The following is a 56,799-nucleotide window of genomic DNA, read 5'->3' on the forward strand; positions in this document are numbered from 1 at the left end:
GATGACGCCCTGGGTGGCAGCACCCGCCGGGACCATCACCCACACCACCCGCGGGCCTTCGAGCTTGCCCACGAGCTCGGTCAGACTGCTCACGTCGGCGAGGTCGGGGTTGCGGTCGTATCCGATGACGGTGTGGCCCGCGCGGCGGATGCGCTCGCGCATGTTGCCGCCCATCCTGCCGAGGCCGATGAGACCGAGTTGCATCGCAGTCATGTCAGTTCACTTCTTCCGGAGGGTGCGGTGGGTGGCCACGGGGGCGGGGGTGGACGGGGCGGGGACGGGCCCCGGGGCGGCGTCAGGCACAACTCCCCCTCGCGGCGTCGTCCCTGCGCAGGGCGACGGCGTACATGTCGTCCGCGTCGAGCCGGCGCAGTTCCTCGGCGATCAGCTCGGAGGTGCTGCGGACCTTCAGCGCGAGGGTGCGCGGGGGCTGTCCCGGCAGGGACAGCGTGGCGAGGGGGCCCTCGGGCCGGTCGATGACGATCTCGCCGTTGCCGGTGCCGAGCCGTACGGCGGTGACCACGGGCCCGGCCGTCACGACCCGCTCGACCTCGACCTTCAGACGGGCCTCCAGCCAGCGGGCCAGCAGTTCGGCGCTCGGGTTCTCGGCCTCGCTCTCGACGGCGGCGGAGGTGACCTCCGTACGGGCCTGGTCGAGGGCGGCGGCCAGCATGGAGCGCCAGGGCGTCAGCCGGGTCCAGGCCAGGTCGGTGTCGCCCGGCGCGTACGCGGCGGCGCGTGACTCCAGGACCTCCAGCGGGTTCTCCACGGCGTACATGTCGGTGATCCGGCGCTGGGCGAGCGCCCCCAGGGGGTCCTTGACCGGCACCCGCGGCGCGTCCACCGGCCACCAGACGACGACCGGGGCGTCCGCCAGGAGCAGCGGCAGGACCACCGAGTCGGCGTGGTCGGACACCTCGCCGTACAGCCGCAGGACGACCGTCTCACCGGTGCCGGCGTCGGCCCCCACCCGGACCTCGGCGTCGAGGTGGGAGTTCGTGCGGTCGCGCGGGGTGCGGGCGTGCCGCTTGATGACGACCAGGGTGCGCGAGGGGTGCTCGTGCGAGGCCTCCTCGGCCGCCTTGATCGAGTCGTAGGCGTTCTCCTCGTCCGTCACGATGACCATCGTCAGGACCATGCCCACGGCAGGCGTGCCGATGGCCCGGCGGCCCTGCACGAGGGCCTTGTTGATCTTGCTTGCGGTGGTGTCGCTCAGGTCGATCTTCATGGCCTGCGCCAGCTCCGTCCGTCTCGTGCGAGCATCTCGTCGGCTTCCCCGGGGCCCCAGCTGCCCGAGGCGTACTGCGCGGGCTTGCCGTGCGTGTCCCAGTACTCCTCGATCGGGTCGAGGATCTTCCAGGACTCCTCCACCTCCTGGTGACGGGGGAAGAGGTTGGCGTCACCGAGCAGTACGTCCAGGATCAGGCGTTCGTACGCCTCCGGACTGGACTCCGTGAACGACTCGCCGTACGCGAAGTCCATCGACACGTCCCGGATCTCCATCGACGTACCCGGCACCTTCGACCCGAAGCGCACCGTCATGCCCTCGTCGGGCTGCACCCGGACGACGATCGCGTTCGCGCCGAGCTCCTCGGTGGCGTCGGAGTCGAAGGGGGAGTGCGGGGCGCGCTGGAAGACGACGGCGATCTCCGTGACACGCCGGCCCAGGCGCTTGCCGGTGCGCAGGTAGAAGGGGACGCCCGCCCAGCGGCGGTTGTCCAGCTCCAGTTTGACCGCGGCGTACGTGTCGGTCGTGGAGCCGGGGTCGATGCCCTCCTCCTCCAGGTAACCGCGGACCTTCTCGCCGCCCTGCCAGCCCGCCGCGTACTGGCCGCGCACGGTGTGCTCGCCCAGGTTCTCCGGCAGCTTCACGGACTTGAGGACCTTGAGCTTCTCGGTGAGCAGCGAGTCGGCGTCGAAGGCGATGGGCTCCTCCATCGCGGTCAGCGCCAGCAGCTGCAGGAGGTGGTTCTGGATGACGTCACGGGCCGACCCGATGCCGTCGTAGTAACCCGCGCGACCGCCGATGCCGATGTCCTCGGCCATGGTGATCTGCACGTGGTCGACGTACGACCGGTTCCAGACGGGCTCGTACATCTGGTTGGCGAAGCGGAGCGCCAGGATGTTCTGGACGGTCTCCTTGCCGAGGTAGTGGTCGATCCGGAACACCTGCTCCGGGTCGAACACCTCGTGCACGACCCGGTTCAGCTCGCGCGCGCTCCTGAGGTCGCGGCCGAACGGCTTCTCGATCACCGCGCGCCGCCAGGATCCGTCGGAGGCCTCGGCCAGGCCGTGCTTCTTGAGCTGCTTGACGACCTTGGGGAAGAACTTCGGCGGTACGGAGAGGTAGAAGGCGTAGTTGCCGCTCGTGCCCCGCGACTTGTCCAGCTCGTCCACGGCGGAACGCAGCTGCTCGAACGCCTGGTCGTCGTCGAAGTCGCCCGGGATGAACCGCATGCCCTCGGCGAGCTGCTGCCAGACCTCCTCGCGGAACTCGGTGCGCGCGTGGTCGCGGACCGCGTCGTGCACGATCTGGGCGAAGTCCTCGTCCTCCCAGTCCCGCCGGGCGAACCCCACGAGGGAGAAGCCGGGCGGCAGCAGTCCGCGGTTGGCCAGGTCGTAGACGGCCGGCATGAGCTTCTTGCGCGACAGGTCGCCCGTCACACCGAAGATGACCAGACCGGAGGGCCCGGCGATCTTCGGGAGGCGGCGGTCCTGGGGGTCGCGCAGCGGGTTGACCCAGCCGTCCGCGGGGGCCAGGGCCTCGGAGAGGGACTCGGGCCCGGGGCCGGCGGCGGCCTCCGGCGTCCCCTCGCCATCGGTGACGACGGGCGCCGTACCGCTGTCCGCGGCCGCCGGAGCGGCCTCCTGCGCTTCGGTGTCCGTGGGCGGGGCGGTGGTGTCCGGGGTGTCCGGTGCCGTCCCGGCCGCTTCCGCAGCTGCCTTCCTGGACGCTTTCCTCCTCATCCCCCGTCAACTCCCTTGCTGCTCGACGGGCCGGGGCCCGGCGGGCTCCGCGCTGGTGGTGGGTTCGGTCACAGTGATCATCTTCCTTCGTACGGGCGGATCAACCGCGGAAGGCGACCGGGGATTCCCGGACGGCTGCCGGCGGAGGGGCCGGAGCGCCCCGGGGGGGACGGCATCGACATCATTCGGGTGCCCACTCCCTCGGCTTCCAACTGCTCGCGTGCCGCGACGGCGGGCCGGGCCGCGGGCCCGCCGCCTGTTCTGCTGCTTTCAACTCTAAAAGTATGACTTTTATTCGGCGGGGGTGCTCCTGTGGCGGTCTCCGGGGAAGCGGGACATGGATTCCCTCTTCCCTGCCGGCCCCGGCTTCCTCGGAGCGGGCCCGCAGGTGGGCCCGATGGGGTCAGGTCCGCACTGGCATCCGGGTGAGCGCCCACCACGACGGCCGTGGGGGGCGGGCCCCGCGGCCCGTCCCCCACGNCGACGGCCGTGGGGGACGGGCCCGGCGGCCCGTCCCCCACGGCCGGATTCCTCTGTGCGGAGGTGCTGTCGGAGGTGTTGCCGGAGGCGCTGTCAGCGGGCGAAGACGAACCAGTTCACGTTCACGAAGTCCGCCGGCTGGCCACTGGTGAAGGTCAGATAGACGTCATGGGTCCCCGTGACGCCGCTGATGTTCGCGGGCACGGTCCGCCAGCTCTGCCAGCCCCCCGTACCGGCCAGGGCGAAACTGCCGACGGGCGTGCTCGTCCGGCTGTCGAGGCGGACCTCAACCAGACCGCTGACGGCGTTGCCCGCGCCGCTCGCCACCCGCGCGGTGAACTGCCTGGCGGCGGAGGAGCCGAAGTTGACGCCCTTGTACTGCACCCAGTCGCCGTTGGCGAGCGCGCCGATGTTCCGGCCGCCGCCCGAGTCGGTGGTGGCCTCGGTGGACGTGCCGCTCTGCGCGTCGAACGACTCGGCCTGGATCGTGCTGTAGGCGTCACGGTTGCCGGTCGGGGGAGGGGTGGTGCCGCCGCCCGAGGTGAGCACCTGGACGTAGTCCACGACCATCGGGTGACCGGGCACCGTGGCACCGTCGGGACCGCCGCCGAAGGCGTCCACGAAGCCGCCGCCCATCGCCACGTTCAGGATGATGAAGAAGCCGTGGTTCGTGGCGTTCGCCCAGGTCGTGGCGTCGACCTGGTTGGCCCGCACGGTGTGGTAGTTGATGCCGTCGACGTAGAAGCGGATCTCCTCCACGCCCGTCGAGCGGTCCCACTCCATGCCGTACGTGTGGAAGCCCGCCTGGCAGGTCGCGCCGGGGCAGGCGGTCGAGCCGCCGAGGCCGGTCGTCTCGTTGCACGGGCCGCCCGGGTTGGTGCCGCAGTGCATGGTGGCCCAGACGGTGTTGAGCCCCTGGACGTTCTCCAGGATGTCCAGCTCGCCGACGCTCGGCCAGTTCTGGTAGTTGCCCCGGTAGGGCGCGCCCAGCATCCAGAACGCCGGCCAGTAGCCGCGGGCGGCGGCGCCCGTCACGTTCGGCATCTGGATGCGGGACTGGACGCGCAGCTTGCCGCCCGCGGGCGGCTGGAAGTCGGTGCGGTTGGTCTCGATGCGGCCCGAGGTCCAGTTGCCCGAGGCGTCGCGCCGCGGGGTGATGCGCAGGTTGCCGCTGCCGTCCAGGGCCACGTTGTTCGTGCTGGACGTCATGTTCTCGATCTCGCCGGTGCCCCAGTTGGCGGGGCCGCCGGGGTAGCCGTGACCGGTCGCGTACTGCCAGTTCGAGGTGTTGACGCCGGTGCCCGCGGCACCGTCGAAGTCGTCGACGAACACCTGGGTCCAGCCGCTGGGCGGCGCGGGCGCGTCGGCGGCCGCGGGCCCGGCCGCCGCCAGGCTCACCACGGCGACCAGGGCGAGGAGGGTGCGCCGCAGTCGGCCGCGTCGTGCGGGCGTACGGCCGCGCCGTGCGGATGTGCCGGAAGTTTCCCTCATGGGTACCTCTCCGGGGGTGCGGGACGTGGGGGTGCGCGAGTGTTTTTGAGAGCGCTCTCACCGCAGCTGCGCGGCCAATGTGCTCTTCGGCACCCCGGACGTCAAGAGGTGAAGCGGTTTCCGCCCGGGGCAGCCGGTACCGGTGCCGACGCCGGCACCGACGCCGGGAGCAGGTCGCTCATCGTCTCCGCGGCGCGTACGGCGGCGTCGGCGCAGCAGTTGTTGAAGAGGACGTGCAGCTCCTCGGAGCGCTCGGCCATCGAACGCAGCCGGGGCAGCCACTGCGCCAGCTCCTCGGCCGTGTACGTGTGCCGGAAGCGGTCCTCCTTGCTCCCGGTCCCCCAGGACGCACTGCGCCCGTGGAAGCGCACCACCGCCAGCCGGGGCGTGGTGACCACGTCGACCGGCGGGACGGCGTCCGCGACGGACTGCGCCATGTCCACGCTGACCGTGCTCATACCGAGCTCCGCGAGCAGACCGGCGGACGCCTCGCACGTCTGCGGCAGCCACCAGTCCGGGTGCCGGAACTCCACGGCGACCGGCCATCCGGCGGCCCGCCGCGCCCACCCCCGCAGGACGGCCCCGGCCCGGTCGCCGGGCCGGAACCACGGGGGGAACTGGAACAGCAGCGTGCCGAGCCGGCCGGTCCGCCGCAGGGGTTCGAGTGCCGTGGTGTACCGCCGCCACAGTTCGTCCAGCAGTGCGGGGTCGCCCGGGGCGCGGGCGTGGAGGGGCCGCAGGTCGGCGGGCAGGGCGGCGGCCCGGGTGGGGTGGCCGGTGAAGAGCGAGAACGCCTTCACGTCGAACCGGAAGCCGTCCGGGGTCCGTTCGGCCCACAGGATGCCGTTGCGCTCGCTGGGCAGGCCGTAGTACGTGGAGTCCACCTCCACGACGGGGAAGCGCTCGGCGTAGTACCGCAGCCTGCCCTCCGCGTCCCGGCTCCCCGACGGGTACCAGCCACTGGCCACCAGCTTCGGGTCCGTCCACGAACAGGTGCCGACGAATGTGTGTCCCATGCCCCACCAGTACCCGGGGACGCCGCCCGACACCTGTACGCACGGCACGGGTCCCGGTGCCCGGCGGGAACCCCGGGTCCGGCGGTGCCGCCCTCAGGCACCCGGCGGGTTCGGCCGCCACCCGAGCGCCCGGGAGATCCCGCGCGCGGCGAGCCGTACCGCGGGGACCAACGCCGTGGTCCGCGCCCCCCGTTCGGGCACCACGACGGAGACCGCGGCGACCACCGTGCCGCCCGCGCCGCGCACCGGCGCGGCCACCGACAGCGCGTCGTCCGTGATCTGGCGGTCGCTCACCGCCGCCCCGGTGCGCCGGACCTCGGCGAGGGCGCGGCGCAGCGCGGCCGGGTCCGTGAGGGTGTACGGGGTGAACGCGGCGAGCGGACCGGCGCAGTACGCCTCCTGGAACGCCGGTTCGCAGTGGGCCAGCAGCGCCAGTCCCACGCCGGTCGCGTGCAGCGGCCAGCGCGCGCCCACCCGGATCCGCACGCCCACGGCCGAGCGGCCGGAGAGCCACTCGGTGTAGACGACCTCGGCGCCGTCGCGCACCGCCAGCTGCACGTTCTCGTGCGTGGCCTCGTAGAGGTCCTCCAGGTACGGCAGGGCGGCCTGCCGCAGCGCGAGCCCGCGCGGGGCGAGCGCCGCCGTCTCCCACAGCCGCAGGCCCACGTGGTAGATCCCGTCCGCGTCGCGCTCCAGGGCGCCCCAGTCGGTGAGCACGGCCACGAGCCGGTGCGCGGTGGACAGGGGGAGTCCGGCCCGGCGGCCGATGTCCGTGAGGGAGAGCGCCGGGTGCTCGTGGTCGAAGGCGGCGAGCACGGCCAGCAGACGGCCGGGGGCGGACCGCGGGGCCATGGACCGCGGGCCCGGTCAGGAGCCGGTGCCGGGCCCGGTCTCGGCGACGCGGCGCAGCAGGGTGTGCAGGACGTCCCGCTCGGCCGGGTCGAGGGGGCGGAGCAGGTCGTTCGTCACGCGCCGTCCGGCCTCGTCGGTGTCGCGCAGGAAGGTCCGGCCGGCCCCGGTCAGCGCCACGGTGCGGCTGCGGCGGTCGCCGGGGGAGGGGCGGCGCTCGGCGAACCCGAGCCCCTCCAGGTCGTCGACCAGACCGACGATCGCACTGGGGTCGTAGCCGAGCCGCGAGCTCAGCTCCCGCTGGAGCGCGCCCTCGGAGGTGGCCAGGTAGCGCAGCAGCGCGTAGTGACGCAGCCGCAGCCCCGACTCCTGGAGGAACGCGTTGAACAGCCGGCCCGAGCGCAGGCCCAGCCGGTACAGCAGGTAACCGGTGTCCGCGTGCAGCCCGCGCATCCACGGCTCCCGGTCGTCGGCGGCGGCACCCGCGGCGGGGTCGGTGGCACGGGGCTGGCGGGTGATGACGGGCTCCCTGGTCCTGGCCCCGGGGAAGGGGGGCGCGGTGCTGCGTGCGCGCCGGCGCACGGTGTGCTCGGCAGGGACCAGCATGACGTACGGACCGAACGGCAACAACTATTGACCTCGACAACCGTTGTCCCTAGCTTCGGTCCCGGTGCCGTCCGGGACGCATCCCGCGCCCTGCGTCCCGCACCCCCGCCGAAGGGACCGCCGTGCGCAATGAGGGACTGGGGTCGTGGCCGGCCCGCCGGGCCCGCAGCACCCCGCACCGCACCGCCCTGGTCCACCACGGCACGGCGTTCACGTACGGCGGGCTGTACGAGCGCACCACCCGCCTCGCGCACGTCCTGCGCGCCCGCGGGGTGCGCCGGGGCGACCGGGTCGCCTACCTGGGTCCCAACCACCCCTCCTACCTGGAGACCCTGTTCGCGGCGGGTACGCTCGGCGCGGTCTTCGTCCCGCTCAACACGCGTCTCGCCGGACCCGAGATCGCCCACCAGCTGGCCGACTCGGGCGCGGAGGTCCTGGTGCACGGGGTGCCGGGCGCGCAAGCGCGGGGTGCGGGGGCGCCGGGCGCCGGCACCGTGCGTACGTACGTCGAAGTCGGCGCCGAGTACGAGCGGCTGCTCGGCGGAGCCCCGGACGAACCCTTCGACGAGCCCGTCACCGCCGACGACGTCTGCGTCATCATGTACACCTCGGGGACGACGGGCCGCCCCAAGGGCGCGATGCTCACCCACGCCAACCTGACCTGGAACGCCGTCAACGTCCTGGTCGACCAGGACCTGTCCGCGGACGAACGCGCGCTGGTCTGCGCCCCGCTGTTCCACACGGCGGGCCTGAACATGCTGACGCTCCCGGTGCTGCTCAAGGGCGGCACCTGCGTCCTGGTCGGCGCCTTCGACCCGGGAGCGGCCCTGGACCTGGTCGAACGGCACCGGATCACCTTCATGTTCGGCGTGCCCACCATGTTCGAGCGGATGGCCCGGCACCCGCGCTGGGCCGGCGCCGACCTGTCCTCGCTGCGGACGCTCAGTTGCGGCGGGGCGCCCGTGCCGACCCCGCTCATCGCCGCCTACCAGGCGCGGGGCCTCACCTTCCTCCAGGGGTACGGCATGACCGAGGCATCGCCCGGGGTGCTCCTCCTGGACGCCGGGCACGCGGTGGCCAAGGCGGGGTCGGCCGGGGTGCCGCACTTCTTCAGCGACGTGCGGGTCGTACGGCCCGACCTCACCCCGGCCGGCGTCGGCGAGACCGGCGAGATCGTCGTACGGGGACCCCACGTCATGCCCGGCTACTGGGGGCTGCCGGAGGAGACCGCGGCCGCCTTCAGCGACGGGTGGCTGCGCAGCGGGGACGCCGCGCGGATCGACGAGGACGGTTACGTGACCGTCGTCGACCGCATCAAGGACATGATCGTCTCCGGTGGGGAGAACATCTACCCCGCCGAGGTCGAGGACCGGCTCCTCGCCCACCCCGACGTCGTCGAGTGCGCGGTCATCGGCGTGCCCGACGAGACGTGGGGTGAGGTGCCGCGTGCGGTCGTCGTGCCGCGCGAGGGCGTCGCGCTCGACCCCGGCGAGGTCCTGGCGTCCCTGGCCGGACGCCTCGCCAAGTACAAGATCCCCAAGTCGGTGGTGCTCGCGGACGAACTGCCGCGGACCGCCTCCGGCAAACTGCTCAAGTCCCGGCTCCGCGAGCGCTACGGGGCCGCTCCCGGCCGGGCGGCCGTACCGGCACCGGATCCGGGAGGCGGTCCGCCGGCTCCCGCGCCAGGAGGGCCGGACGGGTCCGGACCGCCCTGACGCCGGTGGTCCCACCCCACCGCACGCCCGCCGGTCACGGTCCCCGAGGGGCGCCGGGACACGGTTCCCGCCGTGCCTCCGGCATCCTCACGGCCCGGTCACAGCACGTGCAGCGTCCACGCCCACCGGTGGGTGCCCGGCGCGATCAGGTACCCGGCCGACGTGTCGGGTCCGCACGACGCCGTGCCGAGACCCCGGTGCGCGGCGTCGAGGTGCACCACGCAGCCCGGCCGCGGAACCAGCTCGTCGTGGTGCGCGGCGGCCGCCAGGTCCCCGGCCCGGTACCGGTTGACGGACACCTGCGCCGGCGCCCCCAGCTCCACGGCAAGACCCGTGGCGTCCGGCGCCGACAGCGTGAACCGGCGCACCCCGTGCCGGCCGCCGCTCTCCTGCGGCCGCAGGTACGGCGTGAACAGCTCGTCCACCGGGAGCGAGTGGTGTCCCACGGGCGCCCCGGCGCTCCGGTCCGGGTACGACTCCCAGGGGCCCTGGCCGTACCAGTCCAGGACGTCGAGTCCGGGAACCGTCTCGAAGACCGTGCCGACCCTCGCCACGTCGTCGAGGCCCGCCGGCAGTTCGGCCGACTCCTCGACGCGCACACCGCCGGTGACGGGGGTGAACACCTGCTCGTGGCGGACGGGCCCGGCCCCGGTCGCGTACACGCTGCGCACGACGACCCGGGCGCCGTCCTCGCGCACGTCCACCACCTCGCGCACGAGCGCGTCGAGCCCCCAGTCGTGCCAGCGGGCCGCCATGCCGCCCAGTTCGTCGTTGTCGGTGGGCGCCCGCCAGAGGGAGAGGACGGGCGCCGAGACCAGCAGGGGGTGGACCAGCAGCGCGTCCCCGTCCAGCGTGACGGCCGGTCCGGACGCGGCCTCCGGCGGCGCTTCGGCGACCGCGGCGCCCAGCCGGACCTGCGGCAGGCACACCTCCGTGCCGGACGGCGCCCACGCCTCGTCGTCCGCGGTGGTGACCCGTAGGGTCAGCCAGACCTCCCCGGCGCCCGGTTCGGGCAGCGGGAACGGCAGCGGGACCTCCGCGGACCCGCCCGGCCCCACCTCGGGCAGCTCGGCTGGCGCGCCGAGCGCCGTGCCGTCGGCGCGCACCAGCAGCCATTCGCCGGCCAGCCACTCCAGGCTCCGGAAGTGCTGGTGGTTGTGGACCCGGAGCACCCCCTCCCCGTACGTGAGGCGGACCGGCCCCGCGATCTCCCGGTGCTCGTACATCACGGGCTTGGGGGTCCGGTCGGGGAACACCACGCCGTCCGCGATGAACGCCCCGTCGTGGACCGTCTCGCCGAAGTCGCCGCCGTACGCCCAGCGGTGACCGGGGGCGGTGACGCCGTTGCCGTACAGCCCCGCGCCGGCGCGCCCGGCCGGCCGGCCGTCGGACACCCGCTGGAGGATGCCGTGGTCCCAGAACTCCCAGATGAAGCCGCCCTGAAGGCCCGGGGTGGACTCGATGGCGGCCCAGGTGTCGGCGAGCGTGCCGTTGCTGTTGCCCATCGCGTGCGAGTACTCGCACTGGATGAGCGGCTTGGTCTGCCGGCCCGACAGGGCGTGCGCGACGCAGTCCTCGATCGGCGCGTACATCGGGCAGGCGATGTCGGACGCGAGGGCCGGGTCCGCCCAGTCGACCTTGGCGGCCCCCTCGTACTGGACCGGCCGGGTCGGGTCGTGGCGCCGCACCCAGCCCGCCGCGGCATCGTGGTTGGCGCCGTAGTCGGACTCGTTGCCCAGCGACCAGATGATCACGGACGGGTGGTTCTTGTCCCGCAGCACCATCCGCGAGACCCGGTCCACGAACGCGGCCAGGTAGCGCGGGTCGTCGGCGATCTCGTGGGCGTGGTCGTGCGACTCGATGTCCGCCTCGTCGACGACGTAGAAGCCCAGTTCGTCGGCGAGGTCGTACAGCGCCGGGTCGTTCGGGTAGTGGGAGGTGCGCACCGCGTTGAAGCCGAACCGCTTGAGCAGGACCAGGTCCGCGCGCATGTCCTCCACCGTGACCGTGCGCCCGGTCAGCGGGTGGAAGTCGTGGCGGTTCACGCCCCGGACGTAGATCCGCTCGCCGTTGACCAGCAGGTCCCGGCCGACGATGTCGACGTCCCGGAAGCCGACCCGGTGGTGCGAGGTGTCGGCGACGGAGCCGTCGGCCCGGTGCAGCCGCACGGCCAGGCCGTACAGCTCGGGCGTCTCGGCGCTCCACGGGCGCACGTCCTCCACGACGGTCCGCAGCCGTGCCTCGCCGAGGAAGTCGGACACCCGCATGTCCTCGGCGTTGAGGCGGTCGAACTCCGTGTCCCGGGTCAGCGGCCGGCCGTCCAGGGCCGCGGTGACGTACCAGCCCGCGGGCAGCGCTCCCGCCGCGTCGCGCACCGCGCAGTCCACCCGCAGCCGGCCGTCCCGGCGCGCGCGCACGGTCACGTCCGCGAGGTGCAGCGGGTCGGTGGCGTACAGGAGCACCGAACGGGTGACCCCCGCGTGCCACCACTGGTCCTGGTCCTCGATGTGCGAGGCGTCGGACCACTTGACGACCGTGAGCCGTACGGTCGCCGCCCGCCCGGGGCGCACGACGCCGGACAGGTCGAACTCGGCGGCCAGATGGGAGTCCTTGGAGACACCGACCGGGACGCCGTCCACCTGGACGAGGAGCACGCTCCCGGCGGCGCCGACCTGGAGGACGATCCGGCGGCCCGTCCACTCGGCGGGGACGTCCACGGACCGCTCGTACACGCCCGTCGGGTTCGCGGCGGGCGTGCGGGGAGGGAACTCGTCGAAGGGCATCCGCACGTTGGTGTACTGGGGCGGGTCCCCGGCGCTCTCCATGGTCCACGCGCCGGGCACGTCGGTGACCGTCCACCCGCCCGGGAGGTCGTCCGCCCGAGGGCCGTCCGCCGGGAGGCCGTCCGGCGAGGGCAGCAGCCCGAAGCGCCAGGAGCCGTCCAGACAGAGCGCGCCGGAGCGCCGGTCCACCGCGTTCATCGGCAGCCGCCGCCAGGAGGTGATCTCCGGGGAGTCCCAGGGGCGCAGGGCGAGCAGGGGGTCGTGCGGCATCAGCGGATCGCTCCCTTGCCGAGGTCGGCGATGATCTGCTTGGCGCCGATCGCGAAGACGATCAGCAGGGGGATCAGGGCCAGCACCGCACCCGTCATGACCATCCCGTAGTCCGTGGTGCCGTGGACCCCGTTGAGCTGGGACAGGGCGACCTGGAGGGTCACGTTGCCCGGGTCGGTGAGGGCGATCAGCGGCCAGGCGTAGTCGTTCCACTGGCCCATGAAGGTGAAGATGCCGAGGAAGGCGAGGCCCGGCCGGACCACGGGCAGGGCCACGTGCCAGTACTGGCGCAGGAAGCTCGCCCCGTCGATCTTCGAGGCGTCCAGCAGCTCGTCGTGGATCGCGCTCTTCATGTACTGCCGCATCCAGAAGATGCCGAAGGCGTTCGCGGCGGCCGGCACGATCAGCGAGGTCATCGAGCCGATCCAGCCCAGCTTCGCCATGATCACGAACTGTGGGATGGCCGCGAGCTGCGCCGGCACCATGAAGATCGCCATCATCATCGCGAACAGCACGCGGCGGCCCGGGAAGCTGAACTTCGCGAAGACGAAGGCGGCCAGCGAGTCGAAGAACAGCACGAGGAACGTCACCGAGACGGCGACCAGCAGCGAGTTGGCCATCGACCCGAAGAAGTCGATGCTGTCGAAGAGCTTGCCGAGGTTGTCGCCGAAGTGCGAGCCGGGCAGCAGCTTCGGCGGGTACGAGAAGATGTCGGTCGACGTGTGCGTCGACATGATCACGGCCCAGTAGAACGGGAACGCGGAGAGCAGCACCCCGAAGAACAGGGAGGCGTGGAGCGCGATGCCCCGGCGCTGGGTGCCCCGGATGCGGGTCCCCCTGCCGGGCGCGGGTCCGGTGGGCCCGGCGCCGGCGGACCCGTCGGGCGTGGACCCGCCGGGGGCGGGCTCGGTCTGTGCGGTGGTTGCCATGGTGACGGGCCTCCCTAGTCCTCGCCCCGGCGCTGGACCAGGCGCCAGTTGACGATCGAGAAGATGACGACGACGAGGAAGATGCCCCAGGCCACGGCGGCGCCGTAACCGAAGTCGTTGTTGTCGAAGGTCTGCTGGAAGAAGTAGAGGACCATGGTCCGGCCGGCGTGGTCGGGACCGCCGGAGAACGTCGACTCGTTGGCCGTGGACTGCAGCAGCACCTGCGGTTCGGAGAAGCTCTGCAGTCCGGTGACGGTCGAGATGACGAGCACGAACAGCAGCACGGGCCGCATCAGCGGCAGCGTGATCCGGAAGAAGGTCTGCACGGGCCCGGCGCCGTCCATCCGCGCCGCCTCGTACAGCTCGCCGGGGATCGTCTGGAGTCCGGCGAGGAAGATGATCGCGTTGTAGCCGGTCCACTGCCAGGTCATCAGGGTGGCGATGGCGACCTTGATGCCCCACGGGGTGTTCAGCCAGGCCACCTGGTCGAGGCCGACCGCCTGCAGCAGGGCGTTCACCAGGCCGAAGTTGGTCGAGAAGACCGAGCCGAAGATGATCGCGACGGCGACGACCGAGGTGACGTTGGGCAGGAAGTACGCGAAGCGGTAGACGTTCTTGAAGCGGACCGCGGAGTTGAGCATCACGGCCGTCACCATCGCCAGGAAGATCATGGGGAAGGTGGCCAGCGCCCAGATGACCAGCGTGTTGCCGATCGAGCTCCAGAAGTCGGTGTCGCTCAGCAGATAGCGGTACTGCGAGAGCCCCGCGTACTCCATCGGGCCGAGGCCGTCCCAGCGGTGGAACGACAGGTAGAGCGAGAAGCCGACCGGGATCAGGCCGAAGGCGAGGAAGAGGAGGTAGAAGGGGGAGATCGCGGCGTACAGGCGCCAGTAGCTGAGGATCCCCTTCCGGGGGTTGGCGGGGGGCGGCCCGGCGGCGGGCGCCGGGGGCTCGTCGACCAGGGGTGCGGTGGCCATCAGCGGCTCACCCCCAGGTGGTCCGCGATGCGCCGGCACTTGCTCATGGCGTCCTTCCATGCCTCGTCCGGGTCCTTGCCGAGGACGCCGACGTTCTTGATCTCGTCCCTGACCGGCTGTCCGAGCGCCACGTCGTACGGGCTGTTGAAGGCGACCGGGATCTTCTCCGCGGCCGGCCCGAGGACGTCCATCGTGATCTGGTCCCCGAAGAACGGGTCGGGCTCGCGGAGCTTCCGCATCCCGTACGAGGCGGGGGTCGACGGGAAGAGTCCCGCGTCCATGAAGCCCTGGGCCTGGTTCTCCGCGCCGAGCAGCCAGGTGATGATCTCGAATGCCTTCTCGGGTTCCCGGCACGCCTTGGTGATCGCCAGGAACGAGCCGCCGATGTTCGAGGGGCCGCCGGGACAGTTCGCGACCCGCCACCTGCCCTCGGTCCTCGGGTACTGGAGCTTGAGGTCGCCCGCGGCCCACGAGGCGTTGAGCTGGCTCGGCAGCCTGCCGCTCTCGGTGGCCGAGATCGCGTCGGGCGTGCCCGTCACGATGCTCGACGCCAGCCCGCGCCGCTTGGCCTCCACGGCCCGGTCCCAGCAGACGCGCACGTGCTCCCGGTCGCCGATGAAGTGCTTGTCCCGGTTCACGAACCGCTCGGTGCCCTGCCCGATCGACATCTCGAAGACGCTGGTGACGTCGGTCAGGATGAACGCCCCGGGGACGCGCTTCTTCAACTGCTCGCCCGCCGCGAAGAAGCGGTCCCAGGTGCCCATCTCCCTGGAGACGTCCTCCGGTTCGTGCGCCAGCCCGGCCTTCTCGTAGACGGCCGGCTGGTAGAACTGCACGACGGGACCCACGTCGATGGGGAAGCCGATGAGACTGCCGTCCGGGGCGACCGCCTGCTCCCACTTCCAGTCCAGGTACCGGCTCCTGAGCTTCTCCGCGCCCAGTGTGCGCAGGTCCACGAACTGGTCGGCGTTCGGCAGGTAGGACGCCATGTCCTCGCCCTTGAGGCCCGCGATGTCGGGGACGTGGGCCTGGCCGGTCATCGTGGTGATGAGCTTGGAGCGGTAGTAGCCGCCGATCTGGATCGCGTCCAGGTCGACGGCGTCGTCGTAACGGGCCTTGGCCTTCTCGACGACGGTGTCGCTCAGGCCGCCGCTCCAGTACCACAGGACCATGTTCCGGCCCGTCGATCCGGTCGGTACGGCGCAGCCGGACGCCAGGCCGCCGAGCGCGGTCGCGGCCGTACCGGCCAGACCCGCGCGGAGCAGGCCCCTTCGTGAGAGCCGCACAGCTCCCACCGCCTTTCGCATGTGTTCGGTCTTCGCATCGGTTCGCATCGGGGAGACGTGTCGCGCGGACGCACCGCCGGGGGCGCGTCGGAGCGGACGTGTCAGGGGAGATCGGGAAAGCCGTGGGGGGCGGGTGGGGTCACCGGGGCGTGGGGGACCGGAGGGCCGGGATCGGCGGGCAGGCGGTCGGCCAGGAAGCCGTACGCGCGCCGCAGGTCCGGGTCGTCGAGCGAGTGCCACCACCGGTGGACGCCGTACCAGCCGGGCGCGGCCAGCGCCCCGCCGTGCCGGCGTACGGAGAGTCCGGCGGCCAGCACCGCGAAGCGCAGCCGCTCCTTCAGGGGCCAGCCCTCCAGCGAGGCCGCGACGAAACTCGCGCCGAAGACGTCGCCGGCGCCCGTCGCGTCCAGCACGTCGGTGGCGAGGGCGGGCACCTCCGCGTACTCGCCCGTGCTCTGGTCGACGGCGACCGCGCCGGCGCCGCCGCGGGTGACCACGGCCACCGGCACCAGCTCGGCGAGTCTGCGCAGCGCGCCGCTCGCGGTGTCGGTACGGGTGTACGCCATCGCCTCGGCCTCGTTCGGCAGGAAGGCGTGGCACAGGGCGAGCTGGTCGAGGAGGTCCGCGGACCACTGCTCGCTGGGGTCCCAGCCGACGTCCGCGTAGATCTTCGTGCCGTTCGCGGCGGCCCCGGCGAGCCACTCGCGGGGCTCGGCCTCCAGGTGCACGAGGGCCGTGCGCGCGGCGGGCGGATCGCCCATCAGCGCGTCCTGCGAGTACGGCGGCTCCTGGCCGTGGGTGATCAGGGCCCGGTCGTGGCCGTACGCGATCGAGACGGTGACCGGGGTGTGCCAGCCGTCCGCGGTGCGGGAGAGCGAGAGGTCGACGTGCTCCTGGCCGGCGAGGACCTGCCGGCAGTGGGCGCCGTAGTAGTCGTCGCCGAAGACCGTGGCCAGGGACGTCTTCAGGCCATAACGGGCCGCGGCCACCGCCAGGTTGGCGATCCCGCCCGGACTCGTGCCCATCCCCTCGGTCCAGATCTCCTCGCCGGGGGTCGGCGGCCTGCCCAGACCGGTCAGGACGAGGTCGTAGAAGAGCAGCCCGGTCAGCAGCACATCGGGCCGCGCGTCGGGCCGTTCGTCACCCACGAGCGCATCCTCTCGTCAAAACTCTTCATTTTCAGTGCACGGGATTGTGTTTCGGTGGACAGGATCGTGCGCGTATCTGGCTGATTTGGCAAGAGTCGAGCAGAACTGCGCATAGAAATGATTCGGAATGACGAGTACTGTTCAGCCCGTGCTGGCAGAGCGACGACATCAACTCATCCTGCGGGCCCTGCGCTCCGGTGGCCCCGCGGCCGTGACCGACCTCTCGGAGCAGCTCGGCGTGAGCCCCGCCACCATCCGGCGCGACCTGCTCAAGCTGGAGGAGGAGGGCCTGCTCACCCGGGTGCACGGCGGTGCCGTCGCCGAGGAGGGGGACCAGCCCTTCGCCGAGGTCGCCGAGGTGCGCGTGGCCGAGAAGGACGCGATAGCCCAGCGCGCGGCGGCGCTCGTCGAGGACGGCCAGTCCGTGCTGCTCGACATCGGCACCACCGCGTACCGGCTGGCCCGGCAGCTGCACGGCCGCCGGATCACCGTGATCACCAGCAACCTGGTGGTCTACGAGGAACTGGTGGACGACGAGGCCGTCGAGCTCGTGCTGCTCGGGGGCATGGTCCGCCGCGAGTACCGCTCCCTGGTCGGCTTCCTCACCGAGGACAACCTGCGCCAGCTGCATGCGGACTGGCTGTTCCTGGGAACCAGTGGAGTACGGCCGGGCGGCCAGGTGATGGACACGACCGTCGTCGAGGTACCGGTGAAGCGCGCCATGATCGGGGCGGCCGACCGGGTCGTCCTGCTCGCCGACCGCGCCAAGTTCCCGGGCACCGGGATGGCGAAGGTCTGCGGGCCCGAGGACCTGGACGTCGTGGTGACCAACGGACCGGCGGACGCCGGGACGCGGGCCGCCCTGGAAGAGGCGGGCGTACGCGTGGTGCTCACGTGACCGGCGTGCGCGCGGTACTGCGGCGCCCGTGCGACCGGCGTGCGTGCGGTGCCGGCGTGACCGGCGTGCGTGGGGGTCCGACGGGCTCGGGCAGGCGCGGGGGGCCGACGGGCTCCGGCAGGCGCGGTGGCCCGACGGCCCCGCGGAACAGTGAAAGGGCAGTTGCGTGAAGCTGACGATTCTGGGCGGCGGCGGGTTCCGGGTGCCGCTCGTGTACGGGGCGCTCCTCGGGGACCACGGCGAGGGCCGCGTCACCGACGTCGTCCTGCACGACCTGGACGCGGGACGGCTCTCCGCCGTCGCCCGCGTCCTCGCCGAGCAGGCGGCGGACGTCCCGGACGCCCCCGTGGTGACCGCCACCACGGACCTCGACGAGGCGCTGCGCGGCGCCGACTTCGTCTTCTCCGCGATCCGGGTGGGCGGCCTCGAAGGCCGCGCCGCCGACGAGCGGGTCGCCCTCGACCGGGGCGTCCTCGGCCAGGAGACGGTCGGCGCCGGAGGCATCGCCTACGGCCTGCGGACGGTACCCGTCGCCGTCGACATCGCCCGGCGGGTGGCCCGGCTCGCGCCCGACGCCTGGCTCATCAACTTCACCAACCCGGCCGGACTGGTCACCGAGGCCATGTCCCGCCACCTCGGCGACCGCGTCATCGGCATCTGCGACTCACCGGTCGGTCTCGGCCGCCGCATCGCCCGGGTGCTCGGCGCGAACCCGCGCGAGGCATGGATCGACTACGTCGGCCTCAACCACCTCGGCTGGGTCCGCGGACTGCACGTCGCCGGACGCGACGAACTGCCGCGCCTGCTCGCCGACCCCGACCTCCTCGGCTCCTTCGAGGAGGGCAAGCTCTTCGGCACCGACTGGCTCCGCTCCCTGGGCGCGATCCCCAACGAGTACCTGCACTACTACTACTTCAACCGCGAGACGGTCCGCGCCTACAGCCGGGCGGAGCAGACCCGCGGCGCCTTCCTGCGCGACCAGCAGGCGCGGTTCTACGAGGAGACGGCCCGGCCCGGCAGCGCGGCGCTCACCGCCTGGGACCGCACGCGCGCCGAGCGCGAGGCCACCTACATGTCCGAGAACCGGGAGACGGCGGGCGCCGGCGAGCGCGACGCCGACGACCTGTCCGGCGGCTACGAGAAGGTGGCGCTCGCCCTGATGCGGGCCATCGCCCGCGACGAGCGCACCACGCTCATCCTCAACGTCCGCAACCAGGGCACCCTCTCGGTGCTCGACGCGGACGCCGTCATAGAGGTCCCCTGCCTGGTCGACGCCAACGGCGCGCACCCGGTCGCGGTGGCCCCGCTGCCCGGCCACGCGACCGGTCTGGTGTGCGCGGTGAAGGCGGTGGAGCGCGAGGTGCTCGCCGCCGCCGACTCCGGCTCGCGCGCGACCGCCGTGAAGGCATTCGCCCTGCACCCGCTCGTCGACTCCGTGAACGTCGCCCGCGACCTGGTCGACGGGTACACCGCGGTCCACCCCGGCCTGGCCTACCTCAGGTAGGCGCCACCCCCCGCCCTGCTCCCTCCCCCTGCTGCCGTCTGGAGACTTTCATGCACGACGAACGCCGGCGCATCGAGGAGCGCGTCCAGCGCCTCCACGAACAGCGCGTCAAAGCCGCGATCCACGCCGCCGCCGTGCCCTTCGAGGTCGAGGCATGGCAGGCGCCGGGAGAGCCCGTCCCCTTCGAGGAGGCCGCGGACGCCGCGTACGAGCCCTTCGCGATGGGCACCCCGTGGGGCCCGCCCTGGGGCACCACCTGGTTCCGGATGCGCGGACGGGTGCCCGCCGAGTGGGCGGGGCGGCGCGTGGAGGCGGTCATCGACCTCGGCTTCGTCGGCGACTGGCCCGGCAACCAGGCCGAGGCCCTCGTCCACCTCGCGGACGGCACCCCGCTGAAGGCGGTCAACCCGCTGAACCAGTACGTGCCGATCGCCAACCCCGCCACCGGCGGCGAGAGCGTCGACTACCTGGTCGAGGCGGCCTCCAACCCGGACATCCTCGCCGACGACTTCTCGAAGATCACCCCGATGGGCGACGTCCGCACCGCGGGCGACAAGCCCCTCTACACCTTCGCGCGCGCCGACCTGGCGATCCTCGACGAGGAGGTCTGGCACCTCGACCTGGACCTCCAGGTGCTGCGCGAGCTGATGGTGGAGCTGGGTGAGCACGACCCGCGCCGGCACGAGATCGCGCACGCCCTGGACCGGGCCATGGACCTGCTGGACCTCGACGACGTCTCCGGCTCGGCGGCAGACGTACGGGCCGTCCTCGAGCCGGTGCTGGCCAGGCCCGCCAACGCCAGTGCCCACACCGTCTCCGGCGTCGGCCACGCGCACATCGACTCCGCCTGGCTCTGGCCGATCCGCGAGACCAAGCGCAAGACGTCCCGGACCTTCTCGAACGTCACCTCGCTCGCCGACGAGTACGAGGACTTCGTCTTCGCCTGCTCGCAGGCCCAGCAGTACGAGTGGGTGCGCGACCACTACCCGAAGATCTGGGCCCGCATCCAGGAGGCCGTCAAGAAGGGCCAGTGGGCGCCGGTCGGCGGCATGTGGGTCGAGGCCGACGGCAACCTGCCCGGCGGCGAGGCCGTCGCCCGCCAGCTCGTCCACGGCAAGCGGTTCTTCATCGAGCACTTCGGCGTCGAGACCAAGGGCGTGTGGCTGCCGGACTCCTTCGGTTACACCGCGTCCTACCCGCAGCTCGCCAAACTGGCCGGCAACGAGTGGTTCCTCACCCAGAAGATCTCCTGGAACCAGACCAACAAGTTCCCGCACCACACCTTCTGGTGGGAGGGCATCGACGGCACGCGGATCTTCACGCACTTCCCGCCGGTCGACACCTACAACGCCTCCTTCACCGGCGAGGAGATGGCCCTCGCCTCGCGCAACTACCGGGAGAAGGGCGTCGGCACGCGCTCACTGGCACCCTTCGGCCACGGCGACGGCGGCGGCGGCCCCACCCGTGAGATCATGGAACGGGCCCGCCGGCTGGCCGACCTGGAGGGCTCGCCCAAGGTCGTCGTCGAGCACCCCGACGACTTCTTCGCCAAGGCCCGCGCGGAGTACCCCGACGCCCCCGTCTGGGTGGGCGAGCTCTATCTGGAGCTGCACCGCGCCACCTACACCTCGCAGGCCCGCACCAAGCAGGGCAACCGCAGGAGCGAGCACCGGCTCCGCGAGGCGGAGCTGTGGGCCACGACGGCCGCGCTGCACGCGCCCGGCTACACCTACCCGCGGGAGAAGCTCGACCGGCTCTGGAAGACGGTCCTGCTCCACCAGTTCCACGACATCCTGCCGGGCTCCTCCATCGCCTGGGTGCACCGCGAGGCGGAGGCCGAGTACGCACGCGTCGCCGAGGAGGTCGAGGTACTGACCGCCGAGGCGGTCGCCGCGCTCGGCACCGGCAGCCCCCGCGTCTTCAACACGAGCCCCGTCGGGCGCCGGGAGGTCGTGCGCACCGCCGACGGCACCCTGGTGCACACCGTGGTCCCGGCGAACGGCAGCGCGCCCCTCGGCTCCGGCTCGGGCTCGGGCTCGGGCTCCGGCTCGGGTGAGGAGCCCACCCCGGTGACGGTCACCGGCCGGGTCCTCGACAACGGCCTGGTCCGCGTCGAGGTCGCCGAGGACGGCACCCTGGCCTCCGTGCGCGACCTGCGGGCCGGCGGCCGGGAGGTCCTCGCGGACCGGGGCAACCTGCTCCGGCTGCACACGGACCTGCCGAACCACTGGGACGCCTGGGACGTCGACAAGCACTACCGGAACCGCTACACGGACCTGCTGGACACCGAGTCCGTGACCGTGGCCGAGGAGGACCCGCTGCGCGGCGCGATCCGGGTCGAGCGCTCCTTCGGCAACGGCTCGCGCATCACCCAGACGATCAGCCTGCGCGCCGGCAGCCCCCGTATCGACTTCGAGACGGACATCGACTGGCACGAGGCCGAGAAGTTCCTCAAGGCGGGCTTCCCGGTGGACATCCGGGCGGCCCACTCGTCCGCCGAGATCGCCTTCGGCCACATCCAGCGGCCCACGCACACCAACACCAGCTGGGAGTCGGCCCGCTTCGAGGTCTCCGGCCACCGCTGGGTCCATCTCGGCGAACCCGGCTACGGCGTGGCGGTCATCAACGACTCCACGTACGGCCACGACGTCTCCCGCACCGTCCGCGAGGACGGGGGCACGACGACCACGGTCCGGCTCAGCCTGGTCCGCGCCCCGCGCATCCCGGACCCGGGGGCCGACCAGGGCAGGCACCGCTTCACCTACGCGCTGCTGCCGGGCGCGAGCATCGAGGACGCGGTCGCCGAGGGCTATGCGCTCAACCTGCCGCTGCGGGTGGCCGACTCGGCGGGCACCCCCGAACCGGTCGTCTCCGTGGACGGCGAGGGCGTGACCGTCGAGGCGGTCAAGATCGCCGACGACGCCTCGGGCGATGTCGTCGTACGGATCTACGAGTCGCGCGGCGGCCGTGCCCGGGGCACCCTGCGCACGGGGTTCCCGCTGGCCGGCGCCCAGCTCACCGACCTCCTGGAGCGCCCGCTGTCGACGGCGGACACGGACGGGAACGGCGTCCCCGTCACACTGCGCCCCTTCGAGATCCAGACGCTGCGGCTGGCGGTCGGCAAGGAGTGACCGCCCCCGTGCGGAACCGGCGGCCCCGTCTCCCCTGAACACCGGACGCACGCGCGGGCCCGGCACCTCCGAGGTGCCGGGCCCGCGCGTGCGTACGAACCTGTCAGACCTGTCAGACCTGTCAGACGGTCAGGGGGCGGTCGGAAGTCTGCGCCGCCTGGGCCGTACGGGTGACCTGCGGCGCCTGGTGCGCCGGTACCACCGGTACGCCGTCGGCGGTGTCCGCGGCCGGCCCGGGGACGGGCAGCTCCGGTGCCGGTACTGGTGCCGGTTCTACGTCCGAGCGCAGCGGCACCGACGCGGGACGCACCGCGCGCGGCCCGGAGACCACCGCGTAGTCCTGGCCGAGGAACGGCGGGACGAGATCGCCGGGGTCCTCGCCGAGCGCCAGCCGCACGGCCGCCCACGGAGCGTTGATCCCGCACTGCGAGAGCTGGTGCAGACCGCCCGCCGGGCGCGTGTTCACGTCCAGCAGGACCGGCTCGTCACCGAGCATCCGGAACTGGATGTTCGTGAGGTAGTGCAGCTCGAACGCCTCTGCGAGGGCCCGCGCCGGCTCGATCCACGACGGATCGAGCGTGAAGCCGCGCCGCCGCCCGTTCTTCGTCCGGCCCACGGCCATCCGGACGCGCCCGTCCGGACCGGTGAGGCAGTCCACGGACACCTCCGGCTCGTCCAGCCGCGGCATGACCAGCCAGTCCACGGGCCCGTCGGCGCCCCGCAGCGCGTCGACGACCAGGTCCAGCGGCATGTAGGGGCTGGGGAAGCCGTTGAGGTGCATCAGCGAGAAGGGGGTGCGCGTGATGATGCGGAAGCCGACGCCGCCCGCCCCCGAGGCCGGCTTGAAGCACGCCTTGTGGCCCGCCGCCTCCAGCTCGTCGACCGCCGCGACCAGTTCCTCCGCGGTGCGCACCCGCCACCACGGCGGCACCGGGATGCCGAGCTTCTGGACGGCCTCGTACGCGACGATCTTGTCCTGGAAGGTGTGCACGCCCTCGGCGGGCGGCGCGAGGAGGGCCGTGCCGACCGCGGCGAACTCCTCGCGGTGCTCGGCCAGGGTCACCTGGTGCAGGACCGGCACGAACACGTCGATCGCGTGCCTGGCGCACTGGTCGAGCGCGTACTCGACGTAGGCGGCCGGGGACAGGCCCTCCGGCTCCATGGCGGCGGTGTCCGCGGCGGCGAGGATGGGGGAGTCGGGATCGCCGTGGGTCGCGTGGATCTCGACGGCGCGGCCGCACGGATTTCGCCGCAGCTGATCCATGAAGAACACGTTCTCCGCATACGTGCGATTGAGCCAGACGCGTACGCGAGAGACCATGCGGGCCGCCTTTCGGGGTTCGCGGGCACGGCGAAGCAGGCCGTGCCCGGCCAGGAGGTGGGTGGGTACACAAAACCGCCGTTCGGAAACGGGAGTTCGTGGCGGTTGTGTAGGGCTGATCATAAGGCTTCCTGAGCGGTGCCGCTGCTACGCACGGGTCACGGATCGGCAGCGCGGCCCCCGGGGCACGTCGGAGCACATACGCCCCACAGGCCCCAAATGGCCCGCCCAGATGCGGCCTTGGCCCCCCTCGGTGCGGTCCGGTCCCGGCCGCTCTTGTACCGTGGGGCGCGAATATGTTCTTGTGTTCCCATCCGGGCGGCCGAGAGGGCTCCCGGATCTGCCGAGGGGGCGAGGGTGACGACGGCTGACCGTCAGGGCCGGCTGCTGGCGATCAGCGACCTGCACATCGGGTACGCGGAGAACCGCGCCCTCGTCGAGAAGATGCGCCCCGAGACCGACGACGACTGGCTCCTGGTGGCCGGTGACGTCGCGGAGACGGTGGCCGACATCCGCTGGGCCCTCGAAACCCTCGCCCGGCGCTTCCGCAAGGTGATCTGGGCGCCCGGCAACCACGAGCTGTGGACGCACCCCTCGGACACCGTCACCCTGCGCGGAGTGGCCCGCTACGAGCACCTCGTCGAGGTCTGCCGCGAACTGGGCGTGATCACTCCGGAGGACCCCTACCCCGTGTGGGAGGGCCCCGGGGGACCGGTCGCCGTGGCCCCGCTCTTCCTGCTCTACGACTACTCGTTCCTGCCCGCGGGCTGCACGACCAAGGAACAGGGCCTGGAGTACGCCCACGGGACCGGCGTCGTCTGCTCGGACGAGCACGTGCTGCACCCCGACCCGTACCCCAGCCGCGAGGCCTGGTGCCGGGCCCGGGTGGCCGAGACCGAGCGCAGGCTCGCGGAGATCCCCGCCGACCTGCCGACGGTGCTCGTCAACCACTACCCGCTGGACCGGCACCCCACCGAAGTCCTCTGGTACCCGGAGTTCGCCATGTGGTGCGGCACGCGGCTCACCGCGGACTGGCACCGCACCTACCGCGTGGCCGCGATGGTCTACGGCCACCTCCACATCCCCCGCACCACCTGGCTCGACGGCGTCCGCTTCGAAGAGGTGTCGGTGGGTTACCCCCGCGAGTGGCGCAAGCGCTCGGAACCGCCGGGCAAGCTGCGCCGCATTCTGCCGATGGAGGTCGGATCGGGTGATCGAGGAGCTGCTCCCGGAATCGGTCGTGGCCGTGGAGGCACACGCTGACGAACAGGCCGAGGGCATCAGCGGCACACCGCCGTACCCGGAGCTGTACCCGGAGGAAGAGGCGCTGATCGCGCGCGCCGTCGAGAAACGGCGGCGCGAGTTCACCGTGGTGCGCGGCTGCGCGCGGCGGGCCATGGAGAAGCTCGGCGTGCCCCCGCAGGCCGTCCTGCCCGGCGAGCGGGGAGCCCCGCAGTGGCCCGCCGGGCTGATCGGCACCATGACGCACTGCGAGGGCTACGCCGCCGCCGCACTGGCCCGCGCCGCCGACCTGGCCTCGCTCGGCATCGACGCGGAGCCCCACCGGCGGCTCCCCGACGACGTGCTGCCGTCGGTGGCGCTGCCCGGCGAGGTCGAGCGGCTGCGCGTCCTCGCCGGGCGGTACCCCGGCGTCCACTGGGACCGGCTCCTGTTCAGCGCCAAGGAGTCCGTCTACAAGGCGTGGTTCCCCCTCACCAGGAAGTGGCTCGACTTCTCCGAGGCGGACATCGAGGTCTTCGCGGATCCCGGACGCACCACGTCCGGCGGCCTGCGCGCCACGCTCCTCGTGCCCGGCCCGGTGGTGGACGGCCGTCGCGTCGGCCGCTTCGAGGGACGCTGGACGGTGGACCGGGGACTCGTGGCGACCTCGGTGACCGTCCCCCACGGGCAGGGCTGAGCGGGGCCCGCGGCGCCCGGCTCCCGTCGGGAACGTGACGGCGGGCCGTCACGTCTTCGGGCACCAGGTGTGCAGCAGGCGGAAGAACGCCTCCTCGTTGCCCTCCAGGCCCGCCGCCGCCAGGGCGCGCTCCGCCTCCGCGAGGGCCGAGGGCGGCACGACGGGTGGTCGGCCGCCCGGACCGGGCGGCGCGTCCAGCGCGGCCCGTACGGTCTGCAGCAGACGCAGATACGCCTGCACGGCGCTGCGTTCGTGATCGGTCAGTACGGCGGTCGGCATCCGACGGCTCTCCCGGTTCGGCTCGGCTACGGCTCTCGGATCGTGCGCGCGCCGCCGCACAGCGGTGGCGCTGGGTCCAGCTTGCCGTCCGCCACTGACAATGCCCCTTCCGTCCGTATGCGTTCGCCCGGCCGGCGGAGGGGAACGGCATGCGGGCACCCGCCCGGCCGGGGATCCGCCCCGCGCACGGCGGAGCGCGCTCCCGCGGGCCGTCCGCCCGGACCCGGCCGCCCCGCGCCGCACGCGTCCCGCTCTAGCGGGTCCGCTCCGGGGAGTCGCTCCGCGGCCAGGCCGCACCGCGGTCACGGACGGCCGCGACGACGGGCGAGCGGCACAGCGCGAGGGACATCCGCACGAGGTCGCGCGGGCTCTCGGCGACCGCGACGGGCCGGGGGTCCGGGGACACGGCCGTCCCCGCGGAGTCGAGGACCCTGCCCTCCGGATCGGCGGCCCGGGCCCGCACGGCCGCCGCCACCATCGCCGCGTCGGCCTCGGCGGCGGCCTGGACGGGGTCGGCGCCCGCCGCGAGCGCCGCGGCCCGGACCCGCGCCCGCAGCCCGGCGTCGAAGTAGGGGTACAGGCAGAGCATGCCGTCGTGGATGTCGGACTGCCGCTGTGTGACGCGCAGCCCGGCGGGCGACCACCAGGACATCCGCACCGTGCGGCCCGCGTGCGGCGAGACCGGCCGCAGCTCGCGCCACAACGGGCCGAGGCGGCGGTACGTCGACCAGGTCGACCAGGTGTCGCCGGCCCGCTGGCAGGCCAGCGGGAAACAGAAGCCGACCGCGCTGATCTGCGCCCCGACGGAGGCGAGCCAGGGGGCCACGTAGGAACTGAGGTGGTCGAGGTTCCCGCCGTTCCAGCGCGCGACCACCGCGGTGAACTTGGCCGTCAGGTACGCGAGGTTGCACACATGGCCCGCCACGATGATCAGCAGCCCGGCCCGCAGCCTGCCGTGCACCTGGAGGGCCCAGCGGCCGCACATCACGTTCATCGCGACGCCCGCCACGGCCAGCGCGCCGAGGTAGAGCACGATCATCTCGCGCACGAACGGCTCACCGGCGTAGTACGTGTCGAAGTCCCGCAGCCGCTCGACCGGTGTGTCCCCGAGGGCGAACAGCACGACGAGGACCACGATCACGACGCCGTACCCGGTGATCCATCGCCGCGACGTCCGGCGGGTCAGCTCGGGGGGTCCGCCCCGCCAGTTGACGATCAGCACCAGACAGGCCGCGCTGAACGCGCTCAGCAGACAGTAGACGAGCGGCGCGGAGACGTTGGCGACGCCGACGACGTCGTTGACCTCGCCGATGGTCGGCGGCGCCGCGAAGAAGAACACCAGCCCCGTCAGCGCCACCAGCCAGCACACCGACCGCAGCAGCGGGTCCCGCCAGGACCGCAGCAGCGAGGGTCCCTTGACGGCGAGCACCGCCGCCATGGCGACAGCGGGAACGTAGTAGCCGGCCCCGTCCACGGTGCGAACGCCTCAGCCCCGCGGGCCGCGGTAGCCCAGGGACGCCTCGATCCGGCCCGCGAGCCCCTCGCGCCGTACGGGCCCGCGCGGCGCGGAGCCGGCCAGCCACCCCCGGCACCTGCTCGCGAGCAGCAGGCCGAAGCTCTCGGCCTCCTTCTCGTCGGCCAGGTCGAACCGGGTGCGCGCCGCCACCTTCAGGACGGCCGCCCGCAGGTCGGCGTCGTCCGACAGCAGCCGGGCGGCGACCGCGGCGCCGTCGATGTGATGACCGGTGTGCCCCGCGCTCATGTGCCACAGCTCGTGGCCGAGGATCACCAGCTGGTGGTCGGGTGCGGTGCGCTCCTCGATGACCACGAGGTCCTGTTCCGCCATGTCCAGCCAGAGCCCGCTGGCGGTGCCCGGCGGGAACGGGGCGGTGCGGAACCGGACGGGGCGCCCGCGCCGTCTGCTCATGCCCTCGCACAGGGCCGCGTACAGCTCCGCGGGCTCCGCCGGTGCCGGCAGCGAGAGCTCCTCGACCAGCTCGCCGCACAGGCGGCGCATGCGCCTTCCGATGCCCACCGCAGTCCCCCGGATCACGACTCGGGCCGCTTGACGCTCTCCAGCAGCATGTCGAGCCACTCGGCGACCTTGTCCCGGTGCTGGTCGGTGGGCAGCTGCGCGGCCCGCCAGGCGATGCCGCGGACCCCGTGGTCCTGCAGCAGCCGTTCCAGCGGGTCGTCCGCCGCCGCCGGGGCCGACCGGCGCTCCCGGTCGGCGAGCCGCTGGAGGAGGTCCTGCTCGGTGCGCTGGAGGGCGCCGGCCAGTGCCTCGGGGTCCTCGGCGGTCAGGAAACCGGCGTGGACGCGGAAGAAGCGCTGGATGGCGTCGCAGTGCTCCATCGTCGGGCGCCGGTCGCCGTTGATGAGCGCGCCCGCCTGCTGGCGCGACATCCCGGCGCCGTCGGCGATCTCCTGCTGGGTGTAGCGCCGCCCGTTGGGCTTCAGCCGGGTGCGGCGCAGCAGGTCCAGACGCTGCAGGAAGCGCGCCTGGAGGTCGGGCTCGCCCGCGGGCCGCCCGTTCAGCAGGGATCGCACCACGACCTCGGGCACCCCCGACGCGGCAGACAGGCGGCGGACGTCGAACACCTCGCCGTGCGGTGCGCCGAGCCGGTCGGCCAGGGCGGCGACCCGGGCCGCGACGGCCGGCAGCGGACCCGTCGCCGTGGCGCCCGGAACCTCGAAGCCATCCGTCACCGACAGTTCTCCTACGTCTCGATCGGCCGACCGCTGTGGGGAACCGGATCCCTCGGACGTGAAGCCCCTGTGCGGATCCGCGCTGCGCAGCGTGAACTGCCCGAAGACCGGAGAGTAGCCCTTGGTCGAACGCACATCCAGGTGTCGCCACAACTGTGGCGTGATTCAGTCGTCAACAGCCGCCGAATGCCACGATAGTTGACACCGCTCCCGGCGGGGTAGCAGGATCACGACGCCGCGAGAAGGCCGCATAGGCAAGAGGGGTGGACCTCCCGATGGCACACCAGGCAGGAGGACCCCGGCCGCGGCCGCGGCCCGTCCCCCAGAGTATCGAGGCCCGGGCGTACCTCCAGGACTACGCAGCGCTCCTGGACGCCGTTCCCTTTCCGTCGGTCGTCGTCGACCACCGCTGGGACGTCGTTCTGGCCAACGGCGCGTTCGAGACACTTTTCCGTGAGGTCGGCCCGCACCCCACCGCCATGCCGGGCGACAACTTCCTGCGGTTCGTCCTCTTCCACCCGGACGCGGGCACTGTCCTCGCCGAGCACGAGTCGAGCTGGTGCCTGCCGATGCTCGCGCACCTCGCCGCCGCCGTGGAGCGGCACGGCCACGACCACGGACTCCAGTCCATCCTGCGGGACATCGCCCAGGACCCGATCATGGACGTCGCCTACCGGCACGGACTGCCCCACTGGATCCGCTCGGTCGGCCGGCACGCCGTCGAGCACGACGGCGCGGTGCGGCCGCTGCTGCACCCCGATCCGCGGTGGGGGGGCACCTGCCGGATCGTCGGGGAGACCCCCAAGACCCTGCACGACATGGGCTACACACGCCTGACGCTGGTCCTGCGCGAGGCCCGCCGTCCGGCGGCCGCGACCCGCCGGACGGGCCGGGGCGGCCGCGGCCGGCGCGGAACGGGCCACCTCAGCGTGGTGCCGGCCGCCGAGGCGTGATCACGGCGTGCCCGCCCCGGGTCCTCACGGCTCGGGATGTTCAGAGACATCGGGGTCCTGGAGGTCCTCGGCCGGACGGTCCGCGGGCTTGAGGTCCTCGGCCGGGCGGTCCGCGGGCGTCCCGCGTTTCGCCGCCTGGATCTGCTCGTAGACATGGGTGCGCAGTTCGGCGAAGCGCGGCGCCACCCGGGTGTGCAGCTGGTCCCGGTCGGCGGGCAGGTCGATCCTCAGCTGCTCGCGCACCACCGTAGGGGAGGCCGAGAGGATCAGCACCCGCTCGCCGAGGTAGACGGCCTCGTCGATGTCGTGCGTCACGAAGAGGACCGTGATGCCCCGCTGCCGCCACAACCCCCGGACCAGGTCCTCCAGCTCGGCCCGGGTCTGCGCGTCGACCGCCGCGAACGGCTCGTCCATGAGCAGCACCTCGGGCTCGTACGCCAGGGCGCGGGCGATGGCCACCCGCTGCTGCATGCCGCCGGACAGCTGCCACGGGTAGGCGCCCGTGGCGTCCGTGAGGCCGACGGACTCCAGGGCGTCGGCGACCAGCCCGCGCCGCCGGGCGCCGCCCAGCTTCTTCTGCCTGAGCGGCAGTTCGACGTTCTCGCGGACCCGCATCCAGGGGAACAGGCTGCGCCCGTACTCCTGGAAGACGACGGCCATGTCCGGCGGCGGCCCGGTCACCCGGCGGCCGCCCACCAGCACCTCGCCCGCCGTGGGGGTGAGCAGCCCGCCGACGCACTTCAGCAGCGTCGTCTTGCCGCAGCCCGAGGGCCCCACCAGGCACACCAGTTCACCGGCGTCCACCGTGAAGGTGAGGTCGCGCACCGCCTCCACCCGCCGGCCCGATCCCTCGTAGACCTTCCCGAGTCCGCGCACGTCGAGCATGGCCGGCCCTTTCGCGAGGGTCACGACGACCGCCGGGAGGCGTCGCGCAGACCGTGGTACCAGCCGAGCGCGCGCCGCTCGGCCAGCCGGAAGACGACCGACAGGGCGAACCCCAGCAGGCCGAGCAGCAGGATCCCGGTCCACATCTCGGGGATGGCGAAGCCGCGCTGGAACTGGACGACGGTGAAGCCCAGCCCGTTGCTGGCGGCGAACATCTCGCTGATGACCATCAGGATGATGCCGATGGACAGGGCCTGGCGCAGCCCCGCGAAGATCTGCGGGCTCGCCGCGCGCAGCACCAGGTGCCGCAGCCGGGCGATGCCCGTGACGCCGTACGAGCGGGCCGTCTCGGACATCACGGAGTCGACGGCCCGTACGCCCTCCACGGTGTTGAGCAGGACCGGCCAGACGCAGCCGCTCGCGATGACCGCGATCTTCATCGTGTCGCCGATGCCCGCGAACAGCATGATGACCGGGACGAGCACGGGCGGCGGCACCGCGCGCAGGAATTCGAGGACCGGCTCGCACACCGCCCGCACCCGGCGGTACGAGCCGATCACCGTGCCGAGGGCCACGCCCGCGACGGCCGCGCACGCGTAGCCGGCCGTCAGCCGCAGCAGGCTGGGCACGACGTCCTCGCGCAGCCGCTCGCCGGTCCAGACGTCGGGGAACGTCCCCAGGATCGTGCGCAGGGGCGGCCGGTAGACGTCGGTGCTGTCGTCCGACGCGAACCACCAGGCCACGACGAGCACGGCGGGCAGCGCGACGGCGAACAGCAGCCGCAGCAGGAGGTTCCGCACCCGCGCGCTCACACCGCCACCTCCCCGCGCACGGACTGGTGCCAGGCCAGCGCCCGCCGCTCGACGGTCCGCGCGCCCACGTTGATCAGCAGCCCGAGCAGACCGGTGACCACCACCAGCGCGTACATCTCCGGTACCGCCTGCGAGGTCTGGGCCACCGCGATCCGCGCCCCGAGGCCCGGGGCCCCGATGACGAGCTCGGCGGTCACGGCGAGGATCAGCGCCACCGCGGCGGCGAGGCGCACCCCCGTCATGACGTACGGCAGGGCCGTGGGCCACAGCACATGGCGCACCCGCGCCCAGGTGCCCAGGCCGTACGCGCGGGCGGTCTCCTCGGCGACCGGGTCGACGTCCTGGACGCCGTGCAGGACCTGGACGAGCACCTGCCAGAACGACGCGTAGACGACCAGCAGCAGGACCGAGCGCAGCCCGGTGCCGTACAGCAGCACGGCGAGCGGGATCAGCGCGACCGACGGGATCGGCCGCAGGAACTCGATCGTCGACGCGGTCGCCTCGCGCAGGTACGGCGTGACCGAGATCAGCACCCCGGCCAGGACGCCCGCGGCCACGGCGACGGCGAGCCCGATCGCCCAGCCGGTCAGCGTGTCCCCGAGCGCGGTCCAGAACGCCCCGTCGCCGAGTTCGCCGGCGAGCGCGCCGGCGATGCGGCCGGTCGGCGGGAAGTAGTCCTCGTCGACGAGGCCGAGCCGCGGCACGGCCTCGCCGAGGGCGAGGAACGCCGCGAGCCCGGCCGCGCCCAGGAGTGCGTCGGCGCCCCTCACGGAAGCAGCTCGTCCAGGTCCGGAGCCTTCTCGAACAGACCGTCCCGCTCGCCCAGTTCGGCCAGCCGCTCGATGGAGGGCCGGTCCGGCTCGGCGGGCCACCGGGGCAGGGTGAGCGTCTCCACCAGGGGCCGCGGGATCTTCGTGTACGTGGTGATGATCTCGCGCACCTCCTCCGGGTGGCCGTCGGCGTACTCCAGGGACTCGGCGGTCGCCTCCCGGAACCTCTCCACCATCCCCGCGTTCTTCCGCGCGTACTGCTGCGAGGTGAAGTACATGGCCACGGTGAGGTCGGGCGACACGTCGTGGAAGAGCGACGCGATGGAGGTACCGCCCTTCGCCTTGATGCCGGCGAGCGCGGGTTCCACCACACAGGCCGCGTCCACCCGGCCGCCGTCGAGCGCCGCCTGCATCTGGTCGAAGGGCATCTCCACGAACTCGACCTTCGACGGGTCGCCGCCGTCCTTGCGGACCGACTCCCTGGTGGAGGTGTCGCAGATGTTGTTGAGCGTGTTGGCGGCGACCTTCCTGCCCTCCACGTCCCTGGCGGACTTCAGGGGGCTGCCCTTCTCCACGGCGAGCTCCGCGAAGTCGGCGCCCTCCTCGCCGGTGGAGGCGACACCGTTGACCACGGCCTTGACGGGCACGTTCTTCGACGCGGCGGTCAGCAGGGACGTCGTGTTGCTGAACCCGAAGTCGAACTGCCCGGAGACCACACCGGGCACGACGGCCGCCCCGCCCTGGGCACTGGTCAGGGACAGCTCGATGCCCCGCTCGCGGTAGAAGCCCTTCTTCTGGCCCAGGTACAGGGGGGCGACGTCGATGATGGGGATGACGCCCACCTCGACCGTGGTGCCGCCGGACCCCTTGTCCGGCCCGGCGGAGTCCGGTTCCGGGTCGTCGGACGAACCGCAGGCCGTCGCGGCGGCGAACAGGGCGCCGGTCACGAGGCCGATGAGCAGACGACGCATGACTCCCCCTACTGGGACAGTTCCTCGACAGGCTGTGCGCAGGCCGAACGCAAGTGCTCAGCGGGAACGTAGAACGCGGCCGGGAAACAGGTCAATGCCCCCGACGCGTACACGGCCCGCACGATCGTCACGGCCGACCTGCCCCCGCACCCGCCGGCCGCGGTCGCCCGGACCGAGGCGGACCCGCGGATCACAGGTCGAGCACGAGGCGCTTCCCGCGGCACCGGGACACACAGATGAACATGGTGTCGGCGGTCTCCCGCTCGTCCTCCGCGAGCACCGAGTCCCGGTGGTCCGGGACGCCCTCCAGGACGTCCGTCTCACAGGTCCCGCAGGTGCCCTCGGTGCAGGAGTAGAGCACGTCGACGCCCGCGTCCAGCACGGTGTCGAGCACGGAGGCGTCCGCGGGGACGGTGAGGGTGCGCCCCGAGCGCCGCAGGACGACCTCGAACTCCGTGTCGCCGTCCGTCTCCTGGACCTCCGGCGGCTTGGGCTGGAAGCGCTCGACGTGCAGGGAGCCCGCCGGCCACCCCGCGCACCGCTCCTCCACGGCGTCCAGCAGTGGTCCGGGGCCGCAGCAGTAGACGAGCGTGTCCGGCCGCGGGGTGCCCAGCACGGAGGCCAGGTCGAGCAGCCCGCTCTCGTCCTGCGGGACGAGGCGCACCTTGTCCCCGTACCGCCGCAGCTCCTCGGTGAACGCCATGGACGCGCGCGTCCGGCCGCCGTACAGCAGCGTCCAGTCCGCACCCGCCGCCTCGGCCGCGGCGAGCATCGGCAGGATCGGGGTGATGCCGATGCCGCCCGCGACGAAGAGGTAGCGGGGGGAGGGCTCCAGCGCGAAGTGGTTGCGCGGGCCGCGCACGCGGACCTTGCTGCCCGCCTCCACCTGCTCGTGCACATGCGCGGACCCGCCGCGCCCCGCGGGTTCCCGCAGCACCGCGACGCGCCACTCGTGCCGGTCGGCGGGGTCACCGCACAGCGAGTACTGCCGCTCCGGACCGGGAGCCGGCAGCACGTCGATGTGGGCGCCCGGCTCCCAGGCCGGCAGCTCCTCGCCCAGCGGGTGGCGCAGGGTGAGGACCACCACGCCCTCGGCCGCCAAGTCCCTCTGCTCCACGACAAGTTGGGCTTCGTAAGAGATCATGGGTCGATCCTACGGGGCAGGTGTCCCTCGGGGTGGGCGAGCAGCCACTCCCACATCGCGGCCGGGTCCTCGGCGGTGTGCTCGGCCCCGCAGTGGCAGGTGCCGAGCAGCACGTCGGTGCCCGGCAGCCGGTCGACGCGGTAGACCTCGCCCGTCGGGCCGCTCACCGCACCTCCTCCACCGGCTTCCCGCCCTCCTCGACCAGCCGCGCGAGGATCCTGCGGGCGGCCAGGCCGCCGGTGTCGATGTTGATGCTCAGCTCCTGGTAACCGGTCCGCTCGGTGCCGAGCGTGCGCTGCAGCAGGTTGAGCGCGTCGACGTCCTGCAGCACGACGGCGCGGTTGCTGCTGCGCAGGAACTCGCCCACCTCGGCGTCGTCGGTCGCCCAGTCGCGCGAGACCATCCAGAAGTCGTACACCCTGCCCTCGGCGGACGGTGTGACGGCGTACGTGATCTCCGTGTGGAAGCCGTGCGGGTCGCTGCCGTCGGGTCCGGGCACGACGCCGACCGGGGCGATGCGGCTGTGCAGCAGGTACAGGCAGGGCGCGTGGTACTCGATGTCCTGCCAGCGGGTGATCCGCCCGCCGATGCCGGTCGACCTGGCGTAGAAGGGCGGGCACTCGGCGTCGTCCATGTGCCGGCTCACCCGTACGACGCCGGCGCCCTCGTCCACCTCGGTGGTGATCGGCGTCTCGGCGACCTCGGGGGTGCCGATGTGACCGCCGTGCAGATAGGTCTCGTGGGACAGGTCCAGGAGGTTGTCGACGAGGAGGCCGTAGTCGGCGTCGACGGACTCCATGCCGCCGACGGTGACCCAGCCGGGGGAGTCGAGGTGCGGGGCCCGCGGGATGCTCCCCGGATCGGCGCGGGCCGGGTCGCCGATCCACACCCACACCAGGGCGTCCTGCTCGGCCACGGGGTAGGAGGCGACGCGCGCGGTGCGGGGTACGCGCCGCTGGCCCGGTACGTACACGCAGGCGCCCGTCCTGTCGTACGTGAACCCGTGGTAGCCGCAGACGATCCGGTCCCCGTCGAGCCCGCTCGCGGAGAGCGGGTACCGGCGGTGCACGCAGCGGTCGTGCAGCACGACGGGCCGGCCGTCGTCCTCGGCCCGGTAGAGCACGAGCGGCTCCCCGAGCACGGTCCGCCCGAGCAGTTCCCGCCCGACCTCGTGGGAGTGGGCGACGACGTACCACTGGTTCCTGGCGAAGGCGGTCATGTGCGGCATGGCTGCGGCTCCCGTCGTCCTCGACGTCGTGGGGGAACACCATGACGAGGCCGCCCGCACCGCGGCAACAGGACTTCCGTACGGCGGAAACGTCCTGGCGTCCGCCCGCGGCCGGACGCGCCCCCGCCGCGCGGCGCCGTCAGGACCTTCCGAGTGCGGCGCCCAGCAGGTGGGAGTCGAGCAGGGAGACGTCCGAGGTCCGGTCGGCCCGGGCGTAGCCGGCGACCATGCGCTTCGTCAGGACGAGGGCCTCGGGCGAACGCCGTGCGAGCGGCCTCGTCCAGGTGCCGACGGCACGGTCCAGCTGGTCCGCGGGGACGACCTTGTGCAGCAGGCCGAGCCGGTGGGCGGTGGTCGCGTCGAAGACCTCGCAGGTGAGCGCCAGTTCGCGGATCCGTGCGGCGCCGGCCTCGGATATCAGCCGGCCCATGGCCCCTCCCCAGGCGGGCGGGAGGCCCAGGCCCACCTCGGGCATGCGGAACCGGCAGGTGTCCGCGCCCACGCGCAGGTCGCAGAACGCGGCCAGCGCGAGTCCGGCCCCGATGACCTTGCCGTGCAGCCGGGCGACGGTGACGGCATGGGTGTTCTCCAGGGAGTGGCACAGGCGCTGGGCCTTGTCCGCGGCACGCCGCAGGGCGGCACCGGTCGGGTCGGCGGCCAGGGCGTCCAGGTACTCGCCGCGGTCCGCCCCCGTGCAGAAGTCCTCCCCCAGCGAGGACAGGACCAGGACGCGGACGTCGGGGCGCTCGTGCAGGCCGTCCAGCAGGGCGATGAGGTCGTCGAGCACGGCGGCGCTGAGGACGTCGTCCTCCTTGGCCGGGTTGAGGCGGACCCGGAGCACGGGGCCGTCCTGCTCGGTCTCGACGGCCGGGGGGCGGGGTGCGGGGAGGGGGGACATGTGGTGGTTCATGCGAGGGCGACATCCAGGCTCAGCAGACGTCTGAAGGCCACCCGCGGGGCCATCGGCGGGCGCCGGACCAGGGTGAGGCGGGGCAGACGTCCGACCAGTTGACGGAGGAGGGTGTGGGCTTCGAGGCGGGCCAGCGGGGCACCGAGGCAGTAGTGGATGCCTCCGCTGAAGGCGAGGTGGTGGGCGGCGGTCCCGCGGTGGGGGTCGAACCGGTCGGGATCGGGGTGCTTGGCCGGGTCCCGGTGGGCGGCCCCCACCATGAGGTGGACCATGTCGTCCGCGCGGACCTCGAACCCGTCCAGGAGGCAGTCCTTGCCGGCGACCCGGCTGATCACATGGGTGGGCGGGTCGTAGCGCAGCGTCTCCTCCACGAAGGCGGGCGCCAGGTCGGGGCGGGCGGCCAGCAGGTCCCAGCGCGCCGGTTCCCCGACGAGCAGCAGCGTCATGGTCGACAGCAGGGTGGACGTGGTCTCCAGGGCGGCCAGCAGGACGAAGAGGGCCAGGAAGTAGACCGCCTCGTCGGCCTTGTCCCGGTCGGGCTCCATGGCGTCCCACGTCCCGATCCAGCGCGACACCGGGTCGTCGCCGAGGCGGCGGCGCCGTTCACGGATCAGCTCCGTGAAGTAGGCCCGCAGTTCGGCCATGGCGACGTCGGACCGGGCCAGCTGGCTGGCGGAGGGCAGCAGTTCCTGGGTGAAGACCTGTTCATGGGTGAGTTCGCGCAGCCGCGGCCAGTCGGCGGACGGCAGGGCGAGCCAGGCGCCGATGGTGGCGACCGGCAGTTCCTCGCTCACCAGGGCGGCGAAGTCCGCCTCGCCCCCGCCGTCCTTCAGCCGCTCGGTCAGGGAGTCGAGAAGGCCGTCGGTCAGCCGGCTCACGGTCGGGCCCATCCGCTGGATGCTCGCCCGGTCGAAGCCTCCCGCCGCCCGGCGCACCCTGGTGTGCTCCGGGGGGTTGAGGGCGGGCATGGTGCTGCCTATCTCGCGCGAGGACGGAGCGCTCCAGCGGGTGCGGGGCCCCTGCCGGTCCCGCCAGCCCTGGTCCGGCTCCAGCCAGTCGGCGCTGCGCAGTATTCGGTCGCAGGTGTCGAAGCCGGTGACGAGGAAGCCGCCCCAGGGGGCGGGAGCGACTCCGCCCCTCGACCGTAGTTCCGTGTAGAGGGGAAAGGGATCGGCCTGTCCTTCCGCCGTCCGCAGACGGGAGAAGAGCGAGACGGCGGCCCGGCGGTCGGAGGACGGAGTCGTGAGGCTCCCCACGGTGGCGGCTCCTTTCTGAGCAACAGCCGCCATACGTACCCGTGGGACAGTTGAAACATCCTGTGACACTGTCGTCTCGCAGGGTTACTTACGTCACTCGCCCCTCGTCCACGCCAGGAAACGGCTGAAGAGTCCCGATTTGGACTTCGACGCGGCGTGGGACGACGTCGGCCGGTACGCCGGGTCGGCGGAGTGCTGGGCGGCGGAAGCGGAAGCCGTCCGGGAGTCCCGCGACGGGGCGGACCCGTCGGAGGCGTGCAGCGCGCCGCGCGGGGTGAACCGGACCGGGAGGCTCACCAGGGACCGGCTCCACGGCGCCGGAACCCAGGAGAGGTCCTGGAAGCGGAGGCGCATCTCGACGTCGGGCAGACGGTTGAGCAGCGTCTCGACGGCCGTGACCGCGATCATGAACGCCGGGTCCTTGGCGGGGCACGCGTGCGGTCCGGCGCCGAAGGCCAGATGGGCCTTGCCGCTGAGCTGCTCGCGGTGCTCGGTCAGCTTCGGGTCGGTGTTGGCCGCGGCGAAGGAGATGACCACCGGGTCGTTGGCCCGCAGCGCCCGGCCGCCCAGTTCGACGTCGTGGGTCGGGTAGTGGGCCGCGTAGTTGGCGATCGGCGCGTAGTTCCACAGCGTCTGGACGATCGCGTCCTCGACCGGCAGCCCGCTCTGCCACTCCTCGCTGAGGTACAGCGCGCTGCTGGTGCCGATGGCCGCCGCCAGCGGCGCGGTGCCGCCGGAGAGCAGGGTCACGAGCTGGTGCAGCACCTCCTCGTCGGTCAGTCCGGCGGAGTGCTGCATGAGACGTGTCGTCACGTCGTCGCCGGGCCGGCGGTGCTTGAGGGCGATCAGCTCACCGAGCGCGCTCCCCAGCACCTGGTCGGCGCCGGGGGTGCCCTCGAAGATGCCGCTGATCCCGGCGATGACGCGGTCGCCGATCTCGGGCGGGCAGCCGAACAGGTCGCTGAAGACGAGCAGCGGGAGCGGCTGGGCGTAGTCGGCCATCAGCTCCGCCTGGCCGCGGACGTCCGAGCTGAACCGGCTGATCAGGTAGTCGGCGGACTGCTGGGTCTGCCGGACGAGCTGGAGTTCGTCGATGCTCGCCAGGCTGTCGGTGACCGCCTGGCGCAGCCGGGCGTGGGCCGCCCCGTCGCTGAAGAGGGCGTTGGGGCGGTAGCCCATCATGGGCAGGGCCGGACTGTCCGCCGGCACCGCGCCCTTGTTCAGCGCGTTCCAGCGGCGGGAGTCCCGGACGAAGGAGGCGGGGTTCTGCAGGATGTACAGGGCCGCGTCGTAGCTGGTGACCAGCTCGACCTGGACGCCCGGGGCGATGTCGACGGGAGCGCTGGGGCCCAGTGTGCGCAGATGGGCGTAGTGGCGCTCGGGGTCGGAGCCGAACTCGGGACCGAACAGCTGGACGTTGCCGTGCGCGGGGCAGCCGGGCGGCGGCGTCCCGTGGGAGTTGAGCTGGTGCTGCATACCGTGGTGGCTCCTAGTCGAGTATGGACATGAGGTGCTGCACGAGGGTGATGAGGGACCGCGCGGAGGACGTCTGGTCGCGCACGTCGCAGTGCACGATCGGGGTGTCCGCGGCGAGGTTCAGCGCCTCGCGTACTTCGTCGAGCGGGTACTCCGTGGTGCCCTCGAAGTGGTTGACACCGATGGCGTACGTCAGGCCGAAACGCTCGACCAGGTCCAGGACCGCGAAACTCTCGTGCAGCCGTGTGGGGTCGACCAGGACCAGGGCGCCCAGCGCACCCCGCGACAGTGCCTCCCACATCTCCTTGAAACGTTCCTGCCCGGGCGTTCCGAAGAGGTACAGGACGAGGGTCTCGCTGAGGGTGAGACGGCCGAAGTCCATGGCCACCGTGGTGGTCGTCTTGTTCGGTGTGCCCGACAGGTCGTCGAAACCCTCGCTGGCCTCGGTGATCTCCTCCTCGGTCTGCAGCGGCTCGATCTCCGAGATGCTGCTGATCAGGGTGGTCTTCCCGACCCCGAAGTGACCCACTATGAGGATCTTGACCGAATTGGAAACGTCTGGATCCAGGTACACGGCTTACGCTCCGAATTTGGTTCTGAGGCCGTCCAGCACAGCGCTGAGGAGTTCGCGTTCGACCCGTTCCACGCGGGGGATGGGCTTCCGCACGAGGATGAGACCGTCCTCCTCCAGCTGCGCCAGCAGGATCCGCACGATGCCCAGGGGCAGGTGCGTGTGGCCCGAGACCTCCGCCACCGACAGGAAGCCGTCGGCGATCAGGTCCATGACCTTGCGGGCCTCCGGGGACAGAGCGCGTGCCGCCGCGGCCGACGCGCCGTCGCGCGCGGTCACCAGGGCGGTGTGCTCGTACTCGTGGTCCGCGGGAAGGTCGCGTCCCTTCGCGATCACGAACAGGGGGACTAAGGGGGAGGTCAGTTCCAGTTCCTCGTCCGGACCGTCAGACATGGTCGGCCTTCCTTCCCTGCCCTGCCTCGCGCTCCAGGAGCGCGGGGACGACGTCGCACAGACGGCTCGTGAACTCCTCGATGTCGCAGTCGTGTTCGGCGGCGGCGGCGAGGAACCCGTCGTCACCGGCCGCGATCAGGAAGATCCAGCCGTGCTGGTACTCGATGACGGTCTGCTGCCACTCGGCGTCCTCGGGACCGGCGAACTGCGCCGCCGCGCGGCTGTAGGCGTGGATGCCGGTCATGGCCGCGGCCATCGTGTCCGCGAGGTCCTTGTCTATCCCCGAGGTCGCCCCGCGCGGCAGGCCGTCGGAGCCGAGCAGCAGCGCGTGCCGGGCACCCCGCACCTCGGCGACGACCTGGTCCAGCTCCCGGAGCACGAACCCCGAACCGCTCGGCCCCCGGCGCGGGGCGGGCGCGGTGGGGGCGAGCCGGGAGGGGTCCTCGACGGTGACCCGCGGCGGCGACGTCAGGTTGCCGCCCAGCCGGGCGACGAGCCGGTTCATACGGAAAGAGAGCTGCTGGAGGTCGACATCGGGCTCCGCGGCGGCGGCCAGGTACGCGCCCTGCCCCGCCCCGATCAGGAAGACCCAGCCGTGGGAGAACTCGATGACCGTCTGGTTCCACTGCCGTTCCTGCGACGAGCCGGCGAAGTGCGCGGTGGCCCGGCTCAGGGACTGCATCCCCGACATGGCGGCGGAGATCGTCTTCACGTCCTTCTTGGTCAGGCCGTCCGTGGCCCCGCGCGGCAGGCCGTCCGCCGACAGCACGACGGCATGCCGGGCCCGGGGGACGTTGTCCACGATGTCCCTGACCATCCACGACATGTCTGTGGTCATGCGTCCTCGGTCCCTTCGGACGACGGCACCTCGACGGCGCGGCCGGACATGGTGCCGCGTTGGATCGCGGCGAGGCCGCCGGCCCCCCGCGGGCCCTTCTTGAACGGCCGCGTCCCCTTGGCGGAGGCGCCCCCGGCGTCGGTGGCACCCGCGGTCGGGGCCTGGCGCTCCCCGCGCTTCGGCAGGCCGTGCACCGTACGGTCCTCGGGCGCCTCCTCCGCGCTCGGGATGCGCCGGATCCTTCTGACCGGGGTCTCCTGGGCGGGCGGCGGGGTCTCCTCCATGGTCCACAACTCCTCGGGCAGCAGGACGACGGCCCGGACGCCGCCGTACCGGGAGACTCCGGTGACGTCCACCTTGAAGCCGTACTGGTGCGCGATCAGACCGACGACGGGGAGACCGAACTTCGGCTGGGCACCGAGCTGCGACAGCCGGGGGACGGTGCCGCCGGACAGCAGCACGGTGGCCTTCTGCCGGTCCTCGTCGCTCATGCCGACACCGGCGTCGTCGATCACGATGCACAGGTTGCCCTGCACGCGCTGGAACGTCACCTCGATGGGCGCGTCGTGCTGCGAGAAGCTGGCGGCGTTGTCGAGCAGCTCGGCGACGGCGAGGGCGACGGGCGCGACGGCGGACGCCTTCAGCGCGATCCCGCTCTGCTGCATGATCTCGACACGGTTGAAGTTGCGGATCTGGCCCTGTGCGCTGCGTACCACGTCGTAGACGCTGGCCGCCTGGCTGCGGCGGCCCAGGGGCGCGCCGCACATGACCGCGATGCCCTGGGCCTTGCGGGCCATCTGCGCGGTGGCGTGGTTGACGTCCAGCAGGTCGGCGAGGACGGCGTGCCCGCCGTACCTGCGCTGGATGCCGTCCAGGAGCGTGGTCTGCTCGGCCGCGAGGCTCTGCAGGAAGCGCACGGCACCCTTGAGGACCGCCTTGGTGCTCTCCTCGGCCGTCCGTTCGGCCTCGCGGAGCGCGCCCTCCTGCTCACCACGGAATCTCTGCAGGTCGGCGAGGACGGTCGAGAACCTGCGCTCGGCATCGGCCAGCTGCCGCGTCAACTCCTCCTCGGCCTGCCTCTTTCTGGCCCCCAGGGCTCTGTTGCGGACGACGAGTGCCACGACGGCGGCAACGGATATCACCGCTACCGCAGCGAGGCACCATATGAGCACGTCTCGATTCATAGATACCTTTCCCGGGGCGCGACATGCGAAATCGCAGGGACGCGCCCCGGGAGGATCCGCGGCGTGTCCGCTGGGAACCGCATGAGCGCTACTACGCAGAGCAGGCTGACCTCGGATCGCCACTCCACTCGATGGATCAAGTAAGTGGATCAAGGTCGCAGACGCTGCGATGCTATCACCGCAGGCCATCCGGCCGAGGAGGGGTGCTAAGGCCTGAAATGGCGTCAACGCCCAGGGTGTGACCATAAGTTGGCTGCCTTTTCGGTCACCCCGCGGCCGATCCCGCGGTCCGCGCACGGCGCTGCCCGCCAGTCTCCGGTGAATCTTCACAACGACACCGGGAAAACCCGCCGGACGTAAGGGAGGGTGCGCGCCGGTGTTCCCTCCTGGACGGTTCGCATTCACCCGGGGACGGGCCGGGAGGAGTCGTCCCCGCCCCGGTTCGCGACGCCGCGGAGGCGCTCGGTGCGTACGCCGCGGGCGGGCTTGACCTGGAGCGCGCTCCAGATCCGAACATGGAGGGCATGCCCACCACGCACTCCACCACGCACCCCACCACCTCCCGCATCGTCCTCGGGACGATGGACTTCGGCACCCGCGTCGCCCCGGACCGGGCCTTCGCGATCCTCGACTCCTTCGTCGCCGGCGGCGGTGTCTGGCTCGACACCGCGAACTGCTACTCCTTCTGGGCCGACCCCAGCGGTGTCGGCGGCGCCAGCGAGCGCCTCATCGGCGCATGGCTCCGGGCCCGTCCGGGCGTACGCGACCTGGTGCGGATCGCGACGAAGGTCAGGCAGAACCCGCTCGTCCCGCACTCCTGGCCCCAGAGCGCCGAAGGACTCTCCGCGCACGCCGTCCGCACCGGCGTGGAGGAGAGCCTGGAGCGTCTCGGGACCGACCACGTCGATCTGCTCTGGGCCCACGCCGAGGACCGTGCCGTGCCGCTGGAGGAGACGGTCGGCGCCTTCGGCGAGCTGGTCGCGAAGGGAACGGCCCTGCGGGTCGGGGCGGCCAACCACGCCGCCTGGCGCGTCGAGCGGGCCCGGTCGCTCGCGCGGGAGCGGGGCATGGAACCGTGGACGTTCCTCCAGCTGCGCCACTCGCTCGTCCAGCCGCGCCCGCTCACCCCGGTCGCCGAGGCCGGCCACCGCATGCTCACCGCGGAGGACCTGGACCTCGCAGGCGCGGAAGGGCTCGCCGTGTGGTCGTACAGCTCGCTGATGTGGGGTTCCTACGTGCGCACGGACAAGCCGCTTCCGCACACCTATGATCACCCCGGAACGGCCCGGGTGCTCGCGGTCCTCGACGACGTGGCCGGTGAACTCCGGGCCACGAGGAACCAGGTCGTCCTCGCATGGCTGATGCGGCAGGGCATCGATCCCATCGTCGGCGCGAGCCGGGTGGAGCAGATCGAGGAGGCGCTCGCCGCACACCGTGTGCGGCTCGACGACGAGCACCTGGCGCGCTTCGCCGAAGCGCGGTAGTACGGCAGCGCGGCAACCGCAACGGACGCGGCAGCCGCGACAGCACGGTCACCCGAGGAGCCTCCATGACCACCCTCACCCCGGCGGCGGCCGCCGACCGGACCGGCGTCTCGCTCGACACGCTGCGCTACTACGAGCGTGAAGGGCTCATCGGCCCGATACGGCGCACCGCCGGCGGGCGCAGGCAGTACACCGAGGACGACGTCTTCTGGATCGGCCTGGTCACGTGCCTCCGCGAGGCCGGTCTCGGCATCGCGGACCTGCGGGAGTTCGTCGTCATCCTGCGCGGCGAGCACTCCCCGCAGGACCGGGTCGCCTTCCTGCGCGAGCGCCGTGCCGCCCTGCGGCAGCGGGCGGCGGCGCTGCACCGGGCCATGGAGGTCCTCGACGAGAAGATCGCCTACTACAGCTGAACGCCGCCGCCCGCCCACATCGCTCACATCATTCGGATCGCTCGGATCACTCGAAGAACTTGATGCTCCAGCCCGTGTTGGTGTTCGCCCCGGGCACGTTGGACCGTGAGTACGTGGTGTTGCCCCACCACGCGAACGTCCCGGTGTACCAGTAGCGGTTGTCCCACGAGTACGGGGTCCCCTTCGGGACCGCGTGGAACATCAGGGGGAACCTGGGGCCCGCCGGCGGACTCGTGTTGATGTCGCCGTTCAGCAGGACGAACGTGTGGTGCCCGGGGCCGTTCACGTACAGCGTCGGGTCCCAGCCGGGCATCATCGTGGTGCGGTTGGAGCCGAACAGGCAGCCGTTCGACTTGTACCAGTCCCATACGTGGGTGGGGTCACCGCCGGCCCGCAGGCGCAGGTCGGCGATGCAGTACTGGTCGCTCCAGCTGCCGTTGGCCGAGTACGTGATGTGCAGCTGGCCGTTCGGGTCCTTGATCGCTTCCGGGCTCTCGTTGATGAACGGGTTGCCGACCACGCGCTCCCAGCTCTCACGCGGCTGCGAGATGACGTACCGTCCGCCGGTGGGAGTCGTCGGGCTGCTCATACGGGCGATGTAGAGGTTCTGCTCGACGTTGGTGTCGCCCGCCCAGCCCGACCAGACGAACCAGCGCTGCCCCCCGAAGGTGAACAGGGTGCCGTCGATCGCCCACTTGCCGTCCGGCAGGGCGAGCTGCGTCTCGGCGCTGTAGCCGCTGTCCGGGGCGGCGGAGCTGATCACGTACATGCGGTGGGCCGGTCCGCGCCCGGCCGTGAAGTAGATGTAGTACCTGCCGTTGTCCATGACGATCTCGGGGGCCCAGACCTCACCGCGGTCGCGGGTGTCCGACCAGACCTTCCGGGCGGGCGCCGAGGCGAGGGCGTCGGTGGAGGCGGCCTGCCGTACGACGATGCCCCCGTCGGCCGACTGGACGGAGACATAGGTGCTGCCGACCCTCAGCACGCTGGGGTCCGCGGCGCGGAGGCCCGTCTGCCCCTGCGGCGCCGCCTCCCGTGCGGGGGGAGCGGCGCTCTGGGCGGTGGCGGGGGACGAGAGTGACAGGGGGGCGGTCAGCAGGCCGGCCAGCGCCAGGGCGCCGAGGCCGGAGAAGCAGCGGAACAGTCTCATGGGCTCTCCCTGGTACGCCTCCACCCGGGCGGCGCCCGGCCGGTGGAGGAACGCCGACGCAAGACGGTGCCCGGTCACGATCGCGGAAGGAGGCTGTGGGGGGTGGGGGGATCCTGCTCGTCACGGTCCTCCACGATCGCTTTTACATCGATGGAAGAGCGTTCTCACAGGATCCCGACGGCCACGGCCCCTGTCAACGGCCCGTCCGGGCACAGTTCTCCCTGCGGCGACGCCCCATGAGGGACGTCAGCGTGTGCCGCGCAGCCGGAGGAGGTACGTCGCGGTCAGTGCGACGGCACGGTCCCCGTCCTGCGACAGCTCCACGAGGGCACGCGACGCCGTCCGCCCCGGAACGGCGGCCAGCGCCTGGGTCAGCCGGCCGCGGGCGGCCGCTCCGGTGGTGTGGTGGGCCAGGCGGTCGACGAGACCGGTCGCGATCCGGTCCGCCGCCGCGGTGTCGTGCGCGAGCACGCCCAGCGCGTCCGCCGCGTCGGTGTCGTTCCTCCCCCGCACGATCATGTCGATGAGCGTCGGGAGCGCTGCGGCGACCCCGCGGGCCCCGAGTGCCAGGGCCGCGTGCCCGCGGACCGTGTCGTCGGGGCTCGCGAGGGCCGAGTGCAGCCGCGCGGCGGCCTCCTCGCCGGGCAGCTCGGCGAGGGACCGGACGGCACGTTCCCGCACCGCGGCCACGGGGGAGCCGAGGCCCGCCGACAGCAGTGCCGGGCCGCCGTCGCCCGATCGCGCCAGTGCCCATCGAAGGGCTCCGGCGACGTTCGGCTCCGTCTCGCCCAGTACCGCCTCGACCAGTGCCTCCACCGGCACCGCCGCCCCGGCCGAGGAAAGGGCGGCGCGCTGGCGCACGTCGGCGCTCTTCGAGCCCAGCGCCTGGAGGAGGGCCACGACGTGGAGCACGTCCTCCCAGCCGTCGGGGTCCACGGCGTCGATCCGGTGCAGCCGTGTCAGCAATTCGGTCTCGGCCGCGATCCGTTCGCGCGTCCGGCGCACGAGGTCGCCGACGAGCGCCGCGGGCGTGAACCCCGGGTCGTCGAGCGCCCGCCCGATCTCACGCAGCGACAGCCCCAGCGACCGCAGGCTCTCGATGTGGAAGATCCGCCGGATGTCGTCCCCGGAGTACTCCCGGTAACCGGAGCCCGTACGGCCGCAGGGGCGTACCAGCCCGAGCGCCTCGTAGTGCCTGAGCATGCGGGCACTGACTCCGGACCGCCGCGCCACCTCACCGATCAACACGCCCTATCGTCCCTCCTGACCGGAACCGCCGAGGGCCACGAAGCGCTTCGCCTCCTCGATCGCGAAGTCGAAGCCGGCGTCCGGGTCGCGCAGCAGCCGCCGGGTGGCGAGCGCGTGCGCCCGTACGCGCGGGTCGGTATCCGTCGTCGCGGTGCGCAGGGCCGGTGCGATCACCTCGCCCAGCGCGACCAGCGCCCGGCTGAGACTCAGCTGCGTCTCCCGCCCACCACGCCCGAACTGCGTCGCCAGCGCCGCGGCCAGCGCGGGCTCCTCTCCTTCCGGTACGAGCACGACCGCGGCCCGCCAGGCGCTGCGGGCCACCTCGTCGTCGGCGTCGGACAGCACCGCCGGTGTGATCGCCGGCCATGCCCGCCGGTCCCCGATCTTCGACAGCGTGTGCAGCGCCTGACTCCGTGCCTGCGCACGCTCCGAGCGGACTTCGCGGACCAGCGCGGGGAGCGTCATGGACACCGGGTGACGGGTGAGTGCCCAGGTCAGCATGTCGCGGACGAAGAACTCGGGCTCGATCGCGCACCGCTCGACGAGCCGGCCGACGAAGCGTGGGTCGGGCGCCGTGCCGACCGCCAGGGCGGCCCGCAGCCGTACGGACGCGGTGTCGTGCTCCAGCCCTCGCAGCGCTCGTGCCGTGTCGGTGTCCGTACCCATGTCCGTACCCGTGCCCGTGCCCTGTCCCGTGACCGTCATCGAGACCACCTCCTCGGCACGCAGTGAAGACCCTGTCACGGTGTCAAGGTCAAACGGAACCCGCGGTCACCGGGGCCGCGACAAGGACACCGTCCGGGGTAAGGACCGGTGTCCGCCCGGGGATGCCTCGCCCCGCCCGTCGCGGAGAGCATGTGGATCGTCCTCCAGGTCCTGGTCGGCTGGACCGCGGTGGCCGTCGCGCTGCTGCTGCCGCCGTGCGCGGCCCTGCGGGACCGGGCCCTGCGGAAACGTGCAGCCCCGACGGGCGGGTACCTGGCGGGTGACTGTCCGGCGGGCGACGGCCCGGCAGGGGACGGCCCGGCCCCGATCCGGCCGCCGGGCCGCTCGCGGACGTCCCCGTGGTGCCGGGCCGCCCTGGTCCTCACCACGGTCGCCGCCCTGCCGGCGGGCGCGGTCGTGCTCGTCGAGCACAGCCGTGTCGATCCGGCGTACCTGGCCGGCGTCGGCATCGGCGACCGGGGATGGGTCGACGGCGGGGACTTCCGCATGCGGCTGGCGCCCGGCTGGTACCGCGTCGGCGCCGCGGCGGACCGCGAGGCCGGACGGAAGGCCGTGGGGCGACGGCAGATGGGGCTGTACAAGCCGGGCTTCGGCCAACGCGCCAGGGTGTCGATCGGCCGCACCACGCGCTGGCCGATCGACGACGTGACCCCTTTGGTCCTGGCCGAGGGCGGACACCGCACGGAAATCGCCGGGGCACGGGCGCTGGTCCTGGACGTGCCGGGCAAGAACCTGCACATCGTCCTGATCGAGAGGGGCCGGGAGCAGCTGCGCCTCGTACTCACCGACCACCCGGCCAACCTGGCGGACACCACGCACAACCTGGACGTCATGCTGTCCACCTGGCGCTGGACGTGAGACGGACCCCCGCCGGGCCTCGCCGGACCCCGCCCCTCGCGTACCGCCGCGCTTCACGCGGGGGCCACGCGGGCCTTCCGTGACGTTCGCTGCCCTTGGAACACTCCTCTCACGCACGTTGCGGCATGCGCAGGTCCGTCCGTCAGTCGCATCCGTATCCGTCAGGACGAGAGGTCACCCAGTCATGACCGAAGTGAATCGGCGCCGTTTCCTGCAGCTCGCGGGCGGTACCGCGGCGTTCACCGCGCTGTCGGAGAGCATCGCGAAGGCCGCCGCCATCCCCGCGGGTCACCGCCGCGGCACCATCGAGGACGTCGAGCACGTCGTCGTCCTCATGCAGGAGAACCGGTCCTTCGACCACTACTTCGGCGCGCTCAGGGGTGTCCGTGGCTTCGGCGACCCGCACCCGGTCACGCTCGACAACGGAAAGTCCGTGTGGCACCAGTCGGACGGCACCAAGGACCTGCTGCCCTTCCACCCGGAGGCCGACGACCTCGGCATGCAGTTCCTGGAGGGCCTGCCGCACAGCTGGCCCGACGGGCACGCCGCCTACAACGGGGGGAAGTACGACAAGTGGGTCCCCGCCAAGGGAGCCACGACCATGGCGTACCTGACGCGCGAGGACATCCCGTTCCACTACGCGCTCGCCGACACCTTCACCGTGTGCGACGCCTACCACTGCTCGTTCATCGGCTCCACCGACCCGAACCGCTACTACATGTGGACGGGTTTCACCGGCAACGACGGCAAGGGCGGCGGCCCCGTCCTCGGCAACGACGAACTCGGCTACGACTGGACGACCTACCCCGAGCGCCTGGAGGAGGCCGGGATCTCCTGGAAGGTCTACCAGGACATCGGCAACGGTCTGGACGCGGCCGGTTCCTGGGGCTGGATAGCGGACGCGTACCGCGGCAACTACGGCGACAACTCACTGCTCTACTTCAACAAGTACCGCAACGCCGAGCCCGGCGACCCGCTCCACGACAAGGCCCGCACCGGCACCGACGCCCGCAAGGGCGAGGGCTACTTCGACCGGCTGCGGGCCGACGTCCTGGGCGGCACGCTGCCGCAGGTCTCCTGGATCGCCGCCCCCGAAGCCTTCTCCGAGCACTCCAACTGGCCCTCGAACTACGGCGCCTGGTACATCTCCCAGGTCCTGGAGGCGCTCACCGCGGACCCGGAGGTGTGGGCGAGGACGGCCCTGTTCATCACGTACGACGAGAACGACGGCTTCTTCGACCACCTGGTCCCGCCGCTGCCGCCGCGCTCCGCCGACCACGGCAGGTCCACCGTGGATGTCGGCCCGGACCTCTTCGCGGGCAGCGCGACCCACGTCGCCGGTCCGTACGGTCTGGGCCCGCGGGTGCCGATGCTCGTCGTCTCGCCCTGGAGCAAGGGCGGCTACGTCTGCTCCGAGACCCTCGACCACACCTCGATCATCCGGTTCCTGGAGCGTCGCTTCGGCGTCGAGGAGCCCAACATCTCGCCCTGGCGGCGGGCCGTCTGCGGTGACCTGACCTCCGCGTTCGACTTCTCCCGCAAGGACAGCAGGCCGGCCGGCCTCCCGGACACCGACGCGTACGAGCCGGCGGACAAGGACCGGCACCCGGACTACCGGCCGACCCCGCCCGCGCACCCGCGACTGCCCCGCCAGGAGCGCGGCCTGCGGCTCGCCCGCCCCCTCCGGTACGCCCCGTGGATCGACGGCTCCGCCGACCCGGGGAACGGGAGGTTCACCCTGACCTTCGCCTCGGGCAAGAAGGCCGGCGCATCCTTCCACGTGACGTCCGGGAACCGCACCGACGGCCCCTGGACCTACACCACCGAGGCGGGGAAGACAGTCTCGGACACCTGGAACTCCGCGTACTCGAACGGCGCGTACGACCTGACCGTGCACGGGCCCAACGGGTTCCTGCGCGTCTTCAGGGGCCCGGGGAGGACGGCCGGACCCGAGGTCACCGCCCGCCACGCCGGGGACGACATCGAGCTGACCCTCACCAACGGGGGCGCCCGCACGACGACCCTCGAACTCACCGACGGCTACGGAGGCAGGCCCAGGTCGTTCAAGGTACGGCCCGGCGCTACCGTGCGGCACACCGTGGACCTGCGGGCCGGCAGGCGCTGGTACGACCTCACCGTCAGGTCCGGCGCGGACGGCTCGTTCCTGCGCCGCTTCGCCGGGCACGTCGAGAACGGCCGGGCGGGCGTCAGCGACCCCGCCATCGCCACGGTCTAGCGCCGTCGCCACGGTCTGGACGGTCCGGTAAAGGCGCCGCGGGCTCCGGGCCGCCGGTCCGGTGCCGCTACAGGCGGGTGAGCCGGCAGTACCTGCGCTGCTCCGGCAGCAGCGGTTCGTACGCCGCCGGTACGGACGACTCCAGGGCGAGGACCGCCGCCACGGGGTGCTGCTCCCGCTCCACCGCCGAGGACACCGGCACCGGCACAGACGCCGGTGCCGGTGCCGGTGCGGGCACGTGGGCAGGCACCGGCACCGACGCAGCCACAGGCGCAGGCGCGACCGCAGGCGTGGAGCGTGACAGTGTCACCACGCCCCAGGCCGCGACCGCCGCGCCGGCCGCAGCGAGCAGCAGCCCCGGCGCCCCGCCCCGCAGCCGTTCGCCGAGCAGGGAGAGCCCGATCACCGCGGCGGCGATCGGATTGGCCAGCGTCACCAGGGCCAGCGGTGCGCCGAGCCCGCCCTTGTAGGCGACCTGAGAGAGCAGCAGCCCGCCCGCCGCGAAGGCCGCGACCAGCACGGCCACCAGGACCACCTGGCCGCTGAGCAGCGGACCCGAGCGATCCGTCGCGGCGACGGTGACGGTCTGGGTGAGCGCCGAGGCGACACCCGAGGCGAAGCCGGACGCGCTCGCGTGCCGGAGCCCGGGGCGCGTGCCCGGCCGGGCCAGCACCCCGATGAGGGCCGCGGTGGCGCCCGTCACCGCCAGCGCCTGCGGAACGCTCAGCACGCCGTCGGGGGCGGGCCCGGACGCCGTGACGAGTACGGCACAGAGTCCGGCCAGCGTCAGCGCCGTACCGCGCCACTCGACCGCAGTGACCCGGCGCCCCGCGAGCCGTGCGCCCAGCGGCACCGCGGCGACCAGGGTGAGCGCGCCGAGGGGCTGGACGAGGGTCAGCGTTCCGTACTTGAGGGCGGCGACGTGCAGCAGCGCGGCCCCCGCGTTGAGCCCGACCGACCACCACCAGGCACCGCGGCCCAGCAGGCTCAGCGTTCCGGCGTCCGTGGTGCGGGCCGCGAGCCGTTCCTGGGCCACCGCGGCGGCGGCGTACGCCACAGCGGAGAACAGCGAGAGGACGACGGCGACGAGGGTGGCGCTCATCGCCGGGCCCCCACGAGCTCGGGCACATCGGCATCGGCACCGGCACCGGTATCGGCGTCAGCGGCAGCACCGGCATCCGCGTCCGTCTTTTGGCTGCTGCTGCCGCTGGTCGCCGCCGTCCGACGGGGCGGGCGGACGACGGCGAGCGCGATGCCGAGGAGGGCGGCCGCCACGATCGCGTCGAGCCAGTAGTGGTTCGCCGTGCCGACGATCACCAGCAGCGTCCCCAGCGGATGCAGCAGCCACAGCCACCGCCACCGGGTCCGGGTCGCGGCGATCAGGCCGACCGCGACCATCAGGGCCCAGCCGAAGTGCAGCGACGGCATGGCGGCGAACTGGTTCGCGAGGGAGTCGCTCTCGGGGGAGGAGCCGTACACCGTGGGCCCGTACACCTGCCCGGTGTCCACCAGGCCCGTGGCGGTGAGCAGCCGCGGCGGCGCGAGCGGGAAAGTGAGATGGACCACCAGGGCCGCGCCGGTGACCGCGGCGAGGACCCGGCGGGCCCACACGTAGTGCCCGGGACGCCGCAGGTACAGCCAGCCCAGGAAGGCCGCCGTGGCGGGGAAGTGGACGGTCGCGTAATAGGTGTTGGCGATCTGTACGAGGGTGTCGCCGTGCAGCGTCGCGGCCTGTACGGCGCCTTCGCCGGGCAGGTGCAGGAACCGTTCGAGGTCCCACACGCGGTGGGCGTTGGCGAACGCCCCGGCGCTGTGGCCGGTGGCCAGCAGCCGGCCGAGTTTGTAGACGAGGAGGAGTCCCGCGACGAGCAGGACCTCACGGACGAGGGGCGGCCGCGGCCTCGCGGCGGATCCCCTCGGTGCAGGCTCGGTTGGGAATTCCATCCCCCGGCCCCTTTGCTTGACGGTCTGGGCGGTGCTGGTGCGTGGTGAGCCCAGGAGGGGATCCACTCAGGACGGGGGTGGGTCCGGTCCAAGGCTCATCGATACGCCAGTGTACCGATACGGGAGCGTTCCGGTACGCTTGCGTATCGATGGGTTGTCCGCCGGACCGGGAAATCCGTCGAGGACCATCCGGGGGGGCGCGGGCCCGCCGGGCGCCGCAGGGACGAGCGAGGAGAAGCGCCATGACGTCGCAGGCAGCGGAGGGACCGGAGACGGTCGCCGCCTCGCGCCGCTCCAAGATCACGCCCGAGCGTGAGCAGGAGTTCTTCGACGCCGTGCTCGAACAGGTCCGCGAGTGCGGCTACGACGCCCTGACCATGGAGGGCGTCGCCGCGAGCACCCGGTGCAGCAAGTCCACGCTCTACCGGCAGTGGAAGACGAAGCCGCAGTTCGTGGCGGCGGCGCTGCGCGCCAACCACTGCCCCAAGTTCATCGGTATCGACACGGGTTCGCTCGCCGGGGACCTGCGCGCCGTCGCGCGTACGGCGGGCGAGCGGTCCGACGAGGACACCAGGCTCATGCAGGCGCTCGGGCAGTCCGTGATGCAGGACGAGGAACTGAAGCGCGCGCTGCGCGACGCCCTGGTGGAACCCGAACTCGACGCGCTGCGGGCGATGATCCGGCGCGCCGTCGGGCGGGGGGAGATCGCGGCGGACCATCCCGTACTGGAGTTCGTGCCGGCGCAGCTGCTCGGAGTGCTCCGCGTCCGTCCCTTCCTGGAGGGACGGCCGGCGGACGCGGAGTACCTCCTGCGCTATGTGGAGGTGGCCCTGCTGCCCGCCCTCGGGCTGTCCGGGTCGCCCTGAGACCCAGGCCGCCGTCCACGGGATGACCGGACGCCGGCCTGCTCGCGCCGCACCGTGGGGACGGGGGCGGCGCGCACCCCCCGGCCGGGTGGGGTTCCTCTTGAGCGGAGAGGCGCCCCACCCGGCCGATCGGCTGCCACCCGGCCGATCGGCTGCCGTACGTCCTACACGTCCTGGCCGTTGCCCCCGCCGCCGGCGGACTCCTTGATGCCCTTCGTGATCTCGTCGATCACGGACTGGCCCGGCCCGCCGGACCCCACGTCGACGCCGAAGCGCACCACGACGAGCTGCTTGGCGTTGGCCGGTGCCGGGAAGACCAGCGACTCGACGTAGCCGTCGGCGCCCTTGCTCGTGACCACCTTCCAGCGGACCGCGTGACCCTTCTGCCCGGCCACGGTGACCGCCTTGGAGAAGAGCTCGTCGTGCGAGGTGATCCCGCCGTAGCTCTTGCCGCCGTAGGACTCCTCGGCGTTCTTGGCGATGTCCTCCTCGGCGGCGGCCTCGGCGGTGGTGGCCTCGATCTCCAGGGCGAGGGCGGGGGCGGAGTACGCGCCGCCCTCGGTGCAGGTGGCCGAGGTGTCGCCGGGGCACTTGTAGGAGTCCCCGGACGTCACCTGGGCGCCCACCTGGACGGTCTCGCCGGTCCAGTCGTCGGGCACCGGGAGGCTGATGCCGTTGACGGGGTCGGCGGCGAAGCCCTCCTCGGTCTGCCGCGGCTGCGGGACCTCGCTCCCACCGCCGTCAGGGGCGCCGGGACCGCCCTGGCCGCCCCCGTCCCGGCCGTCGCCCTCCTGTCCTCGCGGACCGCCCGGCTGCGTCGGCCCGGCGTCGCTCCGCGTGCCGCCGTCCGAACCGTCGCCGGCGGTCAGCGCGTACACACCGCCGCCGATGCCCGCGAGCACCGCGACGGCGGCGGCGACGGCTATCGCCGTGCGCGCCCTGCGCCGGGGCCCGCCCGGGTTCGCACCCGGATACGCACCCGGATACGCGCCCGGGTACGCGCCCGGATACGGGGCGCCCGGCGGATACGCCGGGGGACCCCATGCGGCGGCCGACTCCGCGGGGCGGGTCCGGTCCGTCCATGTCCTGCCGTCCCACCAGCGCTGTGTGGCGGGACCGTCACTTTTCTGCCCGGGGTCGGGGTACCAGCCGGGAGGAGTCGCCTGCGTCATGGGTCCACCGTATGAGGCGCGGGTGAAAGCCGGATGAGAGGATCCCGATTCGGGTCACTCCAGCACCAGGCGCACCGGCTGTTCCGCTCCCCGGGGCAGTGGCGGGAAACCGCTCCGCCCCGGCGTGAGCGAGCCCAGCACGCTCGCGTGCCGGGCGCCGGTGCTCCTCGGGTCGGTGCCCGCGAGCCCGTGCAGGGTCAGGAACCCGAGGACGGCGAAGGCGTACGCCTCCTTGGCCGCCGCGGGCAGGCCGAGGTCGTCGGAGAGGCGCAGCGCGACCCCCGGCAGCTCGGCGCCCAGCATCGCCATGAGGACGGGGTTGCGCGTCCCGCCGCCCGAGGCGATCACCTCGGTGGCGTGCAGCGAACGGACGGCGTCCGCCACCGTCCGCGCGGTGAGCAGGGTGAGTGTCGCGATCACGTCCTCGGCGGGCAGCGCGGCGAAGTCCGTCAGCGCCGCGCGCAGGTAGCCCTCGTGGAACAGCTCCTTGCCGGTCGTCCTGGGCGCGGGCCGCGCGTAGTACGGCTCGTCGAGCAGGTGCCGCAGCAGCGGTTCGTGCACGGTGCCGCGGGCGGCCAGCACACCGCCCTCGTCGAGGTCGCGGCCGGTGCAGCGGCGTACGGCCGCGTCGACGAGGGCGCCCGCGGGCCCGGTGTCGAAGGCGGTGCCGTCGGGTGCGGTGAGGTTGGCGATGCCGCCTAGGTTCAGCGCGACCGGGGTGCCCGGCCTCCCGCGCAGCCACAGGAGGTCGACCAGGCTCACCAGCGGCGCGCCCTGGCCGCCCGCGGCGATGTCGCGTGGCCGGAAGTCGGCGACGACGGGCAGTCCGGTCGCCTCCGCGATCCAGGCCGGCTGCCCGAGCTGGAGGGTGCCGCGCACCCGTTCCCCGTCGACCCAGTGGTAGACGGTCTGCCCGTGCGAGGCCACCAGCCCGGCCCGCCCGTCGCACAGTTCGCGCTGGGCGCGGACCGCCGTGCCGGCGAACGCCCGGCCGATGAGCGTGTCCAGCCGGCACACCTCGGCGAGGGTGGTGCCCGCCGGGGGGAGCGCCGCCGCGAGGGCCGTGCGAAGTTCCGCCCCGCAGGGCTCGGCGAGCATGCCGAGCGGACGCAGCGCGAGGGTCCGCCCGTCGAGCCGCAGGTCGGCCGCCGCCGCGTCGATCGCGTCGTACGACGTGCCGGACATCAGGCCGATCACCCGCACCGGATCACCTCCTCCTCGTTCTCCTCGTCCTCATCGTTCTCCTCCGTTTGTGCGCGCCTTCCTCGTGCGCCCGCTCCTCGCGGAGGGTCAGCAGCGCGAGCACACTGACCGCGCAGGTGGCCGCCGCGTAGTACGCGGGGATGTCCACGCTGCCCGTCCTCTTGACCGTCTCCGTGATGACGAGCCCCGCGCATCCGGAGAACACGGCGTTGGACAGGGCGTAGGCGAGCCCGAGGCCCGTGTACCGGACGTCCGTGGGGAACATCTCCGAGAGCATCGCGGGGCCCGGCCCCGCCATCAGGCCCACGACGGCCCCCGCGACGAACACGGCGGCCCCCTTGACCGCGTGCGAGGTGCCCCCGTCCTGCACGAGGTCGAGCAGCGGGACCGCCAGTACGGTGACCAGCAGGGCACCCGCCAGCATCACCGGCCGCCGGCCGATCCGGTCGCTGAGCAGACCCGCCGGGACGATCGTGGCCGCGAAGCCGAGGTTGGCGAGGACCGTGGCCACCAGTGCCTGCTGGAAGGTGGCGTTCAGCGAACTCTGCAGGTAGGAGGGGAGGACGACGAGGAAGGTGTACCCGGCGGCCGCCCAGCCCATGACACGCGCCGCCCCGAGGGCGATCACCTTCACGAGCACGGGGCCCGGTGGCCGCCCGGCCCCGTGCCCGGCCCCGTGCCCGGCCTCGTGCGCCGCAGGGCTCCGGAGAGGCCGGCGCCCCCGGAGGGTCCCCTCTTCCTGGAGGGCCCGGAAGGACGGTGTCTCGTCGAGGCGCAGCCGGAGCCACAGGGCCCCGAGTCCCATGGGCAGCGTCAGCAGGAACGGCAGCCGCCAGCCCCAGGAGTTCAGCTGCGCCTCGGAGAGCAGGGTCGCCGACAGCGCCGCCGCCCCCGCCCCGCCCAGCAGGCCCAGCGCCACCGTGAACGACTGCCACGACCCGTACAGGCCCCGTCTGCCCGGTGGCGCGAACTCGGTCATCACCGACACCGCGCCACCGAACTCCCCGCCCGCGGACAGTCCCTGGACCACCCGGAGGAGGGTGAGCAGCCACGGGGCGAGGGCGCCCGCCGTGTCGTACGTGGGCAGTACGCCGATCAGGGCCGTGGCGGCCGTCATGAGGAGGATGACCAGGATCAGCACCGGGCGGCGGCCGAGGCGGTCGCCGAGCCGGCCGAAGAGCGCGGCGCCGACGGGCCGGAAGAAGAACGCGAGCGCGAACGACGCGTACGTCCTGACCAGGGCCTCGACCTCGCTGCCGCCCTCCGGGGTGAAGAACCGGGCCGCGATCACCGTCGCGAAGTAGCCGTAGACGCTGAACTCGTACCACTCGATGAAGTTGCCCACCGACCCGGCGACCAGCGCTCTGCGGGACCGCTCGGGACCGTCGTCGGCCCGCGGGGCGGAGCCGTGCGCGGAGGCGCCCATACCGTTCCTCCCGCCTCGCGGCGACGGTGAAAGCCGGGTCCGTCCTGTGCCTGCCCGCGGTGGACGACCTCCATGCGCCGGGTCCGCCCGCTCCGGTCCCCGCCGTCACCCGGGACGGCAACAGGTGTCCCGACCAGGCTCCGTCGAGCCTTGCGGAGGACTAGGCTCGATGTCTGTACGCCGTTCGGGCGACCTGGGGAGGTAGCGGAATGACGGAGGCACGGCCGGGCGCGGCCGCCCCGGCACCGCTCTGGGAGCGCGACGCGGAACTGGCCGCGGTCGAGGAGGCCGTGGACGCCCTGTGCGCCGGTTCGGGTGCGGGCAGCCTGCTCGTGTTCACCGGCGAGGCGGGCATCGGCAAGACCGCGCTGCTCGCCCGGGTCCGCGCCGTCGCGGAAGGCCGCT

52 protein-coding genes (1 of these 52 only partly in view) are annotated in these 56,799 nt (G+C 72.7%); 13 read left to right on the top strand and 39 right to left on the bottom strand.

Features of this window, described 5'->3' with window-relative positions; genetic code table 11:
- The 7 genes from KM933_RS28590 to KM933_RS28620 form a co-directional block, all read right to left on the bottom strand.
- Positions 1-204 (bottom strand): NAD(P)-binding domain-containing protein (locus KM933_RS28590; protein ID WP_260334293.1); only part of this gene is annotated, 204 nt, incomplete at its 3' end.
- 91 nt (positions 205-295) lie between these two features.
- Positions 296-1,228 carry a glucose-6-phosphate dehydrogenase assembly protein OpcA gene (gene opcA, locus KM933_RS28595; protein ID WP_221357462.1) on the bottom strand — a complete coding sequence of 311 codons (933 nt, stop codon included), beginning with the start codon at positions 1,226-1,228 and terminating at the stop codon, positions 296-298.
- On the bottom strand, positions 1,225-2,967 hold the full coding sequence (zwf, locus tag KM933_RS28600; RefSeq protein WP_260334286.1) for a glucose-6-phosphate dehydrogenase: 1,743 nt from the start codon (positions 2,965-2,967) through the stop codon (positions 1,225-1,227). Before zwf ends, opcA begins: the two co-directional genes overlap by 4 nt.
- Before the next feature lie 573 nt (positions 2,968-3,540).
- A complete protein-coding gene (locus tag KM933_RS28605; RefSeq protein ID WP_221357464.1) occupies positions 3,541-4,938 on the bottom strand; it encodes a glycoside hydrolase family 16 protein in 1,398 nt (465 codons plus the stop codon).
- A gap of 101 nt (positions 4,939-5,039) precedes the next feature.
- Positions 5,040-5,954, bottom strand: coding sequence for a DUF72 domain-containing protein (locus KM933_RS28610; RefSeq protein ID WP_221357466.1), 915 nt, complete (start codon positions 5,952-5,954; stop codon positions 5,040-5,042).
- 93 nt (positions 5,955-6,047) lie between these two features.
- Positions 6,048-6,806: an IclR family transcriptional regulator gene (locus KM933_RS28615; protein WP_221357468.1), complete on the bottom strand. Its 759-nt coding sequence runs from the start codon at positions 6,804-6,806 to the stop codon at positions 6,048-6,050.
- A gap of 15 nt (positions 6,807-6,821) precedes the next feature.
- A complete protein-coding gene (locus KM933_RS28620; protein WP_221357550.1) occupies positions 6,822-7,256 on the bottom strand; it encodes a MarR family winged helix-turn-helix transcriptional regulator in 435 nt (144 codons plus the stop codon).
- Between the two features lie 275 nt (positions 7,257-7,531).
- Between KM933_RS28620 and KM933_RS28625 the strand changes: the two genes are divergently transcribed.
- Entirely contained in the window at positions 7,532-9,124 is a 1,593-nt protein-coding gene (locus KM933_RS28625) for an acyl-CoA synthetase (protein ID WP_221357471.1), read from the top strand.
- 98 nt (positions 9,125-9,222) lie between these two features.
- Here KM933_RS28625 and KM933_RS28630 read toward each other — a convergent pair whose 3' ends face one another.
- From KM933_RS28630 to KM933_RS28650, 5 genes are all read right to left on the bottom strand, one after another.
- A complete protein-coding gene (locus KM933_RS28630) occupies positions 9,223-12,177 on the bottom strand; it encodes a glycoside hydrolase family 2 TIM barrel-domain containing protein (RefSeq protein WP_221357473.1) in 2,955 nt (984 codons plus the stop codon).
- Positions 12,177-13,106, bottom strand: coding sequence for a carbohydrate ABC transporter permease (locus tag KM933_RS28635; RefSeq protein ID WP_221357474.1), 930 nt, complete (start codon positions 13,104-13,106; stop codon positions 12,177-12,179). The genes KM933_RS28630 and KM933_RS28635 overlap by 1 nt, the downstream gene beginning before the upstream one ends.
- Before the next feature lie 14 nt (positions 13,107-13,120).
- On the bottom strand, positions 13,121-14,083 hold the full coding sequence (locus KM933_RS28640) for a carbohydrate ABC transporter permease (RefSeq protein WP_221357477.1): 963 nt from the start codon (positions 14,081-14,083) through the stop codon (positions 13,121-13,123).
- Positions 14,083-15,369 (bottom strand): extracellular solute-binding protein, encoded by a 1,287-nt coding sequence (locus tag KM933_RS28645; protein WP_221357479.1) that lies wholly within the window; start codon positions 15,367-15,369, stop codon positions 14,083-14,085. The genes KM933_RS28640 and KM933_RS28645 overlap by 1 nt, the downstream gene beginning before the upstream one ends.
- Positions 15,370-15,470: 101 nt before the next feature.
- Positions 15,471-16,517, bottom strand: coding sequence for a carbohydrate kinase family protein (locus KM933_RS28650; protein ID WP_221357481.1), 1,047 nt, complete (start codon positions 16,515-16,517; stop codon positions 15,471-15,473).
- Positions 16,518-16,665: 148 nt separating this feature from the next.
- On the opposite strand from KM933_RS28650, the gene KM933_RS28655 reads away from it, so the two are divergent.
- The 3 genes from KM933_RS28655 to KM933_RS28665 all read left to right on the top strand — a co-directional run bounded on the left by KM933_RS28655 (position 16,666) and on the right by KM933_RS28665 (position 22,050).
- Positions 16,666-17,415, top strand: coding sequence for a DeoR/GlpR family DNA-binding transcription regulator (locus KM933_RS28655; RefSeq protein WP_221357483.1), 750 nt, complete (start codon positions 16,666-16,668; stop codon positions 17,413-17,415).
- Between the two features lie 166 nt (positions 17,416-17,581).
- Positions 17,582-18,919, top strand: a complete 1,338-nt coding sequence (locus KM933_RS28660; protein ID WP_221357485.1) for a 6-phospho-beta-glucosidase — start codon at positions 17,582-17,584, stop codon at positions 18,917-18,919.
- Positions 18,920-18,969: 50 nt separating this feature from the next.
- Positions 18,970-22,050, top strand: coding sequence for an alpha-mannosidase (locus KM933_RS28665; RefSeq protein ID WP_221357487.1), 3,081 nt, complete (start codon positions 18,970-18,972; stop codon positions 22,048-22,050).
- A gap of 121 nt (positions 22,051-22,171) precedes the next feature.
- On the opposite strand, the gene KM933_RS28670 is transcribed toward KM933_RS28665, so the two are convergent.
- On the bottom strand, positions 22,172-23,371 hold the full coding sequence (locus KM933_RS28670) for an ATP-grasp domain-containing protein (RefSeq protein ID WP_221357488.1): 1,200 nt from the start codon (positions 23,369-23,371) through the stop codon (positions 22,172-22,174).
- Positions 23,372-23,728: 357 nt separating this feature from the next.
- Between KM933_RS28670 and KM933_RS28675 the strand changes: the two genes are divergently transcribed.
- A complete protein-coding gene (locus KM933_RS28675; protein ID WP_308013573.1) occupies positions 23,729-24,634 on the top strand; it encodes a metallophosphoesterase family protein in 906 nt (301 codons plus the stop codon).
- The gene (locus KM933_RS28680) at positions 24,582-25,289 is read left to right on the top strand and encodes a 4'-phosphopantetheinyl transferase family protein (RefSeq protein ID WP_221357490.1); all 708 of its coding nucleotides are present in this window, start codon (positions 24,582-24,584) and stop codon (positions 25,287-25,289) included. The genes KM933_RS28675 and KM933_RS28680 overlap by 53 nt, the downstream gene beginning before the upstream one ends.
- Before the next feature lie 48 nt (positions 25,290-25,337).
- On the opposite strand, the gene KM933_RS28685 is transcribed toward KM933_RS28680, so the two are convergent.
- The 4 genes from KM933_RS28685 to KM933_RS28700 form a co-directional block, all read right to left on the bottom strand.
- Entirely contained in the window at positions 25,338-25,568 is a 231-nt protein-coding gene (locus KM933_RS28685) for a hypothetical protein (protein WP_221357491.1), read from the bottom strand.
- 253 nt (positions 25,569-25,821) lie between these two features.
- On the bottom strand, positions 25,822-27,042 hold the full coding sequence (locus KM933_RS28690) for an MAB_1171c family putative transporter (protein WP_221357492.1): 1,221 nt from the start codon (positions 27,040-27,042) through the stop codon (positions 25,822-25,824).
- A gap of 12 nt (positions 27,043-27,054) precedes the next feature.
- Complete coding sequence (locus KM933_RS28695; RefSeq protein WP_221357493.1) at positions 27,055-27,585, bottom strand: toxin-antitoxin system, toxin component; 531 nt, start codon at positions 27,583-27,585, stop codon at positions 27,055-27,057.
- Between the two features lie 32 nt (positions 27,586-27,617).
- Positions 27,618-28,277 (bottom strand): helix-turn-helix domain-containing protein, encoded by a 660-nt coding sequence (locus tag KM933_RS28700; RefSeq protein ID WP_221357497.1) that lies wholly within the window; start codon positions 28,275-28,277, stop codon positions 27,618-27,620.
- A 275-nt stretch (positions 28,278-28,552) separates the two neighbouring features.
- Here KM933_RS28700 and KM933_RS28705 point away from each other — a divergent pair, with 275 nt between their 5' ends.
- Positions 28,553-29,230 carry an MmyB family transcriptional regulator gene (locus KM933_RS28705; protein WP_221357498.1) on the top strand — a complete coding sequence of 226 codons (678 nt, stop codon included), beginning with the start codon at positions 28,553-28,555 and terminating at the stop codon, positions 29,228-29,230.
- A gap of 24 nt (positions 29,231-29,254) precedes the next feature.
- On the opposite strand, the gene KM933_RS28710 is transcribed toward KM933_RS28705, so the two are convergent.
- From KM933_RS28710 to KM933_RS28775, 14 genes are all read right to left on the bottom strand, one after another.
- Entirely contained in the window at positions 29,255-30,115 is an 861-nt protein-coding gene (locus KM933_RS28710) for an ABC transporter ATP-binding protein (RefSeq protein ID WP_221357499.1), read from the bottom strand.
- 20 nt (positions 30,116-30,135) lie between these two features.
- Positions 30,136-30,915, bottom strand: coding sequence for an ABC transporter permease (locus KM933_RS28715; RefSeq protein ID WP_221357552.1), 780 nt, complete (start codon positions 30,913-30,915; stop codon positions 30,136-30,138).
- 8 nt (positions 30,916-30,923) lie between these two features.
- Positions 30,924-31,697 carry an ABC transporter permease gene (locus KM933_RS28720; protein WP_221357500.1) on the bottom strand — a complete coding sequence of 258 codons (774 nt, stop codon included), beginning with the start codon at positions 31,695-31,697 and terminating at the stop codon, positions 30,924-30,926.
- Positions 31,694-32,668 (bottom strand): ABC transporter substrate-binding protein, encoded by a 975-nt coding sequence (locus KM933_RS28725; RefSeq protein ID WP_221357501.1) that lies wholly within the window; start codon positions 32,666-32,668, stop codon positions 31,694-31,696. Before KM933_RS28725 ends, KM933_RS28720 begins: the two co-directional genes overlap by 4 nt.
- Before the next feature lie 190 nt (positions 32,669-32,858).
- Positions 32,859-33,812, bottom strand: a complete 954-nt coding sequence (locus KM933_RS28730) for a PDR/VanB family oxidoreductase (protein ID WP_221357503.1) — start codon at positions 33,810-33,812, stop codon at positions 32,859-32,861.
- Entirely contained in the window at positions 33,809-33,979 is a 171-nt protein-coding gene (locus tag KM933_RS28735) for a hypothetical protein (protein ID WP_221357505.1), read from the bottom strand. The genes KM933_RS28730 and KM933_RS28735 overlap by 4 nt, the downstream gene beginning before the upstream one ends.
- Positions 33,976-35,040 (bottom strand): aromatic ring-hydroxylating oxygenase subunit alpha, encoded by a 1,065-nt coding sequence (locus tag KM933_RS28740; protein WP_221357507.1) that lies wholly within the window; start codon positions 35,038-35,040, stop codon positions 33,976-33,978. The genes KM933_RS28735 and KM933_RS28740 overlap by 4 nt, the downstream gene beginning before the upstream one ends.
- 139 nt (positions 35,041-35,179) lie before the next feature.
- A complete protein-coding gene (locus tag KM933_RS28745) occupies positions 35,180-35,938 on the bottom strand; it encodes an enoyl-CoA hydratase/isomerase family protein (protein WP_221357509.1) in 759 nt (252 codons plus the stop codon).
- An 8-nt stretch (positions 35,939-35,946) separates the two neighbouring features.
- Entirely contained in the window at positions 35,947-37,206 is a 1,260-nt protein-coding gene (locus KM933_RS28750) for a cytochrome P450 (protein ID WP_308013574.1), read from the bottom strand.
- A 93-nt stretch (positions 37,207-37,299) separates the two neighbouring features.
- On the bottom strand, positions 37,300-38,682 hold the full coding sequence (locus tag KM933_RS28755; protein WP_221357512.1) for a cytochrome P450 family protein: 1,383 nt from the start codon (positions 38,680-38,682) through the stop codon (positions 37,300-37,302).
- Positions 38,683-38,695: 13 nt separating this feature from the next.
- Positions 38,696-39,256, bottom strand: coding sequence for a GTP-binding protein (locus KM933_RS28760; protein ID WP_221357513.1), 561 nt, complete (start codon positions 39,254-39,256; stop codon positions 38,696-38,698).
- 3 nt (positions 39,257-39,259) lie between these two features.
- Entirely contained in the window at positions 39,260-39,646 is a 387-nt protein-coding gene (locus KM933_RS28765; protein ID WP_221357514.1) for a DUF742 domain-containing protein, read from the bottom strand.
- Entirely contained in the window at positions 39,639-40,484 is an 846-nt protein-coding gene (locus KM933_RS28770) for a roadblock/LC7 domain-containing protein (RefSeq protein WP_260334289.1), read from the bottom strand. The genes KM933_RS28765 and KM933_RS28770 overlap by 8 nt, the downstream gene beginning before the upstream one ends.
- Positions 40,481-41,668: an ATP-binding protein gene (locus KM933_RS28775; RefSeq protein WP_260334290.1), complete on the bottom strand. Its 1,188-nt coding sequence runs from the start codon at positions 41,666-41,668 to the stop codon at positions 40,481-40,483. Before KM933_RS28775 ends, KM933_RS28770 begins: the two co-directional genes overlap by 4 nt.
- A 524-nt stretch (positions 41,669-42,192) precedes the next feature.
- Between KM933_RS28775 and KM933_RS28780 the strand changes: the two genes are divergently transcribed.
- Together KM933_RS28780 and KM933_RS28785 are read left to right on the top strand one after the other, a co-directional pair.
- Positions 42,193-43,152 (top strand): aldo/keto reductase, encoded by a 960-nt coding sequence (locus KM933_RS28780; RefSeq protein WP_260334291.1) that lies wholly within the window; start codon positions 42,193-42,195, stop codon positions 43,150-43,152.
- Positions 43,153-43,217: 65 nt separating this feature from the next.
- Positions 43,218-43,565: a MerR family transcriptional regulator gene (locus KM933_RS28785; RefSeq protein ID WP_173894342.1), complete on the top strand. Its 348-nt coding sequence runs from the start codon at positions 43,218-43,220 to the stop codon at positions 43,563-43,565.
- Positions 43,566-43,611: 46 nt separating this feature from the next.
- Here the strand turns inward: KM933_RS28785 and KM933_RS28790 are convergent, their stop codons facing one another.
- From KM933_RS28790 to KM933_RS28800, 3 genes are all read right to left on the bottom strand, one after another.
- A complete protein-coding gene (locus tag KM933_RS28790) occupies positions 43,612-44,715 on the bottom strand; it encodes a glycoside hydrolase family 43 protein (protein WP_221357516.1) in 1,104 nt (367 codons plus the stop codon).
- 246 nt (positions 44,716-44,961) lie between these two features.
- Positions 44,962-45,963 carry a MerR family transcriptional regulator gene (locus KM933_RS28795; protein WP_221357517.1) on the bottom strand — a complete coding sequence of 334 codons (1,002 nt, stop codon included), beginning with the start codon at positions 45,961-45,963 and terminating at the stop codon, positions 44,962-44,964.
- Positions 45,964-45,966: 3 nt separating this feature from the next.
- Entirely contained in the window at positions 45,967-46,668 is a 702-nt protein-coding gene (locus tag KM933_RS28800) for a HEAT repeat domain-containing protein (RefSeq protein WP_221357557.1), read from the bottom strand.
- Positions 46,669-46,776: 108 nt separating this feature from the next.
- Between KM933_RS28800 and KM933_RS28805 the strand changes: the two genes are divergently transcribed.
- Both KM933_RS28805 and KM933_RS28810 read left to right on the top strand, forming a co-directional pair.
- The gene (locus KM933_RS28805; RefSeq protein ID WP_221357518.1) at positions 46,777-47,547 is read left to right on the top strand and encodes a hypothetical protein; all 771 of its coding nucleotides are present in this window, start codon (positions 46,777-46,779) and stop codon (positions 47,545-47,547) included.
- A 184-nt stretch (positions 47,548-47,731) separates the two neighbouring features.
- Positions 47,732-49,783, top strand: a complete 2,052-nt coding sequence (locus KM933_RS28810) for a phosphocholine-specific phospholipase C (protein ID WP_221357519.1) — start codon at positions 47,732-47,734, stop codon at positions 49,781-49,783.
- A gap of 67 nt (positions 49,784-49,850) precedes the next feature.
- On the opposite strand, the gene KM933_RS28815 is transcribed toward KM933_RS28810, so the two are convergent.
- A complete protein-coding gene (locus KM933_RS28815) occupies positions 49,851-50,885 on the bottom strand; it encodes a DMT family transporter (RefSeq protein ID WP_221357522.1) in 1,035 nt (344 codons plus the stop codon).
- Positions 50,882-51,727, bottom strand: coding sequence for a phosphatase PAP2 family protein (locus tag KM933_RS28820; RefSeq protein WP_221357523.1), 846 nt, complete (start codon positions 51,725-51,727; stop codon positions 50,882-50,884). The genes KM933_RS28815 and KM933_RS28820 overlap by 4 nt, the downstream gene beginning before the upstream one ends.
- A 242-nt stretch (positions 51,728-51,969) precedes the next feature.
- On the opposite strand from KM933_RS28820, the gene KM933_RS28825 reads away from it, so the two are divergent.
- The gene (locus tag KM933_RS28825) at positions 51,970-52,593 is read left to right on the top strand and encodes a TetR/AcrR family transcriptional regulator (RefSeq protein ID WP_221357524.1); all 624 of its coding nucleotides are present in this window, start codon (positions 51,970-51,972) and stop codon (positions 52,591-52,593) included.
- Between the two features lie 164 nt (positions 52,594-52,757).
- Here the strand turns inward: KM933_RS28825 and KM933_RS28830 are convergent, their stop codons facing one another.
- Genes KM933_RS28830 through KM933_RS28840 form a run of 3 tightly spaced genes read right to left on the bottom strand, consistent with a single transcriptional unit; the run spans position 52,758 to position 56,394 of the window.
- On the bottom strand, positions 52,758-53,765 hold the full coding sequence (locus KM933_RS28830; protein WP_221357526.1) for a DUF2510 domain-containing protein: 1,008 nt from the start codon (positions 53,763-53,765) through the stop codon (positions 52,758-52,760).
- A 54-nt stretch (positions 53,766-53,819) separates the two neighbouring features.
- On the bottom strand, positions 53,820-54,968 hold the full coding sequence (locus KM933_RS28835) for an anhydro-N-acetylmuramic acid kinase (RefSeq protein WP_221357528.1): 1,149 nt from the start codon (positions 54,966-54,968) through the stop codon (positions 53,820-53,822).
- Positions 54,969-54,972: 4 nt separating this feature from the next.
- A complete protein-coding gene (locus KM933_RS28840; RefSeq protein ID WP_221357530.1) occupies positions 54,973-56,394 on the bottom strand; it encodes an MFS transporter in 1,422 nt (473 codons plus the stop codon).
- A gap of 209 nt (positions 56,395-56,603) precedes the next feature.
- On the opposite strand from KM933_RS28840, the gene KM933_RS28845 reads away from it, so the two are divergent.
- Positions 56,604-56,799: the 5' portion of an ATP-binding protein gene (locus KM933_RS28845; RefSeq protein WP_221357532.1), read on the top strand. The gene runs 2,480 nt beyond the window's last position; only the first 196 of its 2,676 coding nucleotides appear in the window; its start codon is at positions 56,604-56,606; its stop codon lies off the right edge, out of view.

The organism is Streptomyces beigongshangae (assembly GCF_019710745.1).
GTDB lineage: Bacteria > Actinomycetota > Actinomycetes > Streptomycetales > Streptomycetaceae > Streptomyces > Streptomyces beigongshangae.

Bases quoted from the DNA above. Each gene is read 5' to 3' on its own strand.
- opcA (WP_221357462.1), bottom strand. From the start codon at position 1,228: ATGAAGATCGACCTGAGCGACACCACCGCAAGCAAGATCAACAAGGCC.
- zwf (WP_260334286.1), bottom strand. From the start codon at position 2,967: ATGAGGAGGAAAGCGTCCAGGAAGGCAGCTGCGGAAGCGGCCGGGACG.
- KM933_RS28605 (WP_221357464.1), bottom strand. From the start codon at position 4,938: ATGAGGGAAACTTCCGGCACATCCGCACGGCGCGGCCGTACGCCCGCA.
- KM933_RS28610 (WP_221357466.1), bottom strand. From the start codon at position 5,954: ATGGGACACACATTCGTCGGCACCTGTTCGTGGACGGACCCGAAGCTG.
- KM933_RS28615 (WP_221357468.1), bottom strand. From the start codon at position 6,806: ATGGCCCCGCGGTCCGCCCCCGGCCGTCTGCTGGCCGTGCTCGCCGCC.
- KM933_RS28620 (WP_221357550.1), bottom strand. From the start codon at position 7,256: ATGCGCGGGCTGCACGCGGACACCGGTTACCTGCTGTACCGGCTGGGC.
- KM933_RS28630 (WP_221357473.1), bottom strand. From the start codon at position 12,177: ATGCCGCACGACCCCCTGCTCGCCCTGCGCCCCTGGGACTCCCCGGAG.
- KM933_RS28635 (WP_221357474.1), bottom strand. From the start codon at position 13,106: ATGGCAACCACCGCACAGACCGAGCCCGCCCCCGGCGGGTCCACGCCC.
- KM933_RS28640 (WP_221357477.1), bottom strand. From the start codon at position 14,083: ATGGCCACCGCACCCCTGGTCGACGAGCCCCCGGCGCCCGCCGCCGGG.
- KM933_RS28665 (WP_221357487.1), top strand. From the start codon at position 18,970: ATGCACGACGAACGCCGGCGCATCGAGGAGCGCGTCCAGCGCCTCCAC.
- KM933_RS28670 (WP_221357488.1), bottom strand. From the start codon at position 23,371: ATGGTCTCTCGCGTACGCGTCTGGCTCAATCGCACGTATGCGGAGAAC.
- KM933_RS28685 (WP_221357491.1), bottom strand. From the start codon at position 25,568: ATGCCGACCGCCGTACTGACCGATCACGAACGCAGCGCCGTGCAGGCG.
- KM933_RS28695 (WP_221357493.1), bottom strand. From the start codon at position 27,585: ATGCGCCGCCTGTGCGGCGAGCTGGTCGAGGAGCTCTCGCTGCCGGCA.
- KM933_RS28705 (WP_221357498.1), top strand. From the start codon at position 28,553: ATGGCACACCAGGCAGGAGGACCCCGGCCGCGGCCGCGGCCCGTCCCC.
- KM933_RS28710 (WP_221357499.1), bottom strand. From the start codon at position 30,115: ATGCTCGACGTGCGCGGACTCGGGAAGGTCTACGAGGGATCGGGCCGG.
- KM933_RS28725 (WP_221357501.1), bottom strand. From the start codon at position 32,668: ATGCGTCGTCTGCTCATCGGCCTCGTGACCGGCGCCCTGTTCGCCGCC.
- KM933_RS28730 (WP_221357503.1), bottom strand. From the start codon at position 33,812: ATGATCTCTTACGAAGCCCAACTTGTCGTGGAGCAGAGGGACTTGGCG.
- KM933_RS28740 (WP_221357507.1), bottom strand. From the start codon at position 35,040: ATGCCGCACATGACCGCCTTCGCCAGGAACCAGTGGTACGTCGTCGCC.
- KM933_RS28745 (WP_221357509.1), bottom strand. From the start codon at position 35,938: ATGTCCCCCCTCCCCGCACCCCGCCCCCCGGCCGTCGAGACCGAGCAG.
- KM933_RS28755 (WP_221357512.1), bottom strand. From the start codon at position 38,682: ATGCAGCACCAGCTCAACTCCCACGGGACGCCGCCGCCCGGCTGCCCC.
- KM933_RS28765 (WP_221357514.1), bottom strand. From the start codon at position 39,646: ATGTCTGACGGTCCGGACGAGGAACTGGAACTGACCTCCCCCTTAGTC.
- KM933_RS28770 (WP_260334289.1), bottom strand. From the start codon at position 40,484: ATGACCACAGACATGTCGTGGATGGTCAGGGACATCGTGGACAACGTC.
- KM933_RS28775 (WP_260334290.1), bottom strand. From the start codon at position 41,668: ATGAATCGAGACGTGCTCATATGGTGCCTCGCTGCGGTAGCGGTGATA.
- KM933_RS28780 (WP_260334291.1), top strand. From the start codon at position 42,193: ATGCCCACCACGCACTCCACCACGCACCCCACCACCTCCCGCATCGTC.
- KM933_RS28785 (WP_173894342.1), top strand. From the start codon at position 43,218: ATGACCACCCTCACCCCGGCGGCGGCCGCCGACCGGACCGGCGTCTCG.
- KM933_RS28790 (WP_221357516.1), bottom strand. From the start codon at position 44,715: ATGAGACTGTTCCGCTGCTTCTCCGGCCTCGGCGCCCTGGCGCTGGCC.
- KM933_RS28800 (WP_221357557.1), bottom strand. From the start codon at position 46,668: ATGACGGTCACGGGACAGGGCACGGGCACGGGTACGGACATGGGTACG.
- KM933_RS28810 (WP_221357519.1), top strand. From the start codon at position 47,732: ATGACCGAAGTGAATCGGCGCCGTTTCCTGCAGCTCGCGGGCGGTACC.
- KM933_RS28815 (WP_221357522.1), bottom strand. From the start codon at position 50,885: ATGAGCGCCACCCTCGTCGCCGTCGTCCTCTCGCTGTTCTCCGCTGTG.
- KM933_RS28820 (WP_221357523.1), bottom strand. From the start codon at position 51,727: ATGGAATTCCCAACCGAGCCTGCACCGAGGGGATCCGCCGCGAGGCCG.
- KM933_RS28825 (WP_221357524.1), top strand. From the start codon at position 51,970: ATGACGTCGCAGGCAGCGGAGGGACCGGAGACGGTCGCCGCCTCGCGC.
- KM933_RS28830 (WP_221357526.1), bottom strand. From the start codon at position 53,765: ATGACGCAGGCGACTCCTCCCGGCTGGTACCCCGACCCCGGGCAGAAA.
- KM933_RS28840 (WP_221357530.1), bottom strand. From the start codon at position 56,394: ATGGGCGCCTCCGCGCACGGCTCCGCCCCGCGGGCCGACGACGGTCCC.